Genomic DNA, 57671 nt, shown 5'->3' with positions numbered 1-57671 from the left:
ACCCGAGCCGACCACGACCACGTCGGCGGAATGTGAATTTGCCATTGTTACCCTCTAGTGTCGACCGGCGATGCCCGGCAGCCGGCGCTGCTCAGACATGTTGCGGTTTTTGTGTCCAGTAAAACGGCACGTCGAGGCAATACGACGGGATCGTGAGGACGTCCTTCACCGGGTCGAACATCAGCGCACGCTCGTATGCCACGACCTGCACGTGCGGCGCCTCGCCGACAAGGCCGAGATACCACGCGCGCATGATCGCGCCGACGGCCTTCGCAAGCGGCGGCTGGTCGGCCTGCAGCGCCTGCGTGACCGTATCGGAGGGCACGCCGCCGTGACTCTGCAGCCATGTGTTGAGCGCGGCGACGTTCTGGGCAAACACACTGTCCGATTTCAGCAACGTGTCGTAGATGCGACGTCCCAGTACCGGATCGAAGCTCGAACGACCGGTGAGATGCTGCGACAGGGCAAGGAAGGCATCGAGGCCGCCACCTTGGGGAGCGTCGGCGAATGCGGGAGAAATGGCGGAGAAGCCGTATGGCAGGCCGGGACGGCCCGCCGTCGTGAAAGCGAGCACGGCCGCGCCGGCGAACGCGCAGAGGACCAGTGCCCGGCGGCGAGCGGATTGCGGCGCCGTCACGTGAGCGGCGGGTGCATCGTTCTCGCGAACATCTGTCATGGGGGCTCCAGATGATGTTATTGGATCAGCCAGCAGGCCAGCGGCAACGCGGTGCGTACGTTACGTTCGTTATGCCAGGGCCGGCATGCGGGCTGTCTGCCCCAAACCTGGTCATCGCCGCTTGTGCGGTCTCTTGATGTCATGGTGATGCTGGCGGAATACACGCGGCTACCGGCCTGACATCAGCCTTTCATCTGTGAAGGCGGTGCGGGAAGACCGACGTCCGTTGCGACAGACTATAGCCAAAGTGTGCGTATTCGACAATTGCGGGCCGGACATCCCGGTAGAATCAACGAGGCTGTCCAGACCTGCGCACGCCCAGCCCCGCGAACGAAGAGAACGCTTCTTCTCACATCAACATGAACATGAATCCGTATCCGCAGGTGCTTCGCAACCGGCCACGCATGGTCCTCGGGCTCGCCGTCGGCGTGGCGGCCGCGCTGCTGTTGCCGGGCGGTCTGCGTCCGATGGTGCGGATCCTGTTCGCATGGGACGTCGCGGTGTGGGCGTATCTCGTGTTCCTGTGGTTCCACATGGCGACCGCAGAGCAGGCCCAGGTACGCAAGTTCGCCGTGCGCGAAGACGAGAATGCGGGCGTCGTGCTTTTCATGGTCTGCCTCGCGACGGTCGCCAGCATCGCTGCAATCGTGCTCGAACTGGCCACGGTCAAGAGCTTCAAGGGCGGCACCGGCGCGCTGCACTACGCGATCACCGGCGCGACGCTGATGGGCGCCTGGTTCCTGATCCCGACGATCTTCACGTTGCACTACGCGCGCCTCTACTACGGCGGCGACCACGAGCAAACCCCGCTGCAGTTTCCCGATCACGGTCTCAAGCCCGACTACTGGGACTTCCTGTATTTCTCGTTCACGATCGCCGTCGCCTCGCAGACGGCCGACATCGCGCTGCGTTCACGCCCGATGCGGCGCGCCGTGCTTGCGCAGTCGGTGCTCTCGTTCTATTTCAACGTCGCGGTACTCGGGCTGTGTGTGAACATCGCCGCCGGCCTGCTCGGTTCCTGATTCCCTGATATTCCCCGTGGCCGTGTAAAAGCCGCGCGTCGACCAACCGATTTACACGCGCACCGCACGCTGCCTTGCCGTGTGGCCGGCGTGCGGCTGCGTGAGGCTGGGCAGGGCCGGGTATCGTCCGCTGCGCCCTGTCTGGCACAGCGCTTGCTGCATCCGCTCGGTCGATCCGGCCTGGCGCCGTTGCGGGCATCTTTGCGGACCGCTTCGCGATTCCATGCGGCGACATGTCGATCTTTGCACTACATTGACCAGTACGCGCACGTGCCCCAGGCATCCGTCAGGCATCGCGCGGCATCCGGCTCTGGAAGCCCAACGAGCGATGTGATCGCACCGTACGTGCATCCACACCGTGGCAGGACCAAACTGGACACGACAGATGGAACCTCCTCACGCTTACGCGCCGCGGATCTATTTCCTTCATCCCACCCTCGTCGGACCACTCAGGGCCTGGGCAGCCCAGTTTGAACATGCGGCATCGCTCGGCTTCGATCACGTGCTGATCGGCGCGCCGTTCCAGCCCGGCAACGCGAACCATGGTCAGATCGTCGCCGATCACGACCGGCTGCATCCCGTATTCGACGCACATCAGCCCGCCACCGCCGCGCTGCAGGAGCTCGCTACCGCGGCGCGCGAGCATGGGCTGACGCTGCTGCTCGACATCGTGCTCGATCGCGTCGCCGCCGATGGCGCGCTGTTTCGCGATCACACCGGCTGGTTTCATCCGTTCGAACCCGAGGAAGCGCGGCTCGACCCGCGCCACGGGCTACGCGAAGACAACGTGGCGTACGCGAACTTCGCGAACCCCGAAGCATCGGGCCATCTGCTCGACTGGTGGACACAGAAGCTCTCCGCGCTCGCCGCGGCGGGCGTCGGCGGGTTTCGCCTCGACTCCCCGCAACACGTGCCTGCCGACGGATGGCGACGGCTTGGCGAAGGCGTGCGCGCGCGCCATCCGCGCGCGCGGTTTCTCGCCGCCACGCCCGGTCTCACACGTGACGACATGATGAAACTTGCGGGCGCGGGCTTCGACAGCGTGTTCTCGTCGGTGCGCTGGTGGGATTTTCGCGCCCCGTGGCTCACCGAGGAACACGCGACGCTCACGCGTATCGCGCCGCCCATCGCGTTTCCCGAGGCACCGTACGGCACGCGCCTCGTCGCCGACCTGCCCGGCGTGCATGACGCGGGCGCCATCGAGCGCGCGTACCGGCGCGCGCTGAACGTGGCGGCGGCCGTCGGCACCGGCTGGCTCGTGCCGATGGGTTTCGAATACGGCATGGCGCTGCCGATGTCGTACACACGCGGCAACGCAGCCGATTACGCGGCCGCGCGCCAGTCGGCACACTTTGACCTGACGAAAGAAGTTGCTCACGCGAACGCGCTCCAGCGCGATCTGAACACGCTCGGCACGTCCGGCGAACTGCGCGCGCTGAGCGGACCCGGCGCGCCGGCCACGGTGCTGTTGCGCGGCAACCGTGCCGATCTGCGCGACGCGAGCGAAGCGGTGCTCATCGTCGTCAATCCCGATCGCGATGTACCGGTACCAATCGATCCCGCGCGCTTCCTTGATGGCGTGCCGGGCAGCTTCACGCGCTTCGCGTCGCTCGACAGGGAAACCGCCGAAGCGCCAACGCACGCGTTGCCGTCCTTCACACTGCAACCCGGCGCGTGCCGGCTCTTCAGCGCGCTCGCCGGCAAGCCCGTGATCCTCGCGCCGCCTGTCGACAAGGCCAGCAGCAAGCATAGCGGCCACAAGACGGTGATGGACGCCATTGCAGCGGCGCGCGTGGCGATCGAAAGCGTGACGCCCTCGATCGACGACGGACGTTTCCCGGTCAAGCGCATCGTGGGCGAGCACGTCGAGGTGCGAGCCGCCATCTTCGCCGAGGGCCACGACAGGATCGCCGCGGCCGTCATCTGGCGCGCCGCCGACGAAACCGTCTGGCACGAAGCGCCGATGTTTCCCGCGCAGCCTGCCGGCAACGATCTCTGGTCCGCGCACATTCCGCTCGAACGGGTCGGCCGTCATGAGTTCACGGTGACCGCATGGCGCGACGACTTCGCGTCGCTGACCGAACACATACAGAAGAAGCTGAAAGCCGGCCAGACCGTCGAACTCGAAATCGACGAAGCGAGTCATCTCTTCGCACTCGTGCTTGCCGAAGTGGAGACCGCTGAAAGCGCGGTCACCGGGCCGCTCACGCACGTCGTCCGCGAATTCACCAAAGCCGACGCCGCGGGCCGCCTCGAACTGCTGCTCGCGCCGGCCACCGCGAAAGCCGTCGCCGCCGCGCGCCACCGGCCGTTCCTCACGCGCGACCCGGTGATCTACCGGATCGAGTCGGAACGTGCCGCCGCGCGCTTTGCAAGCTGGTACGAAATCTTCCCGCGCTCGATGAGCGACGACGTGAACCGTCACGGCACGTTCGCCGATGTCGTCACGAAGCTGCCGCGCATCCGCGACATGGGCTTCGACGTGCTGTACTTCCCGCCGGTCCATCCGATCGGCGTCACGAACCGCAAGGGACGCAACAACACGCTGAACGCACTCGAAGGCGACGTCGGCAGTCCGTACGCGATCGGCGGCAAGGAAGGCGGCCATACGGCCGTGCATCCCGAACTCGGCACGCTCGACGACTTCAAGCGCATGCTGGCCGCCGCGCACGAACACGGCCTCGAAATCGCACTCGATTTCGCGATTCAATGCTCGCCCGATCACCCGTGGCTGAAGGAACATCCGACGTGGTTCGCGTGGCGCCCCGACGGCACGCTGCGTTACGCGGAAAATCCGCCAAAGAAGTATCAGGACATCGTGAATCCGGACTTCTATACGCACGACGCGAAGCCCGACCTGTGGATCGCGTTGCGCGACGTGATCCTGTTCTGGATCGACGCGGGCGTGCATATCTTCCGCGTCGACAACCCGCATACGAAGCCTCTGCCGTTCTGGGAATGGATGATCGCGGACGTGCGCGCGCGTCACCCCGACACGATCTTTCTCGCCGAAGCCTTCACGCGGCCACGCATGATGAACCGCCTTGCGAAGATCGGCTTCTCGCAGTCGTACACGTATTTCACCTGGCGCGAGTCGAAGCGCGATTTCATCGAGTATCTGACCGAACTCACGCAGAGCAGCGCGCGCGAGGTCTACCGGCCGAATTTCTTCGTCAATACGCCCGATATCAATCCGCGCCATCTGCAGTCGCAGGGGCGTGCGGGTTTCGTGATCCGCGCGGCGCTGGCCGCGACGCTCTCGGGGCTGTGGGGCGTCTATAGCGGCTTCGAACTGTGCGAGGCCGCCGCACTGCCGAACAGCGAGGAATATCTCGACTCCGAGAAGTACCAGCTGCGCGCATGGGACTGGAACCGCCCGGGAAACATCGTCGGCGAAATCACCGCGCTCAACCGCATTCGCCGCGCGCATCCCGCGCTGCACACGCATCTGGGCGTCACGTTCCTGCCCGCGCACAACGAGCACATCCTGTTCTTCGAAAAGGCAACCGAAGCGCGCGACAACGTGATCGTCGTCGCGATCAATCTCGATCCGTTCAACGAACAGGGCGCGGATATCGAGCTTTCGTGGGCGACGTTCGCGCACTGGCACCTGAACGATCAGGCGGCAATCGAAGTCGTCGACCAGATGACGGGTCAGCACTTCGAATGGTACGGAAGGTGGCAACACGTGCGGCTCGATCCCGGCACGCGACCGTTCGCGATCTGGCGCATTGCACCCGCTGACGGATTACCCCGCGACATCCCCGACAACCACGGCGAGACCGGCACGGACTTCGACGTCGACTCACCGAACGAAGGTGCGATATGAAACGCGACGACACCCCCGAAAGCGCCTCGCATGCCCGCACGACCGGTGCGGCGACCAGCGTGGCGGCACCGGTTGGCCACCCCACACCGCACAAGGCCGGCGCGCGGCGCGGCAAGCCCTCGGCGTTGAGCGACGATCCGCTCTGGTACAAGGACGCGATCATCTACCAGGTGCACATCAAGTCGTTCTTCGATGCGAACAACGACGGCGTCGGCGATTTTCCCGGGCTGATCGCGAAGCTCGACTACATCGCCGAACTCGGTGTGGATGCGATCTGGCTGCTGCCGTTCTATCCGTCGCCGCGTCGCGACGACGGCTACGACATCGCCGATTACCGCAACGTCCATCCGGATTACGGCAATCTCTCCGACGTCAGACACTTCATCCAGGAAGCGCACGCGCGCGGTATCCGCGTGATTACCGAGCTGGTGATCAACCACACGTCGGACCAGCATCCGTGGTTCCAGCGCGCGCGTCGTGCGAAGCCCGGCTCGAATCATCGCAACTATTACGTGTGGTCCGATACCGACCAGAAGTACACGGAAACGCGCATCATCTTCATCGATTCCGAGCCGTCGAACTGGACACACGATCCGGTTGCGGGCGCGTACTACTGGCATCGCTTCTACTCGCATCAGCCGGATCTGAACTTCGACAATCCCGCGGTGCTCAGGGAAGTGCTGCAGGTGATGCGGTTCTGGCTCGATATGGGCATCGACGGTCTGCGGCTCGACGCGGTGCCGTACCTCGTCGAACGCGAAGGCACGAACAATGAAAACCTGCCGGAAACCCACGCGGTCCTGAAGAAGATTCGCGCGACGATCGACGCCGAATATCCGAACCGGATGCTGCTTGCCGAAGCGAACCAGTGGCCGGAAGACGTGAAGGAATATTTCGGCGACGAAGACGAATGCCACATGGCGTTCCACTTTCCGCTGATGCCGCGCATCTACATGTCGATTGCGAGCGAGGACCGCTTTCCGATCACCGACATCATGCGGCAGACGCCGGATATCGGCGAGACGAACCAGTGGGCGATTTTCCTGCGTAATCACGACGAACTCACGCTGGAGATGGTCACCGATTCCGAGCGCGACTACCTGTGGAATACCTACGCGAGCGACCGGCGCGCGCGTCTGAACCTCGGCATTCGTCGCCGGCTTGCGCCGCTGATGGAGCGCGACCGCCGACGCATCGAACTGATCAATTCGCTGCTGCTCTCGATGCCGGGCACGCCGGTCATCTATTACGGCGACGAGCTCGGCATGGGCGACAACATTCACCTGGGCGATCGCGATGGCGTACGCACGCCGATGCAATGGTCGTCCGACCGTAACGGCGGCTTTTCGCGCGCCGATCCTGAACAACTGGTGCTGCCACCCGTGATGGGATCGCTCTATGGCTACGACGCGGTCAACGTCGAATCGCAGAGCCGCGATCCCCACTCGCTGCTGAACTGGACGCGCCGCATGCTCGCCACCCGGCGCGCCAAGCGCGCGTTCGGCCGCGGCACGATCCGCTTTCTGAGGCCTGACAACCGCAAGATTCTCGCGTATCTGCGCGAAGTGCCGGATGAGCCGACGATTCTCTGCGTCGCCAATCTTTCGCGCGCGCCGCAGGCGGTCGAACTGGATCTGTCCGAATTCGCCGGCACCGTGCCGATCGAAATGACGGCCGATTCCGTCTTTCCGGCGATCGGGCAGCTGACCTATCTGCTGACGTTCCCGCCGTATGGTTTTTTGTGGTTCCTGCTTTGCCCGGGCAACCAGCGCCCGACATGGAGCCAGGCGCATTCGGAGCCGCTGCCCGAATTCGTCACGATCGTGATCCGCGAGGGCCAGCTCGGCCCGACGCCGGAGAACGTGCGTCTGCTCGAATCGGAAGTGCTGCCTTCATGGCTCACCCGCCGGCGCTGGTTTGCGTCGAAAGACCAGAAGCTGCAGGCCGTGCGCCTCGCCGCACTGACAACGATTCCCGATGCGGGCTTTGCCTTCACCGAAATCGAAGCGGACGTCGGCGGTCACACGGAACGCTACGTCGTGCCGCTCGCGATCACCTGGGGGAGCGACACCACTACACCGCTCTTCATGCAGCTCGCGCTTGCACGCGTGCGGCGCGTGCGCAACATCGGGCATCTGACGGATGCCTTTTCGCTGCCGCAATTCGCGCACGGCGTGCTGCGCAAGCTGCGCGAGCGCGCCGTCGTTCCGACCGTGCAGAAGAGCGAGATCTGCTTCGTTCCAACCGACCGCTTCGACGAACTCGACCTGGGCGACCGGCCCGAGATCCGCTGGCTCGCGGCCGAGCAGAGCAACAGCTCGCTCGTGATCGCCGACGCGATTGTGCTGAAGCTCGTGCGGCGGCTCGTCGACGGCATTCATCCGGAAGCGGAAATGAGCCGCTATCTGACGAAGATCGGCTACCCGAACACCGCGCCGCTGTTCGGCGAAGTCGTGCGCGTCGATCCCGCGGGCGTGCCGCACACGCTCGCGATCCTGCAGGGCTTCGTCGACAACCAGGGCGACGCGTGGAACTGGGCGCTCGACTACCTGCGCCGGGTCGTGGACGAACTCGCTTTCACCACCGACGGCATCGAACCGTCACCCGACCGCGCCAACGAAGAAGAAGCGATCGAAGGCTACCGTTCGCTCCTGGGCACTATCGGCAAGCGGCTTGGCGAGTTGCACGTCGCACTTGCGTCGCCATCGGACGATGACGCGTTCGCGCCCGAAACAGCGTCGCCGCAGCAGGTGCAGGCGTGGATCGACGGCACGCAGTCGCTGCTCGCGACCGCGCTCGATATCCTCGCGGAACGCATCGATCAGCTCGTCGACGATACGCGCGACCTCGCGAAGAGCCTGCTCGAACGGCGCGCGGCGCTCACCGAGGCCGTATCGAAACTCGTGCCGGCCAACGCGAAGGCACTGCGCACCCGCATTCACGGCGACTTTCACCTGGGTCAGGTGCTGGTCGCGCAGGGCGACGCGTTCCTGATCGATTTCGAAGGCGAACCGGCACGGACGCTCGAGGAACGGCGCATGAAGTCGAGCCCGCTGCGCGACGTCGCGGGTCTGATGCGATCGCTGTCATATGCGAGCGCAGCCGCGCAATCGACAATGGAAAACGCGCCGCAGCAAACTGCCGACCGCAAGCGCACGCTCTTCGACCGCTTCCGCGGGTTTGCAACGCAGGCATTCCTCGACGAGTATCGCAACGCCATCGAGGCGGCGCCGCAACCGCTCGTCGAACCTGCGTTCGAGGCAGCACTGCTCGACCTGTTCCTGATCGAGAAGGCCGCCTACGAGATCCGCTACGAGGCCGCCAACCGGCCGACGTGGCTAGGTCTGCCGGTGCGTGGACTCGCGGCGCTCGCGAGCCGCATGCTGGGCGATACCGGCACACCATCGCACGATCCCGCTGCACCGGATCCGCAAGGCGGAGGCGACCATGAATGATCGCGACCTCACCATCGGACTGAATCCGCTCGATATCGACGCGCTGGTCGAGGCGCGCCACCCCGACCCGTTCTCGCAACTCGGGCTGCACCAGACCGATGCCGGCCCGGTCGTGCGCGCGTTGCTGCCCAACGCGGCGGGCGTCACGATCATCGCGCGCGACGACGGTCGCACGCTCGGTGAACTCACGCATATCCGTCACGGCCTCTTTATCGGGCACGTTTCGAACGCGGTGCCCTATCGTTTGCGCATCGACTGGCATGGCACGCCGCAGGAGATCGAAGATACGTACGCGTTCGGCAACGTGCTGTCCGACGAAGCGCTAACGCGTCTCTCGCATGGCGATCCGTATGCGGTACTCGAATGTCTCGGCTCACGCCCCGCGACGGTCGACGGCGTGCCCGGCGTGCGTTTCGCCGTGTGGGCGCCGAACGCGCGACGCGTTTCCGTGGTCGGTGATTTCAACGCGTGGGACGGACGCCGTCATCCGATGCGTCTGCGTCATCAGGCAGGCGTGTGGGAGCTGTTCGTGCCGCGCGTGGCCGCCGGTGCGCGCTACAAGTACGAAATGCTGACGCGCGACGGCCATCCATTGCCGCTCAAGGCAGACCCGTGCGCGATGCAGACCGAGCGGCCACCCGCGACGGGTTCGGTGGTCGCGCACGTCGACGAGGTCGAGCAGTTTCCGTGGACCGACCACGCGTGGATGCAGTCGCGCGGCGGCAGGCAGACCGCGAAATCGCCGATCTCGATCTACGAAGTGCACGCCGAGTCGTGGCTGCGCATCGCCGAGGAAGGTCATCGCGGCCTGACGTGGGAGGAGATGGCCGGGCGCCTGATTCCATACGCGAAGAGCATGGGCTTCACGCACATCGAGTTCCTGCCGGTGGCCGAGCATCCGTTCGGCGGTTCGTGGGGATATCAGCCGCTTGCGCAGTTCGCGCCGTCCGCACGCTTTGGCAAGCCGGAGGAATTCGCCGCGTTCGTGAACCACGCGCACGAAGAAGGACTCGGGATCATCCTCGACTGGGTGCCCGCGCATTTTCCGAATGACGCACACGGTCTGATCGAATTCGACGGCACGCCGCTCTACGAGCACGCCGATCCGCGCGAAGGCTATCACCAGGACTGGAACACGATGATCTACAACCTCGGCCGCAACGAGGTGAGTGCGTTCCTCGTGGCGTCCGGGCTGGCGTGGCTCAAGCGCTATCACGTCGACGGCCTGCGCGTGGACGCGGTTGCCTCGATGCTCTATCGCGACTATTCGCGCGCGGCCGGCGAATGGGTGCCGAACATCCATGGCGGCCGCGAAAATCTCGAATCGATCGCGTTCCTGAAGCGGCTGAATCACGAAGTCAAACACATGCCCGACGTACACGGCGCGATCACGATCGCCGAGGAATCGACCTCCTGGCCGGGCGTCACGGCGCCGCTCGATCAGGGCGGCCTCGGCTTCGACTTCAAGTGGAACATGGGCTGGATGCACGACACGCTGCACTACATGCACGAAGACCCGGTGCATCGCCGCTATCACCATCACAACATGACGTTCGGGATGGTCTACGCGTATTCCGAACGCTTCGTATTGCCGCTTTCACACGATGAGGTGGTGCACGGCAAGGGCTCGCTGCTCGGCAAGATGCCTGGCGACCGCTGGCAGAAATTCGCGAACCTGCGCGCGTACCTCGCGTTCATGTGGACCCATCCGGGCAAGAAGCTGCTCTTCATGGGCGGCGAATTCGGGCAGCTTGCCGAGTTCAATCACGACCAGTCGCCGCACTGGCATCTACTCGACGATCCGTTGCATCACGGCACGCAGATGCTGGTGCGCGACCTGAACCGTCTGTATGACGACGAGCCGGCGCTACACGTGCTCGACAGCGAACCCGGCGGCTTCGAATGGATCATCGGCGACGACAGCGGGAACAGCGTGTTCGCGTTCAGGCGCGTGGACGGCGCCGGTCGCGAACTCGTCGCCGTGTGCAACTTCACACCGGTGCCGCGCCCCGGCTACCGCATCGGCATGTCGCGCGCCGGCCGCTGGCGCGAGGTGCTCAACACGGATGCAGGCGTTTATGGCGGCTCGAACGTCGGCAACGGCGGGCTGATCCACACGGAAGATGTGGCGAGTCATGGCAAACCGCAATCGGCAACGCTCGTGCTGCCGCCGCTCGCGACCATCGTTCTGCGCGCGGACTGAACGCCTTGTGCAGCACCATCCGCACACGAAGCAACGCATGGATAAACGCCGGTGGGAGGTTGTAGTTCCCGATCGCGCACAAATCAGAACAAGGAACGGGAATCATGTCGCATGCGTTACCCGACCGGTTGTCGCCGGGTTCTTCCTGGCCGCTCGGGGCCACCTGGGATGGCCTTGGTGTGAACTTCGCCGTGTTCTCCGCGAACGCACAGCGCATGCAGTTGTGCCTGTTCGACCCGACTGGCCGCAAGGAACTGACACGCTTCGACATGCCCGAATGCACCGACGAAGTCTGGCACGGCTACCTGCCAGGTGCGCATCCGGGCACCGTCTACGGCTTTCGCGCCGACGGCCCTTACCAGCCGCAGGACGGCCATCGCTTCAATCCGCACAAGCTGCTGCTCGATCCGTACGCGCGCAAGCTCGTCGGCCAGTTCCGCTGGTCCGACGCGCTCTTCGGTTATCGCGTGCATTCGAACCGGCTCGATCTGTCGATCGACCGCCGCGATTCGGCGCCGGCGATGCCGAAATGCATCGTGGTCGACGAGGCGTTCGACTGGTCGCACGACGCGCGCCCGAACGTGCCGTGGGGCGAAACGGTGATCTACGAAACGCATCTGCGCGGCGCATCGATGATGCGGCCCGGCCTGCGTCAGCACGAGCGCGGCACGTTTGCCGCGCTCGCCGCGCCCGATTTCATCGATCATCTGCTCAAGCTCGGCGTGACCGCGGTGGAATTGCTGCCGGTGCATGCGTTTCTGAACGACCGGTTCCTGGTGAGCCGCGGCCTGCGCAACTACTGGGGCTACAACACCGCCGCGTTCTTCGCGCCGGAGCCGTCGTATCTGTCGATGCACCGCCTCGACGAAATGCGTATCGCCGTGCGTCAGCTGCACGCGGCCGGAATCGAAGTCATTCTCGACGTGGTCTATAACCACACCTGCGAAGGCAACGAACAGGGGCCGACCGTTTCGTGGCGCGGCCTCGACAACGCGAGCTACTACCGGCTGATTCCCGGCGACGAGCGGCATCACATCAACGACACCGGCTGCGGCAACACGCTGAACATCCAGCATCCGCGCGTGCTGCAGATGGTGATGGATTCGCTACGCTACTGGTCGACCGCGTTCAATATCGACGGCTTTCGTTTCGATCTCGGCGTGACGCTCGGCCGCGAGCATTCCGGATTCGATCCCGGCTCGGGTTTCTTCGATGCGATCCGCCAGGACCCCGTGCTCTCGCAGCGCAAGCTCATTTCCGAGCCGTGGGATATCGGCCCGGGCGGCTATCAGCTCGGCAATCATCCGCCAGGGTTCGGCGAATGGAACGACCGTTTCCGCGACACCGTTCGCCGTTTCTGGCGCGGCGACGCCGGACTTCGCCCCGATCTGGCCGCGCGTCTGACAGGATCGGCCGATCTCTTCAACCGGCGCAGCAGGAAACCGTGGGCGTCGGTGAATTTCGTGGCTTCGCACGACGGCTTCACGCTCGCCGATCTCACCGCCTACGAGCACAAGCACAACGAGGCGAATACCGAAGAGAACAACGACGGTCACAACGAGAACTGCAGCAGGAACTGGGGCATTGAAGGACCCACGGACGACCCGGAGATCATCGAAACGCGCGCGCGCGTGGCGCGCTCGATGACCGGGACGCTCTTCATGGCGCTCGGCACGCCGCTCTTCCTGGCCGGCGACGAGTTCGGCCGCACGCAGCAGGGCAACAACAACGCATACTGTCAGGATAACGAGATTTCCTGGCTCGACTGGGAACGTGCGACGCTGCCGAGCGGCGCGCGGATGACAGAATTCGTCTCACGCGTGATCGCGTTGCGCAAGGCGCATCCGCTGCTGCGCGAGATGCGTTTCCTGTCCGGCGATCACGAAGTGCTGCCCGGCCTCTACGATGTTGGCTGGTTCGATGAACGCGGCGAGCCTTTGACGATCGAAGCATGGCAGGATCCCGAAGGGCGCGCGCTGACCTTGCGTCGCGCCGGCCCCGATCTCAATGGTCAAACGGAAGTATTGTTGATGATGTTGAACGCGTCGTCGGAGGCACTGATGTTTTCGCCGCCTCCGCCTCATCTGGAATGGAATGTGCTGCTCGATACGGCCCGCCCCGAAGCGCCGGCGCATCCGCTTGTCACGCCCACGCTCGAAGTCGCCGCGCACGCGCTCGTCGTGGTTGGCGCGCTGCCGGTCGGCGACGCGGACTGGCAGGCTGGATGGCGTGCAGGCGCGCAGTACGGACCGCGCCTCCTGACCGCGTTGCCGCCCGATCCGGGCGGCACGCCGGATCACGAATGAGCCGCGCCGCGTGCGTCGCACACTGTCTCGACTGTCCCGCCGGCTGGGACATCCGCAAGAGGCGACGTCAAAACTGAATGGTGACGAATCATGTCTGAAAGTCCGATTGATCCGCACAAGCGCCATCACGCGCACTGCCTGCCGTTCGGCGCGCAGCTGCGCGGTGCGCATAGCAGTGCGCCGCGCACGCGCTTTCGCTTCTGGGCGCCTTCGTGCGAAGCGGTGAGCGTCGAGATCGAAGGCGGTGCGCCGAAAGCATCCGTGGCGATGACATCCACCGGCAACGGCTGGTTCGAGGCGGAAGTCGCGTGCGGCGCGGGCACGCTCTACCGTTATTGCATCGACGGCGGGCTGACGGTTCCCGATCCCGCATCGCGCTTCCAGCCACAGGACGTGCACGGTCCGAGCGAAGTGATCGATCCGCGGGCGTACACGTGGCAGCACACGAACTGGCACGGGCGGCCATGGGAAGAGACCGTGCTGTACGAACTGCACGTCGGCGCGCTCGGCGGCTACGGGGGCGTGATGGCGCGTCTGCCCGCGCTCGTCGACCTCGGCGTGACCGCGATCGAACTGATGCCGCTCAACGATTTCCCCGGCGCGCGCAACTGGGGTTACGACGGCGTGCTGCCCTACGCACCCGATTCCAGCTACGGCCGCCCGGATGACCTGAAGGCGCTCATCGATCGCGCGCATGGTCTCGGGCTGCAGGTGTTCCTCGACGTGGTGTACAACCACTTTGGTCCTGACGGCAACTATCTGCATCAATACGCGAAGCCGTTCTTTCGCGAGGACACGCACACGCCGTGGGGCCCGGCAATCGATTTCGGTCGCATCGAGGTGAACGAGTTCTTCTGCGACAACGCACGCTACTGGATCGACGAATATCGCTTTGACGGCCTGCGTCTCGACGCGGTCCACGCGATCGACAACGACGCATGGCTGCGCGAATTCTCGGATCACGTTCGCTCGCACGTTCAACACGGAAGACACGTCCATCTCGTGCTGGAAAACGAGCGCAACACAGCCGCGCTCCTCGACACGCATTTCGATGCGCAGTGGAACGACGACGCGCACAACACGCTGCACGTGCTGCTGACCGGCGAGCACGAAGGCTACTATCAGGCGTACATCGACCAGCCGATCCGGCGCCTTGCGCGGATACTCGGCGAAGGCTTCGGCTATCAGGGCGACCCTTCGCCGATCCATGAAAACCGGCCGCGCGGCGAACCGAGCGGGCATCTGGCGCCCACGTCGTTCGTCATGTTTTTGCAGAACCACGATCAGGTCGGCAATCGCGCGATGGGTGAGCGTCTGCGTTCGCTGTGCGCGCCCGACGCACTGCGTGCGGCAACCGCACTGTTGCTGCTGTCGCCGCAGATTCCCCTGCTCTTCATGGATGAAGAAACCGGCTCTGAGCAGCCGTTTTTCTTCTTCACCGACTACACCGGCGATCTCGCGAATGCCGTGCGCGAAGGGCGCCGTCGTGAATTCGCGCGCTTCTCCGCATTCAGCGATGAAAGGCGCCGCGCCCAGATTCCCGATCCCAACGACGTGCGTACGTTTGCATCGTCGTCACCTTCGGCATCGTCATCCAGCGAATCGGACAGCGCGGACCGGCTCGAATGGATGCACTTCTACAAGTCGGCGCTGACCGTGCGCGCGAAACTCGTCACGCCGCGCCTGCGTCATGCAAAGGCACGCGGCGCGCACGTGCTGCGCGCGCAGAACGGCGACGATGCGAACGCGCTCGTGGCGAGCTGGAAACTCGGTGATGGCGAGACGTTGTCCATCGCAGTCAATCTCTCGGACGAAACGGTGCCGTTCGTGGAAGTCCCCGCGGGCAAGGTGATTCTCGAAACACCAGCGCGCGTGCGAGACGCGATCGCGAAGAACGTCCTGTCGCCGTTCTCTTTCGTCGCGTGGCTGACGGGCGACGTCAGCCATTACGCCTTCGGCCACGACGCACGCAAGGTTGCAGAACCGGAGCCGCACGCGTGAACATCACCCGACGCGCTACCGGAACCCTCGAAAGCCTCGCCGCACGCGCGGGTTTTGAAGTCGAATGGAGTAATGCCCACGGTGAGATGCAACGCGTGCCCGACAGCACGCTCGCCGTGCTGCTGGAACGCATGGGCCTGCCATGCGGCAACGCCACGCAACTCAGACAAAGCACGGCCACGCTCGACGCCGAAACGGCAGGACGCAAGCTGCCGCCCCTGATGACCGCCGAATGCGAACGCGGCATCGCGCTGCCCGCCGCCGCAGTGAAATCCGCCAGCCGCTATCGTATCGAGCTGGAAAGCGGCGCGATCATCGATGGCCGCTTCACGGCGCCCAGGGGCGAAGCCGCGCTGCTTTCGCCGATCGGCGAAGTGGGCTATCACACGCTCGTGATCAACGAGCAGCGCATAACGCTGGCCGTCGCGCCCTCGCGCTGCTACACCGTCGCCGATGCGTGGCGCACGCTGCACGAAGATGCATCCAGCGTGCCGCCGCTGTGGGGCGTGGCCGCGCAGCTATACGGGCTGCGCCGCCCGGGCGATGGCGGTATCGGCGACTATTCGGCGCTCGCCGCGCTTGCCATCGAAAGCGCGCAACACGGCGCGCACGCGCTCGCGGTCAGCCCGACGCATGCGATGTTCAGCGCCGAGCCGGAACGGTTCAGTCCGTATTCGCCGTCGTCGCGCCTGTGGCTGAACGTGCTGCATATCGATCCCGCCGCGGTGTTCGGCGCGGAAGCGGCACACGCGGCGCTTGCGCGGATCGATGCCGGCGACGCGTGGTCGCAACTCGAAGCGTTACCGCTGATCGACTGGCCGGCCGCGGCCATTCTGAAGCTCAAGGTTTTGCGCGCGCTTTTCGAGCAGTTCTGCGTGCATGAACGTGCGCAGGACGCGCCGCGTGCGCTCGAATTCCACGGCTTCTGTGTCCGCGGCGGCCGCGCGCTCGAGGATCACGCGCGCTTCGAGGCGTTGCAGGCCGCGCAGTTGGCCGCGCCGGACTGCAACGGCCACTGGCGCAACTGGCCGGAAAATCTTCGTGATCCGCGCAGTGAAGACGTCGAAGCGTTCGCGCAGGCCCATCGTCACGAAGTCGAATTTCATCTGTTCCTGCAATGGCTCGCCGCGAAGGGTCTTTCGCACGCGCAGCATGCCGCGCGCGACGCCGGCATGGCCGTGGGATTGATCGCGGATCTCGCGGTTGGGTGTGACAGCGCGGGCAGCCATGCGTGGTCGTATCGCGACGAAATGCTGACGGGCGTGTCGGTCGGCGCGCCCCCCGATCTGTTCAACCAGGCGGGCCAGGCGTGGGGACTCACCACGTTTTCACCGCGCGCGATGCGCTCGCAGGGCTTCGCCGCGTTCATCGACATGCTGCGCGCCGCGTTCGCGCACGCGGGCGGTGTGCGCATCGATCACATCCTCGGCCTGCGGCGGCTGTGGCTCGTGCCCGACGGCGAGAAAGCCGCGAACGGCGCATATCTGCGCTATCCGCTCGAAGACATGCTGCGGCTCATCGCACTCGAATCGTGGCGTCATCGTTCGATCGTGATCGGCGAAGACCTCGGCACCGTGCCGCCCGGTTTTCGTGAGCGGCTCACCGAACACGGGCTGTCGGGCATTCGCGTGCTGTGGTTCGAACACGCCGGCTGGGGTCAGGGTTTCAAGGCGCCGCAACACTGGGACCGCGACGCGGTGTCCACCACCACGACACACGATCTGCCGACGGTGGCCGGCTGGTGGCTCGGCGCGGACATCGACTGGCGCAACCGCATCGGCCAGACCTCCGCACGTGCCGACGGCCGCGATCCGGTCGCGCTTGCGCATGAAGAGCGCGCGGGCGATCGCGCGGCGTTGTGGCGCGCCTTTCAGGCTGCGGGTCTCGCGCCGCACGACGCGCCCGCGCCGCCGCTCGGAAGCCCGCCCGTCGACGAGGCGCTCGCTTTCGTCGCCATGACGCCTGCCGTGCTCGTCACGTGTCCACTCGAGGATCTGCTCGCGCTGGCGGATCAGCCCAACCTGCCCGGCTCCATCGACGAACATCCGAACTGGCGCCGCCGTCTCGCGCTGCCGGTCGACGAGCTGTTCAGGGAGGCGACGTTCCGCGACCGGCTGCGCGCGGTCGCCGCCGGACGCGCCGCATCCGCGCCGGCTCCTTCTTCTGCTTCTGCTTCTTCACCGTCTGATACGCCATGACTGTTCCACGCTCCACGCTCAGACTGCAGTTCCATCGCGGCTTTACGTTCGACGATGCGCTCGCGCACGTCGAATATTTCGCTGCGTTAGGTATCAGCCATCTGTACGCTTCACCGATAACAACCGCCGAGCCAGGCTCGATGCACGGCTACGACACGATCGACTACACGCAGGTCAATGCGGAACTCGGCGGCGAAGCCGCCCTCAGGCGTCTCGTCGACAAACTGCACGCGCACCGCATGGGGCTCATCGTCGACGTCGTGGCGAATCACATGGGCGTCGGCGGCTCGGGTAACGCGTGGTGGCAGGACATTCTCGAATGGGGGCGGCACAGCGCATACGCACGGCACTTCGACATCGACTGGCATTCGCCCGACCCGGCGCTGCGCGGCAAGGTGCTGTTGCCGTGCCTCGGCGCCACGTATGGCGATGAACTCGCGGCGGGCCACATCGCGTTGCGCTTCGCCGCCGATACGGGCCGCTTTTACGTTGCGTATCACGATCGCGCGTTCCCGGTTTGCCCGATCGAATACGCGGGCATCCTGAAGGCCGCCGACCGCGCCGATCTGACCGCGCTCGCGGAACGCTTCGATGGCGTCACCACGCAGCCCGCCGACCAGCCGCGCGCCGCCGAAGGCATCGAAGCGCTGCGCACGTACGTCGCGCAGAACGGGCTCGCGGGGATCGAAGCCGCGCTCGAGACCTTCGATGCGGGTGCTCCGGTGACGCGCGAGCGGCTGCATCGGCTGCTCGAACGACAGCACTATCGTCTCGCGTGGTGGCGCACCGCTGCCGACGAGATCAACTGGCGGCGCTTTTTCGACATCGGCACGCTCGCGGGCGTGCGCGTCGAACGCCCTGAAGTGTTCGATGCGGTCCATGCGCTGATTTTCCGGCTGTATGCGGAAGGTGTCGTGGATGGCGTGCGGATCGATCATGTCGATGGACTCGCCGAGCCGCGCGAGTATTGTCAGCGGCTGCGCCTGCGGCTCAATGAACTGCGTGAGGGCAATCCGTATTTCATCGTCGAAAAAATTCTCGCGCGCGGCGAACCGCTGCGCGACGACTGGCCCGTCGACGGCACGACGGGCTACGACTTCATGAACGACGTCGGCGCGTTGCTGCACGATCCGCAAGGCGCCGGGCCGCTCGCCACCATGTGGGCGGAACTCACCGGCCGCAGTGCATCGTTCGCGGACGAGGCATTGATCGCGCGTCGCAAGATCCTGACCGTGAATCTCGCGGCGGAACTGGATCGCGCGTCGCGCGCGCTGCATCGCATCGCCCGCGACCAGTTGTCGACGCGCGACTTCACGTTCACCGCGATCCGTCGCGCGCTGACTGAACTGGTCGTGCATTTTCCGGTGTATCGCATCTATCCGCAAAACACCGTGCGCAGCGAGATCGACAACCGCTACTTCAATCACGCGTTCGATGCGGCGAAGCAGACGCTCGCACGCGGCGATCTCGCCGTGCTGGAGCGCATCGGCGAATGGCTTGGCGGCACGCAGCAAGGGGACGACGCCGGCGGCAATGCGCCGGGTCACCCGGGATCGTCGCGACGCACCGCGCAAACGGTTTTTTCGCAGCTCACCGCACCCGTCTCAGCCAAGGCGATCGAGGATACCGCGTGCTACCGCTACGGACGCCTGTTGTCCCGCAACGAAGTGGGCGCCGATCCGGGCGAATTCGCGCTGACCGTCGAGCAGTTTCACGCGGGCAATCTGGAACGCGCGCGACGCTTTCCGCATGCGATGCTCGCTACCGCGACGCACGATCACAAACGCGGCGAGGACATGCGTGCACGCCTTGCCGTGCTAAGCGAGATTCCGCAGGAATGGGGCGCGACGCTGCGCGGCTGGTCGACCCTGAACACGCCGCATCGTCGTGAAGCGGTCGCTCGCGATCCAGTTGCGCGCGAGCGCAATACCACGGATACCAGCGCGGCAGCGGACAGCGAACGTCACTGGGCGCCGGGCCCCGACGCGGAGGCGATGCTGTATCAGACACTCGTGGGCTGCTGGCCACCCGGGCTCGAACCCGGCGACGAGGCGGGCGTCAAGGCGCTGGCCGAACGCGTGGCGCAATGGCAGTTGAAGGCATTGCGCGAAGCGAAACTGCGCACGGACTGGCTCGCGCCCGACGAAGCATACGAAAACGCCTGCCGCGATTTTCTCTTCGACGTGCTCGCACCACAGCGACGCGACGGCTTTCTGCGCGAGCTACATGCTTTCGTCGAACGGATCGGCGCGGCGGGCGCGATTAACAGCCTGCAGCAGACGGTGCTGCGTCTCGCGTCGCCCGGCGTTCCCGATCTATATCAGGGCACGGAATTGTGGGACTTCAGTCTTGTCGATCCCGACAACCGGCGGCCCGTCGATTTCGCGCAGCGACACGCGTGGCTCGTCGCGACGCCGCCGTCCGTGCAGCTTGCAAACTGGCGCGATGGCCGCGTGAAGCTGGGTGTCGTGCACCGGATGCTCACGTTGCGCGCGCATCTGCCGGCGCTGCCCGATCAGGGTGTGTATATGCCGCTGCGCGTTCGCGGCAGCCAGGCGGCGCACGTCATCGCGTTCGCGCGGCGCTATGGCAACGCGTATGGCGTCGTCATTGCCACGCGCCTCGCCGCGACGTTGCTCGATCCGGGCACGGACATGCCGCTCGTCGCGCCCGAACGATGGGGCGACACGGCCATCGAGATGCCGGAGGCGCTCGCTTCGCGCGCGCTCTTCGACTGGTTGAGTCCGGGCGCGCCCAAGGTCGATGAATCCGGCCTGCTGTATCTGCGCGACGCGCTTGCGGCGATGCCCGTCGCGGTGCTGGTCGAAGAAGGCGTACCGCCGGTTTGAGCTGGAACGCTTCGGGTACACTGATCCGCTTTCTCAACCCGACCTCCGCCGATTGCTTCGACGGGAATCTCACACGGAGACAGACATGCGAACGAGTGCCCGTAATCATTTTTCCGGTCAGGTCACGAGCGTCAAGGCCGGCGCCGTCAACGACGAAATCGCGCTGCGCACGCAGGACGGCCTCGACATCGTCGCCGTCATCACGCACGGCAGCGCAGCAGCACTGGGGCTTGCGGCGGGCAAACCGGCGTTCGCGCTGGTGAAGGCTTCGTCGGTGCTCGTGATGGTCGATGTCGACGGCAGCAAGGTGTCGGCGCGCAACGTCGTCGCGGGCACGGTTTCGACCGTGAACAAGGGCGCGGTGAATGCCGAGGTCATCATCGCCGCAGCCGGCGGTGCGCAGATCGCGGCGATCATCACCAACGACAGCGTCGAGCGTCTCGGGCTCGCCAGCGGCAAGGCTGCCGCGGCGGTCTTCAAGGCATCGAGCGTGATCGTGGGCGTCGACCAGTAACCGTCGCGCGCAACCCGATGCCGGCGCGGCAACGCGCCACGAAGCGCAAAGATCAGAATATGCCGGCGGATATGATGCATATCGAGCGATCCGGCGTGCAATCGCGCCCGATCGCAGCGTAATATACCCAGAGACATAGCGATGAACAAGCCGGCATGGCCGGCGGAGGATCGAAGATGGGTATGGCAGATACCGCGGCAAAATTCGAGCAGGTCATGACATCGACAGCACCGGCGATTGCGGAGCATGCAACGCCTGGCGGGATTTCGCTGACGGGCGACGTATTGCGCGCCATGTCGTTTTCCGTGGATGAACTGAGGGCGCGCGCGAACGTACTTGCCGATACCTTCGACCTGCAGTGCTTCACGACCGACCGGTTTATCCGCACGGTCGATCGTTATCGCGGTGTCCTGCTCAAGGAACTCATCAGTCTTGCCGGCCTGCGCTGCGATTCGCCGGGAGATTTCAAGCGGATGGTGATGATCGCAAGCGCTCATGACGGATACGCGGTCACGTTTTCGTGGCACGAACTGTTCAATACGCCTGTGGGCGAACAGGTTCTGATTGCCTGTGAATGCGGCGGCCAGCCGCTGGACGCGGAGCATGGCGCGCCAGTGCTCTTCTCCGGCACGGACATTCATTCCGCGCCGCGCCATGTGAAGCGGCTCGCGCGAATTGAAACGCGGGTACTCAGGCCTTAAACCCGCCGCTTTATGAACGAGCACTCGCCCCGCGTAAGTCCGCCGGTACCATCCACGGCACTGCATGCATCGAACCTGGACGAAGCATCCGCTGCGCGCGAGAACGAACTGCTCGTCGCGACGGACGAATCGCCCACGCCAGACGCACGATTGTTTGCGCGCCTGATCGCGGCGCGCGAAGTGCGCGGAGAAATCGCACTGCTCGGCGTTACGCAAAATGCGCTGGACGCCCTTTTTAAACGACACTTCCCAAACGTAGCAAAGCCACCACGCATTCCGGCGTTGCCGGCTACGCTTCCCGCTTCAGCACACGCGGATTTTTTGAGCGCGCTTGCCGCATTGCTTCAAACCCACGCAAACCCGTCGACAAACGAGGACGACATGCGCTGCATCGCGGCGATCGTCGCGCATGCATGTCTGAGGCCGGATCATCTGTGGCGCGATCTCGGCTTAAGCGGCCGTGACGACGTAACCGCGATGCTCGAGCGTTATTTCCCGACGCTGGTCATCCGCAATACCGCCAGCCTGCGATGGAAAAAATTTCTCGCGCGTGAACTCGCGCTGGCTCGCGGAACGGAACCTGGCCCGGCGCCGGGTTGCCCGGGATGCGAAGACTTCGGTTACTGCTTCCCGCACGGACATTGACGCACCTGCCTGCGCGAACGCGCGTCGCCATCGTGTATGCTTTCGCGCATGGCTAAACCCGCAAACAACATGAAGAATCTGGCACAAGCCCGACCGGAGGTGCGCTTTCGCATGCGCATCCAGCAGGCAGGCACGATCGCGCTCGGGCCTGGCAAGGTCTCACTGCTCGAAGCCGTGCGGGAGCACGGTTCGATTTCAGCGGCTGCACGCAGCCTCAACATGTCGTACCGGCGCGCGTGGCTGCTGATGGACGAACTGAACCGCTCGCTCAAATCGCCCGCTACCGTCTCGGAACACGGCGGCCAGAGCGGCGGCGGCAGCGTCCTCACGCCCGTCGGCGAAGAGATCATCCGTCTGTATCGCGACATCGAACAACAGGCCGCCGCGGCATGCGCGGCCCAGATCACCGCGCTCACCAGACTCGTCAAACGCTGAGCGGACTGATTCCGCCTGGTAGCGCCCGATTGCAGTCAACCGTGTCGCAGACAAAACCGCGAGGCGCGTGGCGCACCTGCCGCGAGAGACGCCGCGTGGGCACGCGTCACCCGTTCGACGAAGCTTGCGATGCTGGCGGTACGCAACGGGTAATACGTGACCTGATGTCGTTCGCACACGCGCTTGAGCATGTTCATCGAATCGTGGTCCACGCAGTCGACCGGAAAAACCACCATGTCCGCACGCGGCAACGCCGCCGCCAGCAGACCTTTTCTGTCTTCAACGCCACCGTCATGCAATGTCAACGCTCCGCCCGCCGATTCGACGATTCGCCGGAGCGCGGCGTTCGAGCCCGGCCGCCCGCCCACGTAGACGATGCGCTTGCCGCCTAACGCATCGAGAAGTGCCTGATGCGCATCGGGCGCTTCCGCGGAAAGCGGCATCGTTCGCTCCATGGCACCTGCTTCGGCCTGCACGATGTCAAGCAGCGCGAGTGCTTCGTCGAGACTCTCGCGTAGCGCCTGCGCGTATTCCTGCTCTTTTGCCGCGCGCTGCTCAGCGGCCTCGCGCCGGCTCGTGTGGAGCGCAAGGCGCGCGTCGCGGGCCGCGAGTGCATCGCGCAGCGTCGACACCTCGGCTTGAAAGCTCGCTTCATCGCTTGTGCTCTTGCGCTCGAGTTGCATCGTTAGCTGCGCGATTTGCGCCGAGAGTTCGCGAATCGACGTATCCCGCTGGATGCTCATTTCGTGCAGACGCTTCTGCTGGCGCTCGACCCTGTCGCGCAATGTCGCACTCTCCGCTTCCAGTGCGACAAGGCGACGAATATCGGCGCGGTTCGCCGCGCCCACCAGATGCGACAGCATGTGCAACGCGCCAAACGCGACCTGCCGCTCGTGCATCGTCGCTTGCGGATGCGTCATCAGCGCCCAGTACGCGGGCGGAATGTCACCGTTCGCGAGCGCTTCATCCCACATGGCAAGTAGCGCTTCGGCGTCGCGCGCCTTGTCGAAACGCCGTATGGCGCCCACGTAGCGCTCATCCAGCGCCTTGTGCAGTGCCTTGCCACCCGCGCCGCCTTCCATGGCAAGCTCGACTGCCGCGTGGTGAATCTCAAGGTCGCTCGCATGCTCCCGGTCCACGTCGGCGAACTTCGACACGATCTTGCGCAGTTCGTGCGTCGTCAGGCAGGTGCCGATGACCGAGCAGTGCAGATGCGGATCGAGCTCAGCAAGGCGCACACGGCGCCTTGAGCTGGACAACTGCGGCCGCGTCGGCTGGCAACATGCATCGCCCGTACGCGGCCAGGCTCCAGCCTCGTCTTCGGGTTGAGCGAGGCCCGGCGTGCGGGCGAGACGAAACGGCGGAGTGTGCATGATGACCTCGAATCCTGTTCCGGTTTTACGGCAGGTTTGACGCTGTCGACAGCGCTTCTCCACCGTGCAACTTCACTTCAGCGAAATATACTACCGTATACATCGATGCAAATTTCAATCGTGATACAACGCCGACGGCCGGGGTTTTCCGATGTTTGTTACGTGGGCGAAGCCCGCTCAAGCAGACGCCTGGGAAAGTGCCGGTTCAGCACATGCTCGACGCACAGACCCACGATCAGCTCGGCACGTTCGAGATCCGATGTGAGCTTCAGAGCCGTAATCGTCGACACGAAATCGCCCGAAGGCTCACCGGGCCAGATCGATCGATCAGAAATCATGCGCCGACTGCGGACCAACCTGCACCTCCACGTGATATTCACCGCCTGTTGCCCTGACAGGAGCCGTTCGACAGGCGCATCGCTATATTCTATCGGATATAACGAAAAATGGTGAAACCCTTAGGAACAGGGCCCGCCACTGGACAGGCATCCCTGTTGCAGGCAACCTGTTGAACCGGCGAAGCGCAGCCTGCCTTGCCGCGGGTGTGCGGTGCTGCATGTTCAGGAATCACACGGGGAGATCATGAAAATGGACCATGCGAACGCTGCCCTGATCGAGCGTTTCTATCAGGCGTTCCAGCAGCTGGACGCAGAGACGATGAGCGCCTGTTATGCCGAAGACGTCGTCTTTGGCGATCCGGTGTTCGGCGAACTGCGCGGCAGTGAAGCCGGCGATATGTGGCGCATGCTCACCCAACGTGCGCAGGATTTTTCCGTTTCCTTCAACCAGGTCGATGCGGACGAAACCAGCGGCAGCGCGAAATGGATCGCCCGTTACATGTTCACGCAAAGCGGCCGGCCGGTGGTGAATCACGTCCAGTCGCGGTTTCGTTTTAGCGGCGGACTCATCGTCGAGCAGCGCGATACCTTCGACCTGTGGGGCTGGACGCGACAGGCACTGGGAATCAAGGGTACGCTGCTGGGATGGACGCCGTTCGTTCAGGGCGCAATCCGTAATCAGGCCCGGCGTGGCCTCGATGCCTGGCGCGCAAAGGCCGCGCGCGGCTGAAGGCACGTCTTCGCGCAAGCGGTTTGACCGGCCTTCGCTCCGGAGGACATATGACACGCAACGCTTATCGATCGGGCCGCCTGGCGCACCGCGTCATCACATGTTGCACCGGGCTCGCGGCGTGCTGCATCGCGACAGCGCAGGCAACTCCGCCGCCCGAACTGCAACCTGCCGGCGCACAACATGTCGTCGCATCGCTTGACGCTTCCGGCGTGCAGATCTACGTGTGCAGGCGCGACCAGAACAATCATCTGGCGTGGGTCTTCAAGGCGCCGCAAGCTGATCTGTACGACGGATCGGGAAAACTGGTGGCAAAACACTATGCCGGGCCGACATGGGAAGCAACGGACGGCAGCAGAATTACCGGCAAGGTGCTGCAGCAGATGCCTAATTCGCAGCAGCCGGGCAGCATTCCGTTGCTGTTACTGCAGGCAACCAGTGCAGGCGGACCAGGGCAACTGGCATCGGTACGCTACGTGCAGCGCTGGAACACGCGAGGCGGCATCGCGCCGCTTCATCCGTGCACGCGGGAAGGTCAGGAAGGCCGAAGCCCTTACCTCGCCGACTACGTCTTTCTCGACTGACGCGAACCCTTGAAACCCCGGAGCATTGCAACTTAACACGCCGGTGCTTCGGATCAACGGCTATTCGAGGTCATTGGTTATCACCTTCGTCTGCGGGTGAAGGGGAACAATGCGTCCGGCTGCTGCTGTCGCCCGGCTCATAACGCAGCGCGGCCGCCGACCTGACGGATGTCCGTAGCAAGGCCCGCCTGAACGTCGGCAACCGCGCCGTCCGGGGTGGCGTCCAGCGACACCGCCGTCGATGCGAATGCGCTGCGCGCTGCGTTCGCACATCGAAAGGTTGAGGAAAGAAAAACTACATGAACGGCGCTTGCGGCACACTGGGACCACGCACGCGCGCAAGCCGATAGAATCGGACATTGTCCGACCGATCCCACCATCGCAGACACATGACTTCGACGAACAACAACGTAACGGTGAGCCAGGCGCTGATGTCGCGCCGCTCGATTCGCGCGTCATTGCCTCACGCGATAACCGTCGACGACTTCGTGCGGTCCGTGAACCGATGACCCATGTCGCCGCGCCCATCGAAGCAGCACGACTCGAAGACGAATGGCTCGAAGCCGACGCCTTCGGCGGCTTTGCATCGGGCACGGTCGGCACGACACGCACGCGCCGTTATCACGCGCTCCTGCTCACTGCGTCGGCAGCGGGTCGTGTTGTGCTCGTGAACGGCATCGAGGCGTGGCTCGAAGGTAACGGCGCACGCTATCCGCTCACGATGCAGCGCTACGCGCCCGATCTCGTTTATCCCGACATTGCAGCGCGTATCCTGAGCTTCGACACCGCACCGTGGCCCACGTGGCGCCTGCAGATCGACACGAACACGGTATTGAGCGTCGAGATATTCGTCGCGAAGGCGACTGGCGAAACCGTGCTGCGCTGGCGGCCCGAACGAAGCCGTGCGCTGCCGGGCACGGGCAACCTGATCCTGAAGGTCCGGCCGCTGCTTTCCGGCCGCGACTATCACGCGCTGCATCACGAGAATCCGGCGTTCAACTTCAACGCACAGCAGGATCAGTCGCGCGTCAGCTGGCAGCCTTACGGCGATTTGCCGGTCATTCACGCATCGACAAACGGCACGTATTCGCACGCACCCGACTGGTATCGCAACTTCTGCTATCTCCGCGAGCGCGAACGCGGGCTCGATTTCACCGAAGACCTCGCCACGCCCGGTGTGTTTTCCTTCGATCTCGAGAGCGGCGAAGCGCTCATGATCCTGAGCGCCGATAAACAGGACACGCATAACCCGCAGCGCACAGAAGCCGCGAGTTATCCCGCACAACGCGCCGGCGAACTCGCCGATATCGAACAGCAGCGCCGCGCCGCATTCGGCTCACGTCTGCAGCGCTCCGCCGACGCTTATGTCGTGTCGCGCAACACGGGCCGCACGATCATCGCCGGGTTCCCGTGGTTCACCGACTGGGGTCGCGACACGTTCATCGCGATGCGGGGGCTGCTCATCACATCGGGCCGGCTCGCCGAAGCGGAGTCCATTCTGCTCGAATGGACCGGCACGCTCTCCGAAGGCATGCTGCCCAACCGCTTCCCCGACTACGGCAACGCGCCCGAATACAACTCCGTCGATGCGTCGCTATGGTTCGCGGTTGCCGTGCACGACTACCTCGCAACCGGTCATGCGAGTCCTGCAACGCGCACGCGCCTCCAGCAGACGGTCGACGCGATTCTCACAGGCTATTCGCAGGGCACGCGCTTCGGTATCGCAGCGGATGCCGACGGCCTGCTGCGCGCCGGCATGCCCGGCACGCAGCTGACATGGATGGACGCGCGAGCCGGCGACTGGGTCGTCACACCGCGCATCGGCAAGCCCGTGGAAATCCAGGCACTGTGGATCAACGTGTTGCGCATTGCGTCGGCATGGAGCGCGCAATGGCAGGACCTCGCGACACGTGCATCGCAGGCATTCAACGCGCGCTTTATCGATGCATCGACGGGCGCGCTGTTCGATGTCGTCGACGTCGATCACGTCGCGGGACAGGTCGATCGTGCGCTGCGGCCAAACCAGATCTTCGCCGTCGGCGGCTTGCCGTTCGCGCTGCTCGAGGGCGCGGCCGCGCGAGCCGTCGTCGAGCACGTGCAAACACATCTGCTGACACCTGTCGGTTTGCGTACGCTCGCGCCGTCGGATCATGCCTATTGCGCTCACTATGGCGGCGGCCCGTTCGAACGCGATGGTGCGTATCACCAGGGCACCGTGTGGCCGTGGCTGCTCGGCCCGTTTGTCGAGGCATGGCTGCGCGTGCACGGGATGAATGGCGTGAGTCGCGCTGAAGCCGAGGCCGGTTTTCTGGCGCCGCTTCACGCGCATCTCGATCACGCGGGTCTCGATCACGTTTCCGAGGTGGCGGACGGCGACGCGCCGCACACGCCAGGTGGCACACCGTTCCAGGCGTGGTCGCTGGGCGAGCTGCTGCGAGTGGAGTATCTGCTTGCACGCATCTGACCCGAGATAGCCAAACCGCGCTACGATGTGCGTCTGACCGCCAGGGCCCAAGCTAAAGGACACGTCTATGTCACCGCTGCGCGCCGTCAACATACTCGAGACCACCGAAGGCCGCCGTCTGCATTCCAGCGAATGCGCCCGCTGGCAACGCTGGGGCCCGTATCTCAGCGAGCGCCAATGGGGCACGGTGCGCGAGGATTACAGCGAAAACGGCACGGCGTGGGACTATTTTCCGCACGACCATGCACGCAGCCGGGCCTATCGCTGGGGCGAAGACGGCATCGCCGGTTTCGGCGACGACACGCTCAGCTGGTGCGTCTCGCTCGCGCTCTGGAACGGTCGCGACGCAATCCTCAAGGAACGGCTCTTCGGTCTCACGAACGAGCAGGGTAATCACGGCGAGGACGTGAAGGAGCTGTACTTCTACCTCGACGGCACGCCGACGCATTCGTACATGCGCATGCTCTACAAGTACCCGCATGCGGCGTATCCGTACGACGACCTGATCCAGGAAAACGCACGCCGCGGTGCCGACGTGCCCGAGTACGAAATCCTCGACACAGGTGTATTCGACGACAACGGCTACTTCGACGTCGAAGTCGAATATGCGAAGCACAACGCGGACGACATCGTGATGCGCGTGAGCGTCGAGAACCGCGCCGACAAAGCAGCTTCGCTCGACGTGCTGCCGCAGATCTGGGCGCGCAACAAGTGGTCGTGGAAGGGCCTCAAGGACAAACCCTCGCTGACAAAAAGCCCTGATTCGCACAGCGCACCGCATCTGGTCGGACGCATGCAGGGACACGATCCGCTCATCGTCACGGCGTGGGTCCAGCCGTCGAAAGATGCGACGGTTACGCCGGAAGTGACGTGGCTCTTTTGCGAGAATGAAACGAACGTCCAGCGGCTTTTCAACACGACCGGCCAAGGTCCGTTCAAGGACGGTTTCAACGATTACCTCGTGCACGGCGACGCCGACGCAGTGCGTCGCGACGGCGGTACGAAGGCGGGTGCGCATGTGCATTTCGAACTGGAACCGCATGCCCGCGCGGTCGTGTTTCTGCGCTGGCGACACGAGTCGGGGCCGGACGAAGTACCGCTCGATGCCGATGTACTCTTCGCGCATCGCATTGCCGAAGCAAACGAGTTTTATGCGGCCCTGCAGCACGAAATGGACAACCCCGATGCGCGGCTCGTTCAGCGTCAGGCGCTTGCCGGCATGCTCTGGTCCAAGCAGTACTACCAGTTCGACGTCCAGCGCTGGATGGACGGCGACCAGGCGCAGCCCGCCCCCGCCGCGCGCCGCAAGCGCGGACGCAATGCCGACTGGCGGCATCTGTGCAACGCGGACATCGTGTCGATGCCGGACAAATGGGAATACCCGTGGTACGCATCATGGGATCTCGCATTTCATGCGGCCGCCTTTGCGCTGATCGACCCCGCGTTCGCCAAGCGGCAGTTGCTGCTGCTCGTGAAGGACCGCTACCAGCATCCGAACGGTCAGTTGCCCGCGTACGAATGGGCATTCAGCGACGCCAATCCGCCCGTGCATGCGTGGGCAACATGGCGCGTCTATGAAATCGACCGTGCGATTACCGGCAAGGCCGATCGCGATTTCCTCGAACTGGTGTTCCACAAGTTACTGCTCAATTTCTCATGGTGGGTGAACCGCAAGGACGCCGACGGTCACAACATTTTTCAGGGCGGCTTTCTCGGCCTCGATAACGTCGGCATTTTCGATCGTTCCTCGCCGCTGCCGACGGGCGGCCACATCGACCAGGCCGATGGCACCGCCTGGATGGCGGCGTATGCACTCGATTTGATGCGTATCGCGCTGGAACTCGCGTACGCCAATCACGTGTTCGTCGATATCGGCGTGAAGTTCTTCGAGCACTTCCTGTACATCGCGGAGGCCGTCAGTTGCGAAGACGGTTGCGACACCGGCCTGTGGGATTCGCAGGACGAGTTCTTCTATGACAAGCTGCGACTGCCCGACGGCACGATGGTGCCGATGCGCATCCGCTCGATCGTCGGACTGATTCCGCTCTTTGCCGTGCACGTGCTCGAACAGCGTCTGCATGGCGACCTGCCCGGCCTGCGCGACCGGCTCGTCTGGTTCCTCGAACATCGTCCCGATCTGGCGCGGCTCGTGTCGCGCTGGAACGAACCTGGCAAGGGCAACAGCCTCCTGCTGTCGCTGCTGCGCGGACATCGCATGAAAGCACTGCTGCGCCGCGTGCTCGACGAATCCGAATTTCTCTCCGATCACGGCGTGCGGGCGCTTTCGCGCGTGCATCGCGACCACCCGTTCGTGTACGAACACAACGGCAACAGCTTCGGCATCAAGTACCTGCCGGCGGAATCGGATTCACGCGTGTTCGGCGGCAATTCGAACTGGCGCGGGCCGGTCTGGATGCCGGTCAACTATCTGCTGATCGAATCGCTCTACGAATTCCACCGGTATTACGGCGACGATTTTCGCGTCGAGTATCCGACGGGTTCCGGCCAGTGCTTCTCGCTGAATGAGGTCGCGGACGAACTCGCACGGCGCGTCACCACGCTGTTCCTGAAAGACCGCGACGGGCATCGTCCGGTGATGGGTGCCTATCCGCTGCTGGAGGCCGACCCGCGTTCGAGCGATCTCGTGCTGTTCCATGAATACTTTCACGGCGATAACGGCCGTGGCGTCGGTGCATCGCATCAGACGGGCTGGAGCGGGCTCGTCGCGCTGCTGCTGCAACCGCGCGAAATGGGCCAGTCAGGCAACGTGCCGGTCGCGGGAGAAGTCGAAGAAGCGCTCGTCACGAAATAGCCTGCTCCGTGGCTGCACATTGCCAGATTGCCGGCGCTGCGTGAGATTCCGCGCGATTTTTGAACTGTGCGGCTTCGACTGCGGTCTTTTCTATATCGCCCCATGCACAGCCTCAAGGAATAAACCCATGTCGAACGAAACGAATGCAGCGCAGCCAGCGAATACCGCGTCCAATGCCGGTGTCAGCACGAAAGCGGGTTCGGGGCCTGCAGGCGCCACGCTTCCGGCGGCGGGCAGGCATCCCGCGCCGCCGTGCACGCTGGTGATCTTCGGCGCGGGTGGCGACCTCACAAAACGTCTGCTGATGCCGGCGCTTTACAACCTGTCGGCGGATGGCCTGCTCGATTCGGGCATGAAGATCATCGGCGTGAATCACGGCGAACGCGAGACCGCCGAATGGCGCGACGACCTCAAGAAGTCCTTGCAGCAGTTCGCCGCCGACAAGGCGAGCAGTTTCCATACCACGCAACTCGACGAAAAGGCGTGGGACTGGGTCGCGCAGCGGCTGCAATACATGGCCGGCGAATTCGAATCCGACGACACGTTCTCGAATCTGAAGCAGTTGATCGGGACCGGGGCTGGCAGCAACGTGATCTTTTATCTCGCGGTCACTTCGCGCTTCTTCAAACCGATCGTCGAACGTCTCGGCCGCGCGGGATTGCTGAAGGAAGACGAAGGCGGCGGCTTCCGGCGACTCGTCATCGAAAAGCCGTTCGGCACCGACCTTGCGTCCGCGCGCGATCTGAACGCGCACATCCTGAGCTACGCGAAGGAATCGCAGGTCTATCGCATCGACCATTTTCTCGGCAAGGACACGGTGCAGAGCATTCTCGCCGTGCGCTTCGCGAACGCGATCTTCGAGCCGGTCTGGCGACGCGAGTACATCGATCACGTGCAGATCACGGCGGCGGAGACGATCGGCGTCGAGGGGCGCGGCCAGTTCTACGAACAGACCGGCGCGTTTCGCGACATGCTGCCCAATCACCTGTTCCAGCTGCTCGGCATGGTGGCCATGGAGCCGCCCAATTCCTTCGCGGCCGAAGCGGTGCGCGACAAGAAGGCCGACATCTTCGATGCGATCCAGCCGCTCCACGCGCGCGACGTCGTGTTCGGCCAGTACGGGAAAGGTCCGGCCGGCCCGGGTTATCGCGAAGAACCCGATGTCGCGGCGGATAGCCACACGGAGACGTATGCCGCGGCGCGCGTGTTCATCGAAAACTGGCGCTGGGCGGGCGTGCCGTTTTATCTGCGCACCGGCAAGCGTCTCACCGCGCGACGCACGGAGATCGCGGTGCACCTCAAAACAGTGCCGTTCCGGCTCTTTCGCGACACCCCCGTCGACACGCTGACCCCCAACGTGCTGACCCTGCGCATCGACCCGGCGCACGGCACGCGCTTTGATTTCAATGTGAAGGTGCCCGGTCCCGTGATGCAGATCGGCCCGGTGCAATCGGCGTTCGACTATGCCGACTTCTTCACGGAGCGCGCGAACGTCGGCTATGAAACGTTGCTGTACGACTGCATGCTGGGCGACGCCACGCTGTTCCAGCGCGCCGACAGCATCGAGACGAGCTGGGCCGCCGTGGAAGACGTGCTGCATCCGGAAAGCGGCCCGTTGCCCGTGGAAGGGTATCCGGCGGGCAGCGCGGGGCCTGCGCAAAGCGACGCGCTACTCGCCCGCGACGGACGCGCGTGGCGACCGCTCGCACCGGATAACGTTGCAAACACCGCCGCCCGGAAGAAGTAACGCGGCTCACACAACACGAAGCACGATAAGGGGATCAATGTGGTGACATCACGCAAGCCGAAAACCAGAAGTACAGCGGAGCAGATTCTGGCCGTCGACGTCGGCGGTACGGGCCTGAAAGCCGCGATCATCGATGCAACCGGACACATGCTGACCGAGCGCGTGCGCGTGGCGACGCCGCATCCGTGCACACCGGATCAGCTCGTCGATACGCTGGTCGCGCTGGTTGCGCCGATCGTCGCGCAATATCCGCCGACGCAGATCTCGATCGGCTTTCCCGGCTTCGTGCGCGATAACCGCATCCTGACGGCGCCGCACTTCGGCGTGACCGGCTGGCACGACATCGCGCTCGCGGACGATCTGGCGGCACGGCTGGGCGGACTGCCGGTACGCATGATCAACGATGCCGAAATGCAGGGTTTCGCCGCGATCGAAGGCAAAGGCATCGAGTTCGTGCTGACGCTCGGCACCGGCGCGGGCACCGCCCTCTTTCGCGACGGCGAACTGATGCCGCATCTCGAACTGGCGCACCACCCGGTGAGCAAGGGCCGCGCTTACGACGAATACATCGGCGATGCCGCGCGCAAGAAAGCCGGCGACAGGCGATGGAATCGCCGCGTGGAAAAGATCATCGGCATCCTCGCTTCGCTCGTAAACTACGACAAGCTGTGGATTGGCGGCGGCAACGCCGCGCGGCTGAAGTTCGAATTGCCGCCGAACGTGGCGATCGTGTCGAATGACGCCGGCATCGAAGGTGGTGCGAAGCTGTGGCATCCGCGTTCGGTGCGCGAGACGCGTCAGCTGCCGGACGCGAACGCGCGCAAAGGTGCGTTCGGATAACGGTGGCACTGCTTGTGGCACTGCTTGTGGCACTGCTTGTGCCGCTGCTTGCCGCCGGTTGAGCGTCAGCCGCCTTCGTCCTCGAATTCTTTCGGATAGACGCGCACGAGCACGATGCGCGGCCCGCGCATCTTCTTCACGACGACGTCGAAACGGTCGAACGACACGCGCTGCCCTTCAGCCGGCAAATCGTTGAGCGCCTGAATGACAAGGCCGCCGACCGATTCGGCCCGTCCTTCGTCGATATCGATACCGAGCGCGCGTTCCAGCGACACCACGGGCAGGCTGCCCTTGCCCATCAGCGTGCCGTCGTCCATCCGCGTCCAGTCGGCGTCGCCCTGACGGAACTCGTCGTGAATCTGGCCGACCAGCGCGCCGAGCAGATTGTCGAGCGTGAGAAAACCGATCGGCTTTTCACCCTTGTGCCCGACGAGCGCCAGATGCGGCGCGCCCTTGCGAAAACGGCGAAACAGCTCCAGCGCCGGCATGTTCGGCTGCACGTACTGCACGGGCCGTGTATAGGGCGAGAGGTCTTCCAGCACGCTGCCCGCCTGACGTGCCAGCAGCAGGTCCTTCAGATGAATCATGCCGGCGACGCGCTCGCCTGAAGCGTCTTCGAACAGCGGATAGCGGCTGAACCGGTGACGCGCGACGACCTGCATGTTGTCGCGCAACGGCAGGTCGCGGCGCAGACCCACCATCTCATGTGCCGGGCGCATCAGGTCGGAAACCGTCAGCCGCGAAAAATCGAGCGAATGGGCGAACGTGTTCCACTCGTCCTGGCTATAGGCGGCTGAAACAGCTGACGCGACCGACGCAGCCGACGCAGCCGACGCAGCCGACGCAGCCGCGATGCTGCCCGCCGCGCCTTCGCGGCGACCGCGCAGGATCAGCTTGAGTTCATCGTTCGAATAGTGCGTGTCGCCACCGTGATCGGCCGTCAGGCCGGCGATGCGCAGCACGGTGTTCGCGCTGGTATTGAGCACCCAGATCGCCGGATACATCGCCCAGTAAAAACCGTACAGCGGCATGGCGACCCATAGCGCGATCTTCTCGGCCTGACGGATGGCGAGCGACTTGGGCGCCAGCTCGCCGACCACGATATGCAGGAACGAAATACACGAAAACGCGAAGAAGAGCGAAATGCCGTGAATCAGCTTCTCCGATTCGACACCCACGAGCCCGAAGAGCGGATGCAGCAGTTCGGCAAACGCGGGTTCGCCGATCCAGCCAAGACCGAGTGACGCCAGCGTGATGCCAAGCTGGCACGCGGAGAGGTACGCATCGAGACGGCCGTGCACCCTGGCGAGCAACTTGCCGCGCAGGCCGTGCTTTTGCGCGAGCGTCTGCACGCGTGTTTGCCGCAACTTCACCAGCCCGAATTCGGCGGCAACAAAGAAACCGTTGAGTGCCACCAGCAACAGCGCACCCAGAATGGCGACGACCTGAATCAAGGCAGAAGGCTCCGGAAACAAAAGTCGCCAGTATAGAGGCTGAAAGATTGATGAAAGCAGATCCCCCGGCGGAAGCGCACGAATCCGGTCATGCGGCAGCGAGCGGAACGCGCAGCACGAGCGCCTCTTCATGCTGCTCGAACTTGCCGCCGTGGGCCTCGGCGACGCGTTTGCACAACGCCAGTACCCACGCAATGCGCCCCGCTTCGCGCGGTTCCTGCGCCTGGCGTCGCGCGAACGCTTCGAGCAGATGCGCAAGCGTGGCGTCGTGGAGCGCGGCCGGCGCCGGTGTGAACGCGACCGTTGCCTGCCACAGGGTGCCGTCGAGCGTGCTTTCGAGCACGACGCCGGTTTCGCGGGCGCTGGATTCGACGGCGAACGTCAGCATCAGCCACAGGGCCTGCGCGAGGCGCGCGGCGTCGCCGTTGAGCGGCTCGCCCGCGAGTGTCGAACCGGACGTGACAGCGACCGCGCGCGCCTGAGCAAACGGCGTGCGGACCGCGTCGAGCGCCGCGTCGATCATGGCGGGCAATGCAAACGGCGCGCGGTTAAGCGCAAGCGACTTTGTTTCGGCACGTGTCGCGTCGACGAGCGACTCCAGCAGCTTGACCTGCTGGTCGACGCCGCTGCGGATGCCGGCAATGGCGCGCTGCGCCGTGGCGTCGCCCGCATCGAGCTTGCGTTCAAGTACATAGGCCCAGCTGTGAATCGCGTTCAGCGGACTGCGCAGATCATGCGACACGAGGGACAACACATGATCGCGCATGAAAAGCGCGGCCTCGGCGCAAAGATGCGCGGTACGTTCACTGTCCGGCGAGACTGGCTGCGCCGTGGCGGGTTGCTGGGTGCCGCTGAAAAACGTTGTCACGATCGAAATCCTGGTGCGCAATGCGTGCGCGAAAACAAAGCCACATTATAGGCACGGGCGGTGCCGCGCCCGCCACGAAACGCCCCCGGCCAGATGGCATAGTCCGGATGGCCGGCTGGCGGGCGCAGGGGCAACGCGCCTACAATGTCGGTTTTGAACGATCTGTCTCGAGGAGTTCCCCATGTCGATTGTCACGACCGAATCCGGCCTGAAATACGAAGACCTGACCGAAGGCACCGGTACTGAAGCGCAGGCTGGCAAGACCGTCAGCGTCCATTACACCGGCTGGCTCACCGATGGCCAGAAATTCGATTCGAGCAAGGACCGTAACGATCCGTTCGCCTTCGTGCTCGGCGGCGGCATGGTCATCAAGGGCTGGGACGAGGGCGTGCAGGGCATGAAAGTCGGTGGCGTGCGCCGCCTGACCATTCCGCCGCAACTCGGCTACGGCGTACGCGGTGCGGGCGGCGTGATTCCGCCGAATGCAACGCTCGTGTTCGAAGTCGAACTGCTGGACGTCTGATCGCGTTCTGAAAGATGGGTCACCACGCTGCCGTCGCCAGGCCCACCGTTTCATTGCGCCGCTTTGGCGCGATCGAGGCGACCGATGTGCACGACTTTCATCAGGTCGTACTCGGGCTCGACGGCGCGATGGTGATGGCCGTGGACGGCGTCGGCCAGGAGATCGACAGCCGTTCGGCCTGGCTGATTCCAGCTGGCTCACGTCACGATTACGCGGGCATCGGCGAGAACCGGCAACTTGTACTTGATCTGCCGGCGGCGTCGCTCGCCGTGCCGCAACGGCTGTTCGACCGTGCACGCGCTGTCGGGATCGACGGCTCGCTGACGGAGCTCGTACGCACCGTCGCTGCCAGCGCCACAGGCGCTGCGTATGCCGGCGACGAAGCATGGGTGCGCCAGTTCAACTGGAATGCCGCTGCGCGGCTCTGCGCGGCGATTCTGTCCGATTCTGGCGCCACAGGATCAGGCGCCGGTGCGCTGCCCGCCTATGGGCTCGATTTCGTTCGCATCGACCGCTGGTTGCGCGCGCGCCTGTCCGAGCCGTTGCGCATCGCCGATCTCGCCGCGCATTGCGGCTTCGGGATGCGGCGTTTTCATCAGCTTTTCATCGAAGCGTTTGGCGAAACGCCTCATCGTTATCTGCAACGGTTGCGGCTCGATACGTCGCTTGCGCTGCTGGCGGATCCACGGCACACGCTGTCGGACATCGCGCTCGACATCGGCTTCGGCGACCAGAGCGCGTTCACGCACGCTTTCACACGGCGTTTCGGGCTTGCGCCCGGCCAGTGGCGCGCGCTTCAGCACTAAACGCCAGGCGCACGCACCAGGCCGAAGAAGCGCCAGCGCATGAGCAAAGCCCACGCCCCAACGCGCCATCTCACACCATTCAAACAGCCAGCCCGCGCGCCAGATCGTTGCGAATGTCGTCCGGGTTTTCGAGGCCGACAGCGAGGCGGATCAGCCCTTCCGTGATGCCCGCTGCCGCCCGCGCTTCCGGCGTCACTCGGCCATGCGTGGTCGTCGCCGGATGCGTGATCGTGGTACGCGTATCGCCGAGATTGCCGGTGATCGAGCAGATCTTCGTGTTGTCTATCACACGCCAGGCATTCGCCTGCATCGCTTCGGGCGAATCGCCCTTCAGCTCGAACGACACAACCGCGCCGCCCGCCTTCTGCTGACGTTTCGCGATCGCATATTGCGGATGCGATTCGAGGCCCGGATAGAACACGCGGTTCACGGCCGGATGCGCCTCGAGCCAGCGCGCGATTTCAAGCGCGTTCGCCGACTGCTTTTCCACCCGCAGCGACAACGTTTCCATGCCCTTCAGCAGCACCCACGCATTGAACGCCGACAGCGTCGGGCCCGTGCTGCGCACGAACGGAAACACCTTTTCCATGATGAACTGCTTCGAGCCGACAAGCGCGCCGCCCAGCACGCGACCCTGACCGTCGAGGAACTTGGTCGCCGAATGCATGACGACGTCCGCGCCCAGCTTCAGCGGCTGCTGCAACGCCGGGCTGCAGAAGCAGTTGTCGACCACGAACAGCGCGTTCACCGATTTCGCGATCTTGCCGACCGCTTCGATATCGGCGACTTCCGTGAGCGGATTCGACGGCGTTTCGAGGAAGAACATCTTTGTCTCCGGACGCACTGCGTTTTTCCAGGCGTCGAGATCGTTCGGATCGACGAAGGTCGTCGTGATGCCGAACCTGCTGAAGATCTGCGAGAACATGCCGAGCGTGGAACCGAACAGGCTCTGCGAACTGACAAGGTGATCGCCCGCCTGCAATGCCGCCATCACCACCGACATGATCGCGCTCATGCCCGATGCGGTGGCCATGCACGCCTCGCCGCCTTCGAGCGCGGCCAGACGGTCCTGGAACATCGTCACCGTCGGGTTCGTGAAGCGCGAGTACGTGTAATAGTCTTCGGAATGCCTGAAGCGGTCGGCGGCTTCGGCGGCGCTCGAAAAGCAGAAGCTCGACGTGAGGAAGATCGCTTCCGAATGTTCGTTGAATTCGCTACGCAGCGTGCCTGAGCGCACCGCGAGAGTGTCGAAGTTAAGGGAGTCGTCCATGTTCTTTCTGTTTCCGTTTTCCTGAGCTGGCGCCTGCACACGCACGAAACCGATCACGCGTTCACAGACGGCAGCGACAAAAAAGCCCGCTTTGCGTCGGCATAAGCGGGCTTCATGTGCGGGGGAAAGCTGGAGCGTCGATGGCGTATTGCTGTTTCACCACCGTTCGCTTTAGCTGTTTTGGGTTGCCCCGCGTCCGCAAGCTGAGTTCAAATCGACGCAAGCCGCCATCCTAACACGCGCGGTGCGTACCGTGCATCCGGCAATCGCGCCACGCATGCAGCCTTACTCGACCGACAGTTGCAGATGCAATTGCGAACGCGCGGCGCCGCCGTCGATCGCTTCGCTCGCCGCGTCGCGGTCCGATTGCGCGGAAGGCGCAAGACGAGCCCTCTCGATGCGATCGAGGTACTCGGTCGTGACATCGCCGGTGATGTAGTTGCCGTCGAAGCACGACGCTTCGAACGTCTTCAGCGCCGGGTTGATATCGCGAACCGCCTGCTTCAGCGCGTCAACGTCCTGATAAACGAGATGGTCAGCGCCAATCATGCGCGCCACTTCCTCATCGGTGCGGCCGTGGGCGACGAGTTCACCGCGCGTCGGCATATCGATGCCGTAGACGTTCGGGAACTTCACCGGCGGCGCCGCCGAAGCGAAGATCACCTTGTTCGCGCCTGCATCGCGCGCCATCTGCACGATTTCGTGCGACGTGGTACCACGCACAATCGAATCGTCGACGATCAGCACGTTCTTGCCCTTGAACTCGATACCCATCGCGTTCAGTTTCTGGCGCACCGATTTCTTGCGCACGGCCTGGCCGGGCATGATGAACGTACGGCCGACGTAACGGTTCTTGAAGAACCCTTCGCGATATTCGACGCCCAGCTTCTTCGCGACCTGCATCGCGGCCGGACGCGACGAATCGGGAATCGGCATCACGACGTCGATCGCGACGTCAGGCAGTTCGCGCCGGATCTTCTCGGCGAGGTAGTCGCCCATGCGCAGACGCACGTTGTACACCGGCACGCCGTCGAGCACCGAGTCCGGACGCGCCAGATACACCAGTTCGAAAATGCACGGGTTCAGGCTCGGGGCCGTCGCGCATTGCTGTGCGTGGAAGTTGCCTTCGAGGTCGATGAAGACCGCTTCGCCCGGCTCGATATCGCGCACGAATTCGAAGCCAATACCTTCGATCGCCACCGATTCCGACGCCAGGATCCATTCGATGCCCTCCGGCGTTTCCTGCTTGCCGAGACACAGCGGACGGATGCCGAACGGGTCACGGAACGCGAGCAGGCCGTAACCGACGATCAGCGAAACAATCGCATACGACCCGCGCACCCGGCGATGCACGCCCGACACTGCCTTGAAGAGCGCGGCCGGATCGAGTTGCAGGCCCGAGCTCGACAGCTGCAGTTCGTGCGCGAGCACGTTCAGCATCACTTCGGTGTCGGAGTTGGTATTGATGTGGCGGCGATCGACGCGGAACATCTCGTCTTTCAGCTGCTGCCAGTTGGTCAGATTGCCGTTGTGGGCAAGGATGATGCCGAACGGTGCGTTCACGTAGAACGGCTGGGCTTCCTCTTCGCTCGATGCCGAACCGGCCGTCGGGTAGCGCACCTGGCCGATGCCGGTGGTACCCGGCAGGCTGCGCATGTTGCGCGTGCGGAACACGTCGCGCACCATGCCGTTGGCCTTGTGCATGTGGAAGTTGCTGCCGTTCGCCGTGGCGATGCCGGCGGCGTCCTGACCGCGATGCTGCAGGAGCAGCAGGCTGTCATAGATCAGCTGGTTGACCGGGGATTGAGAAACTACGCCTACGATGCCGCACATGGCATGTCCTTCAAAGGTACACAATTCATAACGGCCGTGGACCGGTGCCGCCAGGGCAGCCGGACTCCGCCGGGGTGCTGCAGGCTTTCCGCGACACCTGCCCTCTGTTGAACGTCACACACGGACGTAGGCGGCGAGTGTCTCGGGAAGCAGCGGTTTCAGTTCCTGCACACCTTTCTCGGCGTAGGGCCGCAGCAAGGCGTGTTGCCAGAATTCCTGCTGGGGCAGTTCGGTCAGTCCCGCGAGCGCGACCAGAATCAGCACCAGAACGACCCCGCGCACGAGGCCGAACATCAAACCCAGCGACCGGTCGACGCCGGAGAGGCCGGTCGCCTGCACGAGCCGGCTGAGCAGCGCGTTCGCGACGCCTGCCACCAGCACCACACCGATCACGATCACCGCGAAGGCGATCAGCCACTGGGTCAGCGGGCCGCCCGGCCACGTAGCCGGGATATACGGCACGACATAGCCGACAAAGCGGCAAGCAATCAGAAACGCGGCAATCCAGCCAATCAGCCCGAACACTTCGGACAAAAACCCGCGCCACGTACCGCGTAGCGCCGACAGGCCGATGACCGCCATTACAGCGTAGTCGAAGGCAGTGAACATTGGCGGCTTACTGTGCAGCGCCGTTGTTCGCGCCTGACGTCAGGCCCGCTTCACGTACCTTCGCGATCGCCGCCGATGCCGCCGCCCGGTCCGCGAACGGCCCGGCGCGCAGCAACGTACGCATCGAACCGTCGGATTGCTTCCGACGCTCGGTATATGCGGGTACGCCCGCCGCTTTCAACTTCGTTGCCCAGTTATGTGCGCTCGCGTCGTCCGGAAACGAGCCGAGCTGCACGGCGAAACGACTGCCAGGCGGCATGGCCGGCGTGCCGGAATCGGCGTCTGCCGCGGCGGCGGTCGCCGCGGTCTGCGCAGGTTTCGTCGAGGGTTTTGTCTGAGGTGCCGGGTTCGCCGCGACAACCGGTGCCTGCGGCTTTGCCGGCTTCGCTGCCGTGTTCGCGTTCATCTCCGGCGCGGCGGCCTGTTTCGTGGCCGGTGTGGCCGGCGCCTTCGCAACCGCGTCCCGCTTCGCTTCAGCCGGAGCCGGACTCGAAGCGGAGAGCGCCTTGTCAACCGGCGGATTGTCAGGTGCGACACCTGCCTGCGTGTCTTCGGTGTCCGCGCTGGCCTTCGGCACAGGGCGGGCTGGAATATCGATCGAGATGTCGTCGGTGACGGGCTTCGGGTGCGAATCGAGCACCATCGGCAATACGACGACCGCGGCCACCACCAGCGCGATCGCGCCTACCAGCCGGCGCCGGGCGCGTTGCTTCTCGGGAAGTGTAGGGTCGAGCAGCATCGCATCCGCGTCGCTGGACCGCTCCGTGCGGCGGGTCCGCCGCTCCACCCGCTCGCCACGGGTGGTCCTGCTTGAACTGGAGTTTGCGCCACGCCGGCTGGGCGCGTCGTCTTTCTTACCGAACGAGAAAATTCCCATGAATGGCCTGGTTCGAGGCTGCGCGCGTTCAGTGTTGTTGCGATTTACGGTAGGCCATCACACCCGCCACCGTATAGAAGCTACCGAAAACCACGATTCTACCATTGTCAGGCACACGTTTTAGTGCGTCCTGAAAAGCTTCAGCAGGCGATTCGAAGCGTTGCACGCTGCTGTCCGGTCCATCCACGACACCCGCTTCGCGCAAGGCCGTCTCCAGCTGGACGGCGGAGGCGCCGCGCGGCGTCGGCAGATCCGTCACGCACCAGTGATCGATCTCGCCCTTCAGATGCTGCAGGATGCCAGCGATGTCCTTGTCGCGCATCGAGCCAAATACCGCGTATGTGTACGGAAAATAGCCCATATTGCCGAGATTCTGCGCGAGCACCGCCGCCGCATGCGGGTTGTGGCCCACATCCAGCACGACCGCCGGCAGCCCCGGCAACACCTGAAAACGGCCCGCCAGTTCGACGTTGGCGAGCCCCAGGCGGATGTCCTGCGCGGAAACCGGCAGACGGTCGCGCAGCGCTTCGAGGCCGGCGAGCGCCGCCGACGTGTTGATCAGCTGGTTCGCGCCACGCAGCGCCGGATACGCAAGCGCCGAGCGCCGCATCGTCCGGCCGACGTAGCTCCATTGCTGACGCTCGCTGCCCGCCTGCCCTTCGTAGCGGAAGTCACGGCCAAAGAGCCACAGGTCGGCGCCCGTCTTTTCGGCGTGATCGATCAGCGTTTGCGGCGGGACCGGATCGGCGCAGATCGCCGGCTTGCCCGCGCGGAAGATGCCGGCCTTCTCGAAGGCGATCTTTTCGCGCGTATCGCCGAGGTAATCGGTGTGATCAATGTCGATACTCGTGATGATCGCGCAATCGGTATCGAGAATATTGACCGCGTCCAGCCGGCCGCCAAGGCCGACTTCGAAGATCACCGCGTCCAGTCCGCGCGACGCGAACAGATGCATGATCGCAAGCGTCGTGAATTCGAAGTAGGTCAGCGAGACGGGCTCGGGCAGACTCCTGCGCGCCTGCTCCACGGCGTGGAAGTGCGGCAGCAGTTCGGCATCGGTAGCGTTCTGGCCGTTCACACGCGCGCGTTCGTTGAACGTCAGCAGATGCGGCGACGTGTGACACCCGACGCTATACCCCGCGCGCAGCAGGATCGATTCGAGGATCGCGCACGTCGAACCCTTGCCGTTGGTGCCGCCGACCGTGATCACCGGGCAGTCGAACGAGAATTGCAGCGCGTCGCGCACCTGGTTGATGCGGGCGAGACCCATGTCGATGCCGACAGGATGCGCGGATTCAAGATGCGTGAGCCACGCGTCGAGGGTCGAAAATGAGGTCATCGGTTCCAGCCGGACAAGACAGGTTAACCAGCAAGGCCAACATTATCCCGGAAACGACAGCGCGCCGCTCGATTGCTCTCGCGGCGCGCTTCTTTTTTACATCTGGCGCGCATCGCCGCTCCCGGGCGGCAAGCGCATCGTCACTGGATCAGGCGACGGCGTCGGCCGGCTGACGCGTGAGCAGCGCCATCAGTTGTGCGATCTCCTCGCGCAGCTTGCGACGGTCGACGATCATGTCGATCGCGCCCTTCGTCATCAGGAATTCGGCGCGCTGGAAGCCTTCCGGCAGCTTTTCGCGCACGGTCTGCTCGATCACGCGCGGGCCGGCGAAGCCGATCAGCGCCTTCGGCTCGGCGATCACGACGTCGCCCAGGAACGCGAAGCTCGCCGACACGCCGCCCATCGTCGGGTCGGTCAGCACGGAGATAAACGGGAGTTTCGCATCTGACAGCTTCGTGAGCATGGCCGTGGTTTTAGCCATCTGCATCAGCGAAAGCAGGCTTTCCTGCATCCGCGCGCCGCCCGAGGCGGTGAAGCAGATGAACGGCACCTGCTGCTCGAGCGCGTTCTGCGCGCCGCGCGCGAAGCGCTCGCCGACCACCGAGCCCATCGAGCCACCCATGAACGAGAACTCGAAGCACGCGACCACGACCGGCAGCGTGTGGATCGCGCCGCCCATGACGACCATCGCATCGGTTTCGTCGGTGTCTTCCATCGCCTCTTTCAGGCGATCCGGGTATTTGCGGCTGTCCTTGAACTTGAGCGCGTCGACCGGCAGGATTTCCTGGCCGATTTCGTAGCGGCCTTCCGGATCGAGCAAACCGTCGAGCCGCGCGCGCGCGCCGATACGCATGTGATGGTCGCACTTCGGGCAAACGTGCAGATTCGCCTCGACGTCGTTGCGGTACAGCACCGCTTCGCACGACGGGCACTTGATCCACAGTCCTTCCGGAATCCCCTTGCGGCTTTTCGGATCGGTTTGCTTGATTTTCGGCGGCAGCAGCTTGTCGAGCCAGCTCATGTTGTATCCCTCAAAGGTCTTCTTCTACGTGCGAAGCGGCGGGACGAACCCGCCGCCTTGCCAGAGACGACAAAAATAGTGTTATCGCGCGGCCGTGCCGATGCTGTCGATCGCCTGACGCACTTCCGCGATGAAACGCGTCAGCGTGCCGGCGGCCGCTTCAGGCGAGGCCTCTTGCAGCAACTGGACGATCCGGCTGCCGATCACGACAGCATCGGAGACTTCGGCCACGGCGCGGGCCGTAGCGGCGTCCCGGATGCCAAAACCGACGCCCACCGGCAGGGGAACGCGCGACTTGATGGCCGGGATTTTACCCGCGATGCTGGAAACGTCCAGATTTGCCGCTCCGGTGACCCCTTTGAGCGACACATAATAGACGTAGCCGCTCGCGATCTTGCCGACTTCCGCGATACGGTCATCGGTCGACGTCGGCGCAAGCAGAAAAATCGGATCGATGCCTGCAGCACGCATTTTTTCGGCGAATGCCACCGATTCTTCCGGCGGGTAATCGACGACCAGAACACCGTCGACGCCCGCGTCCTTCGCCGCGGCCGCGAAGGCGTCGGCGCCCATGCGCTCGATCGGATTCGCATAGCCCATCAGCACGACCGGCGTTTTATCGTCTTTCTCGCGAAAGCGTTTGACGTCGGCGAGCACCGTGCGCAGCGAGACGCCTTTAGCCAGCGCGCGCTCCGACGAAGCCTGGATCACCGGGCCATCGGCCATCGGATCGGAAAACGGCACGCCAAGCTCGATGACGTCCGCGCCGCCCGCAGCGAGCGCATGCATGAATTCAACGGTGCGGGCGGGGTCCGGATCGCCTGCCGTCATGAACGGAATCAGGCCTTTCTTGCCCTGTTCGGCGAGTGCCGCGAATGTGTTCTTGATACGGGACATGGAAATTTTCTCGGAAAATCGTTAACTGCGCGCTAACGGCGCGTTATGTGCACGCGGATCGCACGATCGGACGGTTCAGCTCGATTCAGCCGCGGCGGCAGGCACAACGGGTGAGCCAGACGCACGCGGTACCACCGGCGAGACCGCGCTTACGCGTTCACGCGCTATCGTGCAGTAACTTTCATTGATCTCATAGCCGACGAATTCGCGCCGCTGACGGGCGCAGGCGACTGCGGTGGTGCCGCTGCCCATGAACGGGTCGAGTACACGCCCGCCTGGTGGACAACTTGCCAGCACCATCCGCTCGACGATTTCCAGAGGCTTCTGGGTCGGATGATCGACGCGCTCGGCGTGCTGCCGGTGCAACCTCGATACCGACCAGACGTCCTTCGGATTATAGCCAAGCTCCAGCCACTTGCTGCCTTCGAACAACTTGCGCGAACGCGCCTTCTTCGTGACGGCATCGTACGGGATGCGGACGGGATCGAGATCGAAGTAATAATCCTTCGACACCGCGAAAAAACCGATGTTATCGTGCACCGACGTGAAACGGCGCGTCGTGCCGCCCATGCTGGGCACGCGCCGGTCCCAGACGATTTCGTTGACCATCGTGAGGCGTGACTTCAGGAAAACGAAGATTTCCGGCGCATATTGCCAGGTGCAGAAGATGTACAGCGAACCGGACGGCTTCAGCTTCGGAATCGCCAGATCCAGCCATTCGCACGTCCAGGCGAGAAAATCCTCGCCAGAACGCATGTCCGAATCGTTACCGTAGTCCTTGCCAAGCCCGTACGGCGGATCGGCCAGAATCAGGTCGATCGATCCGTCGGGCAGGTTCGCCGCATCGGTCAGAAAATCGCGGTTCAACAGTTCGATGCCCTTCGGTGCCGCCGGCACGTGGGGCATGACCGCCGGAGCGTCGGCCACGTCGGCCACGTCGGCCACTCCGGCCACGTCGGCCGCACGGGCGTCGATGGCCGGTTGCGGCTCGTCGAACTCCTCGATCTCGTCGCGCATCGTCGGGGCGCTCAGAACGTGATGCCCGATCGCTCGGCGACCGTATGCATGTCCTTGTCGCCCCGACCCGACAGGTTGACCAGAAGGTATTTGTCCTTCGGCAACGTCGGCGCGAGTTTCGCCGCGTAGGCGAGCGCATGGCTCGACTCCAGCGCGGGAATGATCCCTTCGATCCGGCAGCAGTCGTGAAACGCCTTCAGCGCTTCTTCGTCGGCGATGCCGACGTACTGCGCGCGGCCGCTGTCCTTCAGCCACGCGTGCTCAGGACCGACACCCGGGTAATCGAGACCGGCGGAAATCGAATGCGTCTCGATGATCTGGCCGTTTTCGTCCTGCAGCAGGTACGTACGGTTGCCATGCAGCACGCCCGGGCTGCCGCCGATCAGCGATGCGGCATGACGGCCCGTATCGATGCCGTCGCCCGCAGCCTCGACACCGATCAACTGCACCGATTTGTCATCGATATACGGGTAAAAGATGCCCATCGCGTTCGAACCGCCACCGACGCACGCAATTACCGCGTCCGGCTGGCGACCGACCAGTTCGGGCATCTGCACCTTGCATTCGTCGCCGATCACGCGCTGAAAGTCGCGAACCATCATCGGGTACGGGTGCGGACCCGCGACCGTGCCGATGATGTAGAACGTGTTTTCGACGTTCGTGACCCAGTCGCGCATCGCTTCGTTGAGCGAGTCTTTCAGCGTGCGCGAGCCGGATTCCACGGGAACGACAGTCGCGCCAAGCAGCTTCATCCGGTAGACGTTGGCAGCCTGGCGGCGCACGTCTTCCGAGCCCATGTACACGACGCATTCCATGCCGAAGCGCGCGGCGATCGTCGCGGTCGCCACGCCGTGCTGGCCGGCGCCGGTTTCCGCGATCACGCGCGGCTTGCCCATGCGCTTTGCGAGCAGGGCCTGACCGATCACGTTGTTCACCTTGTGGGCGCCCGTGTGATTCAGGTCTTCGCGCTTCAGGAACACCTGTGCGCCGCCGAGCATCTCGCTCCAGCGCTGCGCATGGTAAATCGGGGAGGGGCGACCCACAAAATACTTTAATTCGCGCTCATATTCGGCGATAAAGTCGGGATCTTTCTGGTATTTCTCGTATGCCGCGCGCAGTTCATCAAGTGCGTGAACCAGCGTCTCCGCGACGAACACGCCGCCATACTGGCCGAAATGGCCTCTTTCATCGGGCAAGTTATACATTGCGTCACTCTTCTCAGAATGGAGCGCCGCAGGCTCCGGGAGCCGTGGCGCTGCCTGAATCATCCGGCGTCCGCTTCGCGCACCGCGCGTACGAACGCCGCCATCCGGGCGTGATCTTTCACGCCCTTCGCGCCCGGTACTTCGATGCCGCTCGAGACATCGACCGCGTACGGGCGCACGCGATGAATCGCATCACTGACGTTTTGCGCGTTCAACCCACCACTCAAAACGGCCCGACGCGCGAGCTCTGGAGGAATAAGTGACCAATCGAAAACCTGTCCGCCGCCACCATAACCGTCGACGAGTGCGTCGAGCAGAATGGCGCTGGCTGCTGAATAGTTAAGTGCCGATTTTACCAAATCGGCTCGCTGAGTATCGGCTCCGATGCGCAGTGCGCGCAACCAAGGCAAACCCGCAATGTTCGCGAGCGACTCGCACTGATCCGGTGTTTCGTCGCCGTGGAGCTGGAGCATTGTCAGGGGCACGTTCGCGGCCACTTCGCGCATCCATTCCGGCGACGCGTTCACGAACAGACCCACCACCGAAACGAACGGCGGAATGTCCCGGGTGAGCTCGACAGCCTGCGCGACGCTCACCGAACGCGGGCTGGCCGGATAGAACACCAGCCCGATCGCGTCCGCGCCGAGATCGATCGCGTGGGCGATGTGCCCGACCGTCGACAGCCCGCACAGCTTGATGCGCGTGCGACGGATTCGATGCTCTGGCATGGCGTCCTGTGCGTGTGCCGGATGGGACTGGTCGTTCGGGAGAGTTGTCATGGTTCGGGTTGCGTCCATACGGTGCTCCACGGCACGCTGCCTGCGTGCGCGGCCGGCACCGCGAAGGCCTCAGGATAGCTGACCTGCGCGAGATAGAGGCCGTCGGGCATGAAGGTGGGCGCCGCGTTGCTGCGGTTGCGGCTCGCCAGCACGTCAGCCAGCCAGCTTGCCGGATGACGCCCGCGACCCACCGCGACGAGGCATCCCATCAGGTTGCGCACCATGTGATGCAGGAACGCGTTGGCGCGGAAGCGGAAGTGGATGAAGTCGCCTTGCTGACGCACGTCGATCTGATGCAGATGCTTGACCGGCGTTTTCGCCTGGCATTCGGATGAGCGGAACGCCGAAAAATCGTGTTCGCCGATCAGACAGGCCGCCGCGGCCCGCATGGCGTCGACGTCGAGCGGCGCGTGGATCCAGCCGGCCCGGCCGGTCAGCATCGGCGAGCGGACAGGATGGACGTACAGCACGTAGTAATACGTCCGTTCGAAGGCCGAGAAACGGGCGTGGAACGTCTCCGGCATCGGCTGGGCCCATTGCACGGCGACGGTCTTCGGCAGGAATGCGTTCGTGCCGCGCACCCACGAGAACGGTGTGCGATCGAGTTCCGTATCGAAGTGGACGACCTGTCCGAGCCCGTGCACGCCCGTGTCGGTACGGCCGGCCACGACCGTCTGCAACGGCGTCTGCGCGAATTCCCGCAGCGCGCGCTCGAGTTCGTCCTGCACGGTTTTGCCATGCGGCTGGGACTGCCAGCCGTAAAAGGCCGTGCCGTCGTACTCGATGCCCAGGGCAATTCGCATTACGAAAGCGGCGCGAGCGTCGAGAGGAGCGCGCGCGCTTCGTTACGGGTGGAAGCGTCGTTGGACTCGATTACTTCGTTGACCAGCGCCCGCGCGCCCGACAGATCGCCGAGTTCGATGTATTCCGCCGCGAGTTCGAGCTTGTTGCGCGCGATTTTCGCCAGGTCTTCCTGCGTGAAGGCCGGCAGAGACTGCGCGGGGCTCGGTGGCAGTTCGAGGTCGAAATCCAGCTTCAGCGCGCCGAACGGCATTGCGCCGAGACCCGCGACGGCGGCCGGGCCAGCGGTACCGGCGCCGATTTCATCAGCGGCACGCGGTGCTGCGGGCGGCTGGGCAACAGCCTGGCGGGCCGTGACTTCCGGTTCGACAACGGGTTGACTCGCCGCTGGCGGAAGACCGTCCAGCGTCATTTCGCCGAACGGCGCCGGCTGCTCCGTGCGCGGCGGCAGCGCCATATCGAGTGCGCCAAGCGCCGCGACGGCCTCGCGCGGGAATCCGGCGGGGTGCGACGGGAGTTCGACCGGCTCTGCAGAGGCCGGCTGCGCGTGTGCGTTTTCATTGAACGCGCGAGCGGACTCCTGACTGGCCATCGACTCATCCGCGTGCGGGTCGTGATCGGTGTGCTGGACGGGCGCATCGTGATGCACGTCAGGGGCAACGTAGGCGTCGGCCGCTTCGGCCTGCGACAACGGTTCGTTTGCGCTGGCTTGCGCCGGCTCTGGCTCTGCGTTCGCGGCGTGCGTCAGCGGTTCCGCTGGCTCGACTGGCAGCGTGGTTTCGGTTTCTGCTGCCTTCGGCGCCTCATCGTGCGCGCCTGCGCCGACATATCGGGCACCTTCGTCTTCTTCGGATTCATGCGCCGCGGGATCGATCTGTTCCACCGGCAGCGCCTCAGCGCCCAGTTCAGCCGCCGCTGCAAGACTCGCCGCGCCCGTCGCGCTTTCAGGTGTGTCAGGCTGGATCGACGGGAACGCCTGAGCCTGTACGTCGTCGCTCGCGAGCGGTGCAGCAGGCGACACGCCTTTTGCCTCTGCATCCGCACTGCCGGCATCCGCCGCCGGGCGGCGGCGGCGGCGCACAGTCAAACTCAGGATCAACGCAATCACCGCCGCAATGGCCGCTGCGATTCCCGCCATCACGCCCGGCGACAGCCCTGCTGTCCCCGTGCCCGCATTGCCTCCCACAGCGGCCGGTCCGACCGTCGCGCCGCTACCCGGCGCGACACCCACGCTGGCCTGCGGTGTGGATGCCGACGGCAGAGCCGCAGCGCTGCCCGCCTGCGGCGCCTTTCCGACCGGCACGATGCCGTGCTTCTGCAATTCCATCAGGACCCGGCTCTTCAACGCGAGCAGTTGCTGGAGACTCGACACCGACGTCCGCGCCTGCGATGCGGCCTGCGCCGCAACAGCAGTCGTCGCTGCGGACGAAGTCGCGGCGGACGCACCTTCAGCCGGCGCGCCGCCAGCCTGGATCGACCCGGTCCATACATGCGAGCCGCTGGCTGTCTGCGGCGCCTGTGCAGCCGCTCCCGCCGCCTGCGAAGCGCCTGACGTTGCCGCCACCGCCACGGATGAAGCCGCTGGCACACTCGCACCCGCCACGGCGCTCGCGCTATTCGGGGTCACACCCGCCGTGGTATTCGAAACTGCATTCGACGCAGCTGGCGCGCTGGCCGCTGGCGTAGACGCAGCCGGTGCCGACGCTGCCGCCACCGGCGCAGCGGCAGACGCCGCGCCCGAAGCGGAAGCCGCCGCCGAACCTGCCTCCGGCGCACTGGCAGCCACGCCCAGCGAATCCAGCGACGGCACGTTCAGCACCGCGCCCAGCCGCATACGACTCGGATCGTGTCCCATGAACGCGTTCGGATTGGAATCGAAGATCGCCTTCGATGCACGCGCGAGCGTCGCACGGTCGTGCGACTGCGTCAGCGCGATCGCGACGTCGTTGAGCGACTGTCCCGGACGCACCGTGTACTGCGCATCAGATGATTCGACGACAGCCGGGGCACTGGCCGCGTCGGCGGTCGCTGCGTGTGCGATGCCTGCGCCGGTCCCACTCAATGCAAATGCGAAAGCAACAGCGGCCGCCAGACGACCCGCGCGAACACGGGAAACCATAGCAGCGGGAAGGACATGAAATCGAACGATCATCGGGAGCTCTGGCGCGGCATGGCGCTCGCCATGTTCAGGGTTGGAGGGTGACAGGAATTCGGAGCACACAATGAAAAAAGCGCCGCGCAAGCGCGACGCTTTCTGAATGTCTACGCTTCGTAATCGCGTAGTTTACTTTACTTGTCGAGCAGAATGCGAAGCATCCGACGCAGCGGTTCCGCCGCGCCCCACAGCAACTGGTCGCCGACCGTGAATGCCGACAGATATTCGCCACCCATCGCGAGCTTGCGCAGACGGCCGACCGGCACCGTCAGCGTGCCCGTGACCACGGCCGGCGACAGATCGCGCATCGACGCTTCGCGCTCGTTCGGCACCACCTTGACCCAGTCGTTGCCCGACGCGAGGATGCTGTTCACTTCGTCGAGCGGAACGTCCTTCTTCAGCTTGATCGTCAGCGCCTGCGAGTGGCAGCGCATTGCGCCGATGCGCACGCACAGGCCGTCGACCGGAATCGAACCGGCTTCGCCCATGGCCGGCTTGCCCAGAATCTTGTTGGTTTCCGCGCCGCCCTTCCATTCTTCCTTCGACATGCCGTTGCCGAGATCCTTGTCGATCCACGGAATCAGCGAACCCGCGAGCGGCACGCCGAACTGGCTGGTCGGCATGCGGTCGCTGTTCATCGCTTCCAGCACGCGGCGGTCGATGTCGAGAATCGCCGACGACGGGTCCGCGAGGTCTTCCTTCGCCGCGCCGTACAGCGTGCCCATCTGTTGCAGCAGTTCGCGCATGTTCTGCGCGCCCGCGCCCGATGCGGCCTGATACGTCATGGCCGTCATCCAGTCGATGAGGTTTTCGCGGAACAGGCCGCCGAGCGCCATCAGCATCAGGCTGACCGTGCAGTTGCCGCCGATGAAGTTCTTCTGGCCCTTGACCAGCGCATTCTTGATCACGTCGAGGTTGACTGGATCGAGAACGATGACCGCGTCATCCTTCATGCGCAACGACGAAGCCGCGTCGATCCAGTAGCCGTTCCAGCCCGCCGCGCGCAGCTTCGGGAACACCTCGTTCGTGTAGTCGCCGCCCTGGCAGGAGATGATGACGTCGCACTTCTTCAGGTCGTCGATGCTCGACGCGTCTTTGAGCTTCGTCTCGTTTTTAGCGAATGACGGCGCGTTGCCGCCCGCATTGCTGGTGCTGAAAAACACCGGTTCGATGAGATCAAAATCGCCTTCCTGCTGCATGCGCTGCATCAGGACGCTACCGACCATACCGCGCCAACCTGCGAGACCTACGTTCATGACTTCATACCCTTCGAGTGGAGGCTTCCCCGCAACTTTGCCCGCAGTGACCGCGCGGGGAAGACGGGCGGGCACAACAGGCGATCAGCGCTTCGTGATCGTTTTCGGGGTAATCGTTTTAATGAGCGATTCGATGGTAATGGCGAACTCAACCGCACGGGCCGTTTTGCCGTGGAGGTTTGCAATCGAGGAGATTTGAGGAAACTTCGCCATCACATAAATATACACGAAAATCGCAATCTGGCGGCCGTATGGCCGCAATTCCTGCCTTTCTGGCAGGCTAACGGACCGCTTTGCGCCCCGTTAGCCTTTACTGCGGTACTACGCGATGTCACGCTGCCAGTGCTGCTTACAGCGCGGCCAGTACCGCATCGCCCATTGCTGCCGTGCCGACCTGCGTGCAACCCGGCGTAAGAATGTCGCCGGTGCGATAACCCTGCTCCAGCACTTTCTTCACCGCGCTTTCGATGCGGTCCGCCTGTTCCACCTTGTTCAGTGAATAACGCAACATCATCGCGGCCGAGAGGATCGTCGCGAGCGGATTCGCCACGCCCTTGCCGGCGATATCCGGCGCCGAGCCGTGCGACGGCTCGTACAGACCCTTGTTGTTTTTATCGAGCGAAGCCGACGGCAGCATGCCGATCGAACCCGTCAGCATGGCGGCTTCGTCGGACAGGATGTCGCCGAACATGTTGCCGGTGACGATCACGTCGAACGACTTCGGTGCCTTCACGAGCTGCATCGCGGCGTTGTCGACATACATGTGCGACAGCTCGACGTCGGCGTATTCCTTCGACACGTCGATCATCACGTCCTTCCAGAACTGCGACGTTTCGAGCACGTTGGCTTTATCGACCGAAGTCAGCTTCTTGCCGCGCTTTTGTGCTGCCTGGAACGCGACGTGCGCGATGCGGCGCACTTCCGGTTCCGAATAGCGCATCGTGTCGAAGCCTTCCTTCGCGCCGGCGAACGGACCATCCGGCGCTTCGCGCACGCCGCGCGGCGAGCCGAAGTAAATGTCGCCGTTCAGTTCGCGCACGATCAGGATGTCGAGGCCCGAAACGATTTCTTCCTTCAGCGATGAAGCACCCGTCAGCTGCGGATAGCAGATCGCCGGACGGAAGTTCGCGAACAGCTGAAGATGCTTGCGCAGGCCCAGAATGGCCTGCTCCGGGCGCAGCGCGCGTTCGAGCGAGTCGTACTTCCAGTCGCCGACGGCGCCAAACAGGATCGCGTCAGCGGCCTTCGCGAGCGCGAGCGTCGATTCCGGCAGCGGATGACCCTGCGCCTCGTAACCCGCGCCGCCTACCGGCGCTTCTTCGAGTTCGAACTTTTCGCCAAGTGCGTTCAGCACCTTGACGGCTTCCTTGACGATTTCCGGACCAATGCCGTCGCCCGGCAACACTGCGATCTTCATGCGAATTCCTTGCTTTGTTCGTAAGTGCGTCGACGCGCCTGACCGGCCGAACGACAGGTCAGGCGTGCCAGCCAGATACCCGGGGCGTCTAGCCGACGATGCGGTGATTGAGCCACGGCTGCTTCGTGAGCCGTTCGGCTTCGTACTGACGGATCAGCTCCGAGTGACGCAGCGTGAGGGCGATATCGTCGAAGCCGTTCAGCAGGCAGTACTTGCGAAAGCCCGCGACTTCGAACGGATATGCAGCCGCGCCGTCCGACGTGCGCACGAGTTGTGCGTCGAGGTCGATCGTCAGCTTGAAGCCGTTGAACGCGTACGTTTCGTTGAACAGATGATCGACCTGCTGCTCCGTCAGCACGATCGGCAGCAGACCGTTCTTGAAGCAGTTGTTGTAGAAGATATCGGCGAAACTCGGCGCGATGATCGCGCGGAAGCCGTACTGCTGCAGCGCCCACGGCGCGTGCTCACGCGAGCTGCCGCAGCCGAAGTTTTCGCGCGCCAGCAGCACCGACGCGCCCTGATAGCGTGCCTGATTCAGTACGAAATCGGGATTCAGCGGGCGCTTCGAGTTGTCCTGGCCCGGCTCGCCGTGATCGAGGTAACGCCATTCGTCGAATGCGTTCGGACCGAAGCCGCTGCGCTTGATCGACTTCAGGAACTGCTTCGGAATGATCGCGTCGGTATCGACGTTCGCCCGGTCGAGCGGCGCCACGACGCCGGTGTGTACAGTGAATTTATCCATGACGCTTGCGCCTGTTCAAAAGCGGGCGATGCGGCTGGCGGCAGCCAGGCATCGCCGGAAAGAATCAAAACCCGCTTATTTGTCAGCGTGATTGCTGATCGAGTTACCAAGGTGCGACATGTCTTCACCGAAGCCATGCACCGTGTTGCAGCCGGCCAGTCCTAGCAATGCAGCCGCCAGCGAACCCAGTGCGAGACGACGCAGCCACGTAAGACGATTGATGCTTTTCATCATGCGATTTATCCCAGCTTGCGAATATCGACGAAGTGCCCTTCGATGGCCGCGGCTGCGGCCATCGCGGGGCTCACGAGATGCGTGCGACCACCCGCGCCCTGACGACCCTCGAAATTACGGTTCGAGGTCGAAGCGCAACGTTCGCCCGGATCGAGCCGGTCGGCGTTCATCGCGAGACACATCGAGCAGCCCGGTTCGCGCCACTGGAAACCGGCATCGAGAAACACCTTGTCGAGACCTTCACGCTCCGCCTGCGCCTTCACGAGACCCGAGCCCGGCACCACCATTGCGAGACGAATGTTCGGCGCAACACGGCGGCCCAGCTTCTTCACGACATACGCCGCGGCGCGCAGGTCTTCGATACGCGCATTCGTGCACGAACCGATAAAGATCTTGTCCGGCTTGATCGATTCGATCGGCAGATTCGGTTCGAGCGCCATGTACTTCAGCGCGCGTTCCATCGCGTCGCGCTTGACCGGGTCTTTCTCGCGTTCCGGATCCGGTACGCGGCCGTCGATCGACGTCACCATTTCCGGCGACGTGCCCCACGTGACCTGCGGCACGATCTCCGCGGCGTTCAGTTCGACGACACGGTCGAACTTCGCATCGGCGTCCGAAACGAACTGCTTCCAGTATTCGACCGCGTGATCCCATTCCACCCCTTCCGGCGAGAACGGGCGGCCCTTCAGGTATTCGATGGTCGTGTCGTCGACGGCGACCATGCCGGCACGTGCACCCGCCTCGATCGCCATGTTGCACACCGTCATGCGGCCTTCCATCGAAAGTGCGCGGATCGTCGAGCCGCCGAATTCGATGGCATAACCCGTGCCGCCTGCCGTACCGATCCTGCCGATGACGGCGAGCACGATGTCTTTCGCGGTACAGCCGCGCGGCAACGCACCTTCCACTTTCACCAGCATGTTCCTGCTCTTCTTCTGCAGGAGCGTTTGCGTGGCGAGAACGTGTTCGACTTCCGACGTGCCGATGCCGTGCGCGAGCGCGCCGAACGCGCCGTGCGTCGACGTATGCGAATCGCCGCAGACGATCGTCATGCCCGGCAGCGTGGCACCCTGTTCCGGCCCGATGATGTGCACGATGCCCTGACGCAGGTCGTTCATCTTGAACTGCGTGATGCCGTAGGCATCGCAGTTCGCGTCGAGCGTATCGACCTGCAGCTTCGAGACCGGATCGGCGATGCCGTGGCTACGGTCGGTAGTGGGCACGTTGTGGTCGGACACGGCCAGGTTCGCGCTGATGCGCCACACGGGGCGCTCAGCCAGTTTCAGGCCTTCAAACGCCTGCGGGCTGGTGACTTCGTGCAGCAGGTGACGGTCGATATAGAGAAGCGTCGTGCCGTCTTCTTCCGTGTGGACCACGTGCGTGTTCCACAATTTGTCGTAGAGAGTCTGTGCCATTGTATGCGGGTAGTAATAACTGGACTGCGGGGCAATCGTGTCCGGTCAATTATGCCACGCAGATGACAGCCGATGCTCACCCGATGCAGGGAAAAGCGATAAAAAACATGGGGTTGGCTGGTAGTGTCGATACCTGTATCGGCGTTACCCGGTAAGGGTTCGCAGGAACGGCCGGCCAGGCACAGGCAGACGTTGCCGCATGACACCACGCCGAAAAGCAAAACGCCCCGACGGAGTCTCCGTCGAGGCGTTTTGCCTGCGATGCAGCGATCAACCGCCGCACCGGACAACGACCGGCTGATTAACGCTTGCCGATCGGCTTGGCTTCGCGCGGCGTTTCGCCGATGAACAGCTGACGCGGACGGCCAATCTTCTGTTCCGGATCCGCAATCATCTCGTTCCACTGACCGATCCAGCCGACCGTACGTGCCATCGCGAAGATACACGTGAACATCGACGTCGGAATGCCCAGCGCGCGTTGCACGATACCCGAATAGAAGTCGACGTTCGGGTACAGCTTGCGCGACACGAAGTATTCGTCTTCCAGCGCGATCTTTTCGAGCGCCATGGCGAGCTTGAACAGCGGGTCGTCGTGCAGGCCCAGTTCTTCGAGCACTTCGTGGCACGTTTCGCGCATCAGCTTCGCACGCGGATCGTAGTTCTTGTACACGCGGTGACCGAAGCCCATCAGCTTCACGCCCGAGTTCTTGTCCTTCACCTGCCTGATGAACTCAGGAATGTTGTCGACCGAGCCGATTTCTTCCAGCATGTTCAGTGCGGCTTCGTTCGCACCGCCGTGCGCCGGGCCCCACAGGCAGGCGATACCGGCAGCGATACAGGCGAACGGATTGGCACCCGACGAACCGGCCAGACGAACCGTCGAAGTCGACGCGTTCTGCTCGTGGTCGGCGTGCAGGATGAGAATACGGTCGAGCGCCCGCACCAGCACGTCGTTGATCTTGTACTCTTCGCACGGGTTCGAGAACATCATGTGCATGAAGTTCGCGCTGTACGACAGGTCGTTCTTCGGATACACGAACGGCTGGCCGATGCTGAACTTGTACGCCATGGCAACGAGCGTCGGCAGCTTCGCGATCATGCGGATCGCCGACACTTCACGGTGACGCGGGTCGTTGATGTTCAGCGAGTCGTGATAGAAAGCCGACAGTGCGCCGACCGCTGCAACCAGCACCGCCATCGGGTGCGCGTCGCGGCGGAAGCCACGGAAGAAGAAGTGCATCTGCTCGTGCACCATCGTGTGCTTCGTGACGGTGTCGACGAATTCCTTCTTCTGCGCGACGGTCGGCAGTTCGCCCTTCAGCAGCAGAAAGCAGGTTTCGAGGAAGTCGGCGTTCTGCGCGAGATCGTCGATCGGGTAGCCGCGATACAGCAGTTCGCCCTTGTCGCCGTCGATGTACGTAATCGCCGAAT

44 protein-coding genes (2 of these 44 only partly in view) are annotated in these 57671 nt (G+C 64.0%); 20 read left to right on the top strand and 24 right to left on the bottom strand.

Going from position 1 to position 57671, the window contains the following annotated elements; translation table 11 throughout:
- On the bottom strand, positions 1 to 45 hold the start of the coding sequence (locus tag LPA34_RS12485) for a GMC family oxidoreductase (protein WP_228978464.1). 1557 nt of this gene lie to the left of the window's left edge; 45 of the gene's 1602 nt are visible here — the first part of the coding sequence; the start codon lies at positions 43 to 45; the stop codon falls past the left edge of the window.
- A gap of 46 nt (positions 46 to 91) precedes the next feature.
- Positions 92 to 676, bottom strand: a complete 585-nt coding sequence (locus tag LPA34_RS12480; RefSeq protein ID WP_228978462.1) for a sorbitol dehydrogenase family protein — start codon at positions 674 to 676, stop codon at positions 92 to 94.
- A 359-nt stretch (positions 677 to 1035) separates the two neighbouring features.
- Between LPA34_RS12480 and LPA34_RS12475 the strand changes: the two genes are divergently transcribed.
- The 12 genes from LPA34_RS12475 to LPA34_RS12420 all read left to right on the top strand — a co-directional run bounded on the left by LPA34_RS12475 (position 1036) and on the right by LPA34_RS12420 (position 22834).
- Positions 1036 to 1698 (top strand): DUF1345 domain-containing protein, encoded by a 663-nt coding sequence (locus LPA34_RS12475; protein ID WP_228978460.1) that lies wholly within the window; start codon positions 1036 to 1038, stop codon positions 1696 to 1698.
- A 385-nt stretch (positions 1699 to 2083) separates the two neighbouring features.
- Positions 2084 to 5527, top strand: a complete 3444-nt coding sequence (locus LPA34_RS12470; RefSeq protein WP_228978454.1) for a maltotransferase domain-containing protein — start codon at positions 2084 to 2086, stop codon at positions 5525 to 5527.
- Positions 5524 to 8982 carry a maltose alpha-D-glucosyltransferase gene (treS, locus tag LPA34_RS12465; protein WP_228978452.1) on the top strand — a complete coding sequence of 1153 codons (3459 nt, stop codon included), beginning with the start codon at positions 5524 to 5526 and terminating at the stop codon, positions 8980 to 8982. Before LPA34_RS12470 ends, treS begins: the two co-directional genes overlap by 4 nt.
- Entirely contained in the window at positions 8975 to 11185 is a 2211-nt protein-coding gene (glgB, locus tag LPA34_RS12460) for a 1,4-alpha-glucan branching protein GlgB (RefSeq protein WP_228978450.1), read from the top strand. The genes treS and glgB overlap by 8 nt, the downstream gene beginning before the upstream one ends.
- Positions 11186 to 11289: 104 nt before the next feature.
- Positions 11290 to 13491, top strand: a complete 2202-nt coding sequence (glgX, locus tag LPA34_RS12455) for a glycogen debranching protein GlgX (RefSeq protein ID WP_228978447.1) — start codon at positions 11290 to 11292, stop codon at positions 13489 to 13491.
- Positions 13492 to 13581: 90 nt separating this feature from the next.
- Positions 13582 to 15492: a malto-oligosyltrehalose trehalohydrolase gene (treZ, locus tag LPA34_RS12450; protein ID WP_228978445.1), complete on the top strand. Its 1911-nt coding sequence runs from the start codon at positions 13582 to 13584 to the stop codon at positions 15490 to 15492.
- Positions 15489 to 17690 carry a 4-alpha-glucanotransferase gene (gene malQ / locus LPA34_RS12445; protein ID WP_228978444.1) on the top strand — a complete coding sequence of 734 codons (2202 nt, stop codon included), beginning with the start codon at positions 15489 to 15491 and terminating at the stop codon, positions 17688 to 17690. The genes treZ and malQ overlap by 4 nt, the downstream gene beginning before the upstream one ends.
- Complete coding sequence (gene treY, locus LPA34_RS12440) at positions 17687 to 20539, top strand: malto-oligosyltrehalose synthase (RefSeq protein ID WP_228978442.1); 2853 nt, start codon at positions 17687 to 17689, stop codon at positions 20537 to 20539. Before malQ ends, treY begins: the two co-directional genes overlap by 4 nt.
- An 85-nt stretch (positions 20540 to 20624) precedes the next feature.
- Positions 20625 to 21053: a TOBE domain-containing protein gene (locus LPA34_RS12435; protein WP_228978439.1), complete on the top strand. Its 429-nt coding sequence runs from the start codon at positions 20625 to 20627 to the stop codon at positions 21051 to 21053.
- Between the two features lie 215 nt (positions 21054 to 21268).
- The gene (locus LPA34_RS12430) at positions 21269 to 21754 is read left to right on the top strand and encodes a molybdopterin-dependent oxidoreductase (RefSeq protein ID WP_228978437.1); all 486 of its coding nucleotides are present in this window, start codon (positions 21269 to 21271) and stop codon (positions 21752 to 21754) included.
- A 12-nt stretch (positions 21755 to 21766) separates the two neighbouring features.
- Entirely contained in the window at positions 21767 to 22399 is a 633-nt protein-coding gene (locus LPA34_RS12425) for a nitrogen fixation protein NifQ (RefSeq protein WP_324251732.1), read from the top strand.
- 111 nt (positions 22400 to 22510) lie between these two features.
- On the top strand, positions 22511 to 22834 hold the full coding sequence (locus LPA34_RS12420; protein WP_407672524.1) for a winged helix-turn-helix domain-containing protein: 324 nt from the start codon (positions 22511 to 22513) through the stop codon (positions 22832 to 22834).
- A gap of 35 nt (positions 22835 to 22869) precedes the next feature.
- Here the strand turns inward: LPA34_RS12420 and LPA34_RS12415 are convergent, their stop codons facing one another.
- Together LPA34_RS12415 and LPA34_RS12410 are read right to left on the bottom strand one after the other, a co-directional pair.
- Positions 22870 to 24207 (bottom strand): DUF2325 domain-containing protein, encoded by a 1338-nt coding sequence (locus tag LPA34_RS12415; protein ID WP_228978432.1) that lies wholly within the window; start codon positions 24205 to 24207, stop codon positions 22870 to 22872.
- Between the two features lie 158 nt (positions 24208 to 24365).
- Entirely contained in the window at positions 24366 to 24545 is a 180-nt protein-coding gene (locus LPA34_RS12410) for a hypothetical protein (protein ID WP_228978430.1), read from the bottom strand.
- 250 nt (positions 24546 to 24795) lie between these two features.
- Here LPA34_RS12410 and LPA34_RS12405 point away from each other — a divergent pair, with 250 nt between their 5' ends.
- The 6 genes from LPA34_RS12405 (at position 24796) to LPA34_RS12380 (ending at position 33722) form a co-directional block, all read left to right on the top strand.
- Positions 24796 to 25275 (top strand): nuclear transport factor 2 family protein, encoded by a 480-nt coding sequence (locus LPA34_RS12405; RefSeq protein WP_228978429.1) that lies wholly within the window; start codon positions 24796 to 24798, stop codon positions 25273 to 25275.
- A gap of 50 nt (positions 25276 to 25325) precedes the next feature.
- Positions 25326 to 25859 (top strand): DUF3455 domain-containing protein, encoded by a 534-nt coding sequence (locus LPA34_RS12400; RefSeq protein WP_228978426.1) that lies wholly within the window; start codon positions 25326 to 25328, stop codon positions 25857 to 25859.
- 505 nt (positions 25860 to 26364) lie between these two features.
- Entirely contained in the window at positions 26365 to 28323 is a 1959-nt protein-coding gene (locus LPA34_RS12395; RefSeq protein ID WP_228978424.1) for an amylo-alpha-1,6-glucosidase, read from the top strand.
- Between the two features lie 67 nt (positions 28324 to 28390).
- A complete protein-coding gene (locus tag LPA34_RS12390; protein ID WP_228978421.1) occupies positions 28391 to 31135 on the top strand; it encodes an MGH1-like glycoside hydrolase domain-containing protein in 2745 nt (914 codons plus the stop codon).
- 127 nt (positions 31136 to 31262) lie between these two features.
- On the top strand, positions 31263 to 32882 hold the full coding sequence (gene zwf, locus LPA34_RS12385; protein ID WP_228978420.1) for a glucose-6-phosphate dehydrogenase: 1620 nt from the start codon (positions 31263 to 31265) through the stop codon (positions 32880 to 32882).
- Positions 32883 to 32924: 42 nt separating this feature from the next.
- Entirely contained in the window at positions 32925 to 33722 is a 798-nt protein-coding gene (locus tag LPA34_RS12380) for an ROK family protein (RefSeq protein WP_228978504.1), read from the top strand.
- A gap of 65 nt (positions 33723 to 33787) precedes the next feature.
- Here the strand turns inward: LPA34_RS12380 and LPA34_RS12375 are convergent, their stop codons facing one another.
- Both LPA34_RS12375 and LPA34_RS12370 read right to left on the bottom strand, forming a co-directional pair.
- On the bottom strand, positions 33788 to 35176 hold the full coding sequence (locus LPA34_RS12375; RefSeq protein WP_228978419.1) for a hemolysin family protein: 1389 nt from the start codon (positions 35174 to 35176) through the stop codon (positions 33788 to 33790).
- A gap of 88 nt (positions 35177 to 35264) precedes the next feature.
- On the bottom strand, positions 35265 to 36044 hold the full coding sequence (locus LPA34_RS12370; RefSeq protein ID WP_228978417.1) for a sensor histidine kinase: 780 nt from the start codon (positions 36042 to 36044) through the stop codon (positions 35265 to 35267).
- Between the two features lie 181 nt (positions 36045 to 36225).
- Between LPA34_RS12370 and LPA34_RS12365 the strand changes: the two genes are divergently transcribed.
- Positions 36226 to 36567, top strand: a complete 342-nt coding sequence (locus LPA34_RS12365) for an FKBP-type peptidyl-prolyl cis-trans isomerase (protein WP_090536727.1) — start codon at positions 36226 to 36228, stop codon at positions 36565 to 36567.
- A 14-nt stretch (positions 36568 to 36581) separates the two neighbouring features.
- Positions 36582 to 37373, top strand: coding sequence for an AraC family transcriptional regulator (locus LPA34_RS12360; protein WP_228978415.1), 792 nt, complete (start codon positions 36582 to 36584; stop codon positions 37371 to 37373).
- A gap of 79 nt (positions 37374 to 37452) precedes the next feature.
- Here LPA34_RS12360 and LPA34_RS12355 read toward each other — a convergent pair whose 3' ends face one another.
- The 18 genes from LPA34_RS12355 to gltA form a co-directional block, all read right to left on the bottom strand.
- Positions 37453 to 38643: an O-succinylhomoserine sulfhydrylase gene (locus tag LPA34_RS12355; RefSeq protein ID WP_228978414.1), complete on the bottom strand. Its 1191-nt coding sequence runs from the start codon at positions 38641 to 38643 to the stop codon at positions 37453 to 37455.
- Between the two features lie 285 nt (positions 38644 to 38928).
- Positions 38929 to 40476, bottom strand: a complete 1548-nt coding sequence (purF, locus tag LPA34_RS12350) for an amidophosphoribosyltransferase (RefSeq protein ID WP_228978413.1) — start codon at positions 40474 to 40476, stop codon at positions 38929 to 38931.
- Between the two features lie 114 nt (positions 40477 to 40590).
- Positions 40591 to 41085 (bottom strand): CvpA family protein, encoded by a 495-nt coding sequence (locus LPA34_RS12345; protein WP_228978411.1) that lies wholly within the window; start codon positions 41083 to 41085, stop codon positions 40591 to 40593.
- A gap of 7 nt (positions 41086 to 41092) precedes the next feature.
- On the bottom strand, positions 41093 to 41962 hold the full coding sequence (locus LPA34_RS12340) for an SPOR domain-containing protein (protein WP_228978409.1): 870 nt from the start codon (positions 41960 to 41962) through the stop codon (positions 41093 to 41095).
- Between the two features lie 28 nt (positions 41963 to 41990).
- Entirely contained in the window at positions 41991 to 43301 is a 1311-nt protein-coding gene (gene folC / locus LPA34_RS12335) for a bifunctional tetrahydrofolate synthase/dihydrofolate synthase (protein ID WP_228978407.1), read from the bottom strand.
- Positions 43302 to 43449: 148 nt separating this feature from the next.
- The gene (accD, locus tag LPA34_RS12330) at positions 43450 to 44322 is read right to left on the bottom strand and encodes an acetyl-CoA carboxylase, carboxyltransferase subunit beta (protein ID WP_228978405.1); all 873 of its coding nucleotides are present in this window, start codon (positions 44320 to 44322) and stop codon (positions 43450 to 43452) included.
- Between the two features lie 81 nt (positions 44323 to 44403).
- Positions 44404 to 45219, bottom strand: coding sequence for a tryptophan synthase subunit alpha (gene trpA, locus LPA34_RS12325; RefSeq protein WP_228978404.1), 816 nt, complete (start codon positions 45217 to 45219; stop codon positions 44404 to 44406).
- Positions 45220 to 45294: 75 nt separating this feature from the next.
- Positions 45295 to 46236, bottom strand: coding sequence for a DNA-methyltransferase (locus LPA34_RS12320; protein WP_228978402.1), 942 nt, complete (start codon positions 46234 to 46236; stop codon positions 45295 to 45297).
- Between the two features lie 11 nt (positions 46237 to 46247).
- The gene (gene trpB, locus LPA34_RS12315) at positions 46248 to 47441 is read right to left on the bottom strand and encodes a tryptophan synthase subunit beta (protein WP_228978400.1); all 1194 of its coding nucleotides are present in this window, start codon (positions 47439 to 47441) and stop codon (positions 46248 to 46250) included.
- A 59-nt stretch (positions 47442 to 47500) separates the two neighbouring features.
- A complete protein-coding gene (locus tag LPA34_RS12310; protein ID WP_228978502.1) occupies positions 47501 to 48169 on the bottom strand; it encodes a phosphoribosylanthranilate isomerase in 669 nt (222 codons plus the stop codon).
- A 47-nt stretch (positions 48170 to 48216) separates the two neighbouring features.
- Entirely contained in the window at positions 48217 to 49023 is an 807-nt protein-coding gene (gene truA, locus LPA34_RS12305; RefSeq protein ID WP_228978397.1) for a tRNA pseudouridine(38-40) synthase TruA, read from the bottom strand.
- Positions 49023 to 51083, bottom strand: a complete 2061-nt coding sequence (locus tag LPA34_RS12300) for a FimV/HubP family polar landmark protein (RefSeq protein ID WP_324251731.1) — start codon at positions 51081 to 51083, stop codon at positions 49023 to 49025. The genes truA and LPA34_RS12300 overlap by 1 nt, the downstream gene beginning before the upstream one ends.
- 227 nt (positions 51084 to 51310) lie before the next feature.
- Positions 51311 to 52432 carry an aspartate-semialdehyde dehydrogenase gene (asd, locus tag LPA34_RS12295; protein WP_228978391.1) on the bottom strand — a complete coding sequence of 374 codons (1122 nt, stop codon included), beginning with the start codon at positions 52430 to 52432 and terminating at the stop codon, positions 51311 to 51313.
- 349 nt (positions 52433 to 52781) lie between these two features.
- Positions 52782 to 53849, bottom strand: coding sequence for a 3-isopropylmalate dehydrogenase (leuB, locus tag LPA34_RS12290; RefSeq protein WP_228978390.1), 1068 nt, complete (start codon positions 53847 to 53849; stop codon positions 52782 to 52784).
- A gap of 88 nt (positions 53850 to 53937) precedes the next feature.
- The gene (gene leuD, locus LPA34_RS12285; RefSeq protein ID WP_228978389.1) at positions 53938 to 54591 is read right to left on the bottom strand and encodes a 3-isopropylmalate dehydratase small subunit; all 654 of its coding nucleotides are present in this window, start codon (positions 54589 to 54591) and stop codon (positions 53938 to 53940) included.
- A gap of 75 nt (positions 54592 to 54666) precedes the next feature.
- A complete protein-coding gene (locus tag LPA34_RS12280; protein ID WP_228978388.1) occupies positions 54667 to 54825 on the bottom strand; it encodes an entericidin A/B family lipoprotein in 159 nt (52 codons plus the stop codon).
- A 5-nt stretch (positions 54826 to 54830) separates the two neighbouring features.
- Positions 54831 to 56240, bottom strand: coding sequence for a 3-isopropylmalate dehydratase large subunit (gene leuC, locus LPA34_RS12275; RefSeq protein ID WP_228978387.1), 1410 nt, complete (start codon positions 56238 to 56240; stop codon positions 54831 to 54833).
- Between the two features lie 301 nt (positions 56241 to 56541).
- Positions 56542 to 57671: the 3' portion of a citrate synthase gene (gltA, locus tag LPA34_RS12270; protein WP_228978386.1), read on the bottom strand. Its footprint extends 172 nt past the window's final position; 1130 of the gene's 1302 nt are visible here — the last part of the coding sequence; its start codon lies beyond the right edge, outside the window; it ends in the stop codon at positions 56542 to 56544.

This window comes from Paraburkholderia gardini, from assembly GCF_907164575.1.
GTDB lineage: Bacteria > Pseudomonadota > Gammaproteobacteria > Burkholderiales > Burkholderiaceae > Paraburkholderia > Paraburkholderia gardini.
The sequence above is the reverse complement of the archived record's forward strand: the minus strand, read 5'-3'. Positions and strand labels throughout refer to the sequence as shown.

What these genes read in the sequence shown, in the direction of transcription:
- LPA34_RS12360 (WP_228978415.1), top strand. Translation starts at nt 36,582, where the DNA reads ATGGGTCACCACGCTGCCGTCGCCAGGCCCACCGTTTCATTGCGCCGC.
- leuD (WP_228978389.1), bottom strand. Translation starts at nt 54,591, where the DNA reads ATGGATAAATTCACTGTACACACCGGCGTCGTGGCGCCGCTCGACCGG.
- LPA34_RS12430 (WP_228978437.1), top strand. Translation starts at nt 21,269, where the DNA reads ATGACATCGACAGCACCGGCGATTGCGGAGCATGCAACGCCTGGCGGG.
- asd (WP_228978391.1), bottom strand. Translation starts at nt 52,432, where the DNA reads ATGAACGTAGGTCTCGCAGGTTGGCGCGGTATGGTCGGTAGCGTCCTG.
- LPA34_RS12410 (WP_228978430.1), bottom strand. Translation starts at nt 24,545, where the DNA reads ATGATTTCTGATCGATCGATCTGGCCCGGTGAGCCTTCGGGCGATTTC.
- treY (WP_228978442.1), top strand. Translation starts at nt 17,687, where the DNA reads ATGACTGTTCCACGCTCCACGCTCAGACTGCAGTTCCATCGCGGCTTT.
- purF (WP_228978413.1), bottom strand. Translation starts at nt 40,476, where the DNA reads ATGTGCGGCATCGTAGGCGTAGTTTCTCAATCCCCGGTCAACCAGCTG.
- glgX (WP_228978447.1), top strand. Translation starts at nt 11,290, where the DNA reads ATGTCGCATGCGTTACCCGACCGGTTGTCGCCGGGTTCTTCCTGGCCG.
- LPA34_RS12340 (WP_228978409.1), bottom strand. Translation starts at nt 41,962, where the DNA reads ATGGGAATTTTCTCGTTCGGTAAGAAAGACGACGCGCCCAGCCGGCGT.
- LPA34_RS12365 (WP_090536727.1), top strand. Translation starts at nt 36,226, where the DNA reads ATGTCGATTGTCACGACCGAATCCGGCCTGAAATACGAAGACCTGACC.
- LPA34_RS12425 (WP_324251732.1), top strand. Translation starts at nt 21,767, where the DNA reads ATGAACGAGCACTCGCCCCGCGTAAGTCCGCCGGTACCATCCACGGCA.
- leuC (WP_228978387.1), bottom strand. Translation starts at nt 56,240, where the DNA reads ATGGCACAGACTCTCTACGACAAATTGTGGAACACGCACGTGGTCCAC.
- LPA34_RS12310 (WP_228978502.1), bottom strand. Translation starts at nt 48,169, where the DNA reads ATGCCAGAGCATCGAATCCGTCGCACGCGCATCAAGCTGTGCGGGCTG.
- zwf (WP_228978420.1), top strand. Translation starts at nt 31,263, where the DNA reads ATGTCGAACGAAACGAATGCAGCGCAGCCAGCGAATACCGCGTCCAAT.
- LPA34_RS12280 (WP_228978388.1), bottom strand. Translation starts at nt 54,825, where the DNA reads ATGATGAAAAGCATCAATCGTCTTACGTGGCTGCGTCGTCTCGCACTG.
- LPA34_RS12395 (WP_228978424.1), top strand. Translation starts at nt 26,365, where the DNA reads ATGACCCATGTCGCCGCGCCCATCGAAGCAGCACGACTCGAAGACGAA.
- LPA34_RS12470 (WP_228978454.1), top strand. Translation starts at nt 2,084, where the DNA reads ATGGAACCTCCTCACGCTTACGCGCCGCGGATCTATTTCCTTCATCCC.
- treZ (WP_228978445.1), top strand. Translation starts at nt 13,582, where the DNA reads ATGTCTGAAAGTCCGATTGATCCGCACAAGCGCCATCACGCGCACTGC.
- LPA34_RS12475 (WP_228978460.1), top strand. Translation starts at nt 1,036, where the DNA reads ATGAACATGAATCCGTATCCGCAGGTGCTTCGCAACCGGCCACGCATG.
- truA (WP_228978397.1), bottom strand. Translation starts at nt 49,023, where the DNA reads ATGCGAATTGCCCTGGGCATCGAGTACGACGGCACGGCCTTTTACGGC.
- LPA34_RS12405 (WP_228978429.1), top strand. Translation starts at nt 24,796, where the DNA reads ATGGACCATGCGAACGCTGCCCTGATCGAGCGTTTCTATCAGGCGTTC.
- LPA34_RS12345 (WP_228978411.1), bottom strand. Translation starts at nt 41,085, where the DNA reads ATGTTCACTGCCTTCGACTACGCTGTAATGGCGGTCATCGGCCTGTCG.
- LPA34_RS12420 (WP_407672524.1), top strand. Translation starts at nt 22,511, where the DNA reads ATGCGCATCCAGCAGGCAGGCACGATCGCGCTCGGGCCTGGCAAGGTC.
- treS (WP_228978452.1), top strand. Translation starts at nt 5,524, where the DNA reads ATGAAACGCGACGACACCCCCGAAAGCGCCTCGCATGCCCGCACGACC.
- LPA34_RS12480 (WP_228978462.1), bottom strand. Translation starts at nt 676, where the DNA reads ATGACAGATGTTCGCGAGAACGATGCACCCGCCGCTCACGTGACGGCG.
- trpB (WP_228978400.1), bottom strand. Translation starts at nt 47,441, where the DNA reads ATGTATAACTTGCCCGATGAAAGAGGCCATTTCGGCCAGTATGGCGGC.
- LPA34_RS12355 (WP_228978414.1), bottom strand. Translation starts at nt 38,643, where the DNA reads ATGGACGACTCCCTTAACTTCGACACTCTCGCGGTGCGCTCAGGCACG.
- glgB (WP_228978450.1), top strand. Translation starts at nt 8,975, where the DNA reads ATGAATGATCGCGACCTCACCATCGGACTGAATCCGCTCGATATCGAC.
- LPA34_RS12320 (WP_228978402.1), bottom strand. Translation starts at nt 46,236, where the DNA reads ATGCGCGACGAGATCGAGGAGTTCGACGAGCCGCAACCGGCCATCGAC.
- trpA (WP_228978404.1), bottom strand. Translation starts at nt 45,219, where the DNA reads ATGTCCCGTATCAAGAACACATTCGCGGCACTCGCCGAACAGGGCAAG.
- LPA34_RS12435 (WP_228978439.1), top strand. Translation starts at nt 20,625, where the DNA reads ATGCGAACGAGTGCCCGTAATCATTTTTCCGGTCAGGTCACGAGCGTC.
- LPA34_RS12415 (WP_228978432.1), bottom strand. Translation starts at nt 24,207, where the DNA reads ATGCACACTCCGCCGTTTCGTCTCGCCCGCACGCCGGGCCTCGCTCAA.
- LPA34_RS12390 (WP_228978421.1), top strand. Translation starts at nt 28,391, where the DNA reads ATGTCACCGCTGCGCGCCGTCAACATACTCGAGACCACCGAAGGCCGC.
- folC (WP_228978407.1), bottom strand. Translation starts at nt 43,301, where the DNA reads ATGACCTCATTTTCGACCCTCGACGCGTGGCTCACGCATCTTGAATCC.
- accD (WP_228978405.1), bottom strand. Translation starts at nt 44,322, where the DNA reads ATGAGCTGGCTCGACAAGCTGCTGCCGCCGAAAATCAAGCAAACCGAT.
- LPA34_RS12400 (WP_228978426.1), top strand. Translation starts at nt 25,326, where the DNA reads ATGACACGCAACGCTTATCGATCGGGCCGCCTGGCGCACCGCGTCATC.
- leuB (WP_228978390.1), bottom strand. Translation starts at nt 53,849, where the DNA reads ATGAAGATCGCAGTGTTGCCGGGCGACGGCATTGGTCCGGAAATCGTC.